We start from the raw sequence: 49,504 nt of genomic DNA, 5'->3' as shown, positions 1-49,504 counted from the left end.
CGGAAACCATCTTGGCCAGTGGCCCTGTGCGGCCACACCGAAAGGCCGAACATATGGAAGCAAGCGATCCGATCAAAAAATCTGCAAAAAACACTTGCAAGGGGAAGCCGTCCACATAAGGGATGAGGCGATCAAACAAGCGGCGGCGGTGGCCCGAATCTCAACAGGCCTTAGCTCGCCGAAGATAGGCATTCCTTCAGCGAGACGCCGATGTTTTCCATCATCTGGAAGTAGAGATCCGGTCCGGCCTCGAGTGTGCCGGCTTCCGGATCGAGCGTGCCGGATTTCGCCGGCGTGCCTTCGATGACGACACTGACGAGCTTAGGCTCGAACTGCGGCTCGGTGAAGACGCAGGTCGCGCCCAATTCCTTGATCTTCGCGCGGATCTCGGAGAGCCGTTCCGCGCCGGGCAGCACTTCCGGGCTGACGGTGATCGAACCGGCGACGCGCACCTGGTAACGGTTCTCGAAATACTGATAGGCATCGTGGAAGACGACGAAAGGCTTGTCCTTGATTGCAGCCACCGTCTCGGCGAGACCCTTGTCGAGAGCGTCGATCCGCTCGTTGAACCTCTCCAGATTGGCCTTGTAGGTGGCGGCGTTGGACGGATCGGCGGCGGCCAAAGTCTTCTCGATCTCCGTCGCCATGGCCTTGGCGTTCATCGGATCGAGCCACATATGCATGTCGAATTCGCCTTCGGCATGATGATGATCGTCATGCTTATCGGCATGCTCGGCACCGTCCGCTTCGCCGGCATGGGCATCGCCGTGATCTTCGTGGCCGGCTTCCCCGCCGTGCCCCTCTTCCCCGTGATCATGCCCCTCGAAGGCGCCGCCCTCGCGGAACTTCAGCTTCTCCAGCCCGGGAGCCTCGCCGAGTTCGACCACCTGGGCACCCGTGCCGAGCGTATCAAGCGGCTTGTCGAGGAAAGCCTCCAGGCCCGGTCCGACCCAGAACACGACCTTTGCCGCCTGCAGTGCCGCGGCGTTCGACGGCTTCATGGTGTAGGTATGAGGGGAGGCGCCGCCCTCGACGATGAGCGAGGGTTCGCCGACGCCCTGCATGATCGAGGCGACCAGCGAATGGACCGGCTTGATCGAGACGACCACATTGGGCGCCTCCGCAAATGCGGGGGAGGCAAGGAGAAGCGTCGAGGCGAACAGGAGGGCAGTCGTCGAATTCATCGTTTTCTCCGAATTGTCCGGTTGCTGCAGCCGGCGTTTACGGCCGGACATTGCTTGAAACGGCGTTGTTATGTTATTACATCAATTGCGTTATGCTATAACGTGTGCGATAGCCAGTGGCAACCACCAGCCGGAACTTTTTGATGTTGAACTTCCGATCACCAGAAACGACGCCCTTGGTCAGCCTCGCCAATGCCGGAGTGCGGCGAAACGGCAGATGGCTGGTGCGCGGCGTCGATTTTTCGATCAGCCGCGGCGAGATCGTCACCCTCATAGGGCCGAACGGGTCGGGAAAATCGACGACGGCGAAGACGGCGATCGGGGTTCTCAAGCCGGATGAGGGACACGTCGACCGGCTCGCAGGGCTGAAAGTCGGCTATGTGCCCCAGAAGCTTGCCGTCGACTGGACGCTGCCGCTGACGGTGGAGCGGCTGATGACGCTGACTGGCCCACTCAAGGGGCGAGAGATCGAAGAGTCGCTCGCAGCGACGGGCATGCTACACATGGCGAAGGCCGAGGTGCAGCACCTTTCGGGTGGCGAGTTCCAGCGGGCGCTGCTTGCCCGCGCAATCGCCCGCAAACCCGACCTGCTGGTCCTGGACGAGCCGGTGCAGGGGGTCGATTTTTCCGGGGAGATAGCCCTCTACGAATTGATCAAGCAGATCCGCAACCGCACCGGCTGCGGTATCCTGCTCATTTCCCACGATCTCCATATCGTCATGGCGGAAACCGATACGGTCGTCTGCCTCAACGGCCACGTCTGCTGTCGCGGAACGCCGCAGGTGGTGAGCCAGAGTCCGGAATATCTCAAACTCTTCGGCCGCCGGGCCGCCGGCGCGCTTGCGGTTTACAGTCATCACCACGACCATACGCACCTCCCGGACGGGCGGGTGCTGCATGCCGACGGCAGCATCACCGAAAGCTGCTTCCCGGACGACGGCCACCATCATGACGAAGAGGCCGACAACATTCACGATCACGATCCGGACTGCGGCTGCGGCCATCACGCGCGGCTCCAGGGTTACGGGACGGAGAAGCGCGATGCTTGACGATTTCTTCATTCGCGCGCTCGTCGCCGGAATTGGCATCGCCATGGTCGCCGGGCCGCTCGGTTGCTTCGTCATCTGGCGTCGCATGGCCTATTTCGGCGATACGATGGCACATTCGGCGCTGCTCGGGGTGGCGCTCTCGCTGCTCATGGACCTCAACCTCATGGTAAGCGTGTTTATCGTCGCTTCCGTCGTCTCGGTGCTGCTTCTCTTCCTGCAGAAGCGCGGCGCGCTCTCCACCGACGCGCTGCTCGGCATTCTCTCGCACTCGGCGCTGTCGATCGGCCTCGTCATCGTCGCCTTCATGACCTGGGTCCGGATCGACCTCGTCGGCTTCCTCTTCGGCGACATCCTCGCGGTATCCCGCGCCGATATCGACATCGTCTGGGGCGGTGGCATTCTGGTGATCTTCGCACTGGTCTATCTCTGGCGGCCGTTGCTCGCATCGACCGTCAATCCGGAGCTGGCCGAAGCGGAAGGCCTCGAGCCCGAGAGGGCGCGGTTCTTCTTCATGCTGCTGATGGCTCTGGTGATTGCGATCGCCATGAAGATCGTCGGCATCCTGCTGATCACCTCGCTGCTGATCATACCGGCGGCAACCGCCCGTCGCTTCGCCTCGTCTCCGGAAGTCATGGCTGTCTACGCCTCGCTGATCGGCGCGGTCGCCGTTGCCGGCGGGCTTTTCGGCTCGCTTCACTGGGATACGCCGTCGGGACCGTCGATCGTGGTTGCCGCGCTGGTCCTTTTCGTGCTGAGTCTGCTGCCGGTCGGCCGCCGGATCGAGAGCGCCCCGCATACTTCGGATGGAGGACATCACTGATGGTTACGCCCCAACTGACCAAGAACCAGTCGCTGGTGATGGGGGCGCTTGCCCATTCGGACGGTCCGATGAGCGCTTACACCATTCTCGACAAGCTGCGCGACAATGGCTTTCGCGCACCGCTGCAGGTCTATCGCGCGCTCGACAAGCTGCTCGAATACGGGCTGGTTCATCGGCTGGAGAGCCTCAACGCCTTCGTGGCCTGCAGCTGCCCGCATGAACACGAGCACGACCACGGTGTCACGGCCTTCACCATCTGCGAAGGCTGCGGCCAGGTGACGGAGTTTCATGACGAGGTGATCGAGGATCGGCTTTCCACGCTCGTGCGCGCGCAGGAGTTCAAGACCGAGAAGACGACGATCGAGATCCGTGGACACTGCAAGAGCTGCGCGTGAGGCCGCGTATCAATCCAGCAGCGTAAGTTGGGCGGCGTAACGCTGCCAATTCTTCACATAATGTTCGGCCGAACGCTTCAATCCTTCGACGGCGGCGTCATCGAGGGTCCGCACCATCTTGGCCGGGGCGCCGACGATGAGAGAATTGTCGGGGAATTCCTTCCCCTCGGTGACCAGCGCGTTGGCGCCGACGAGGCAATTGCGGCCGATCTTCGCGCCGTTCAATATCGTCGCTCCCATGCCGATCAGCGAATTGTCGCCGATGGTGCAGCCGTGAACGATAGCCCGGTGACCGATGGTGCAGCCTTCGCCTATGGAAACCGGGTGACCGGGATCGACATGGATGATGACGGCCTCCTGGATGTTCGTGCGCGCGCCGATGCGGATCGGCTCGTTGTCGCCGCGCAGCGTCGCGCCGAACCAGATGCCGACGTCCTCGCCGAGCTCAACCTGCCCGATGATGGTTGCGTCCGGCGCCACCCAGAAGCTGCCTTCGGTCGGCGTCTGCGGTCTGAGCGGTCCTAGAGCGTAAAGCGGCATGGCGGCTGCGTCCTTTGGTCGAAGGCGGTGAATTTCGCCCTTCCGTTTCTCAAACGATGTTGACGGAGATCGCGCCGATCCCGTCGATGCCGCAGGCTACGACATCGCCTTGCGTGACGGCACCCACACCCGACGGCGTTCCGGTCATGATGATGTCGCCCGGCGCGAGAGTGAAGAGGCGGGAAAGCTCGGCGATGATCTCGGGCACCTTCCAGATCATCTGGTCGAGGTCGCCCTGTTGGCGCAGTTCGCCATTGACCTTGAGCCATATATTGCCGCTTGCGGGATGACCGATCGCGGTGACGGGGACGATCGCGGAAACCGGCGCGGAATGCTCGAACGCCTTGGCGGCCGTCCACGGCTTGCCCGCCTTCTTGGCTTCCGCCTGCAGATCCCGGCGGGTGAAGTCGATGCCGACGGCATAACCGAAGATGTGATCGGCGGCCTGCTCGACGGGAATGTCCGCGCCCCCGGTGCGCATGGCGACGACCAGCTCAACCTCGTGATGAACCTCGGAAGAGCGCGTCGGATAGGGAAAATCCTCGCCCGGCGGCAGAAGATTGTCGGCGTTTTTCTGAAAGAAGAAGGGCGCCTCACGGTCCGGGTCGTGACCCATCTCGCGGGCGTGGGCCGCATAGTTGCGGCCGACACAATAGACCCGGCGCACCGGAAACCCGACGGGGCTGCCGGAGATCGGCAGCAGGACGAGGGGCGGGGGTGTCAGGGCTGTCTGCATGATCGTCCGGCTCCATCATTCGGTCTCGGTTTGGTCCGAGCGGTTCGTTCGCAGAAATCGACGCACCAGCACCGCCCCCTAGGTCAGGGCGACGCCGAAGCGAATCTGGAGAGAAGGACGTTAGCAGCCGGACGGGCTGCTGCAATAGGCAGGGCGTGAGAATGATGCCGGAGCCGTGCTCTCGGGGTCAGGCGCAGCGCGCATAGGCCTCGAGTTGGTCACGCGTGAGGAAGCGGCCGTCGGACCGCGAGTTGAGTTCCGGATGACTGTATTCGAGGCTTGGTACCTGGGGAAGCTCAAGGGCCTGGCGCACGGTCATGATGCCGATTTCCTTACGGCCGCTTTCGCGCCTCATGCTGACTTCGACGATACGATAGAGATTACGCTCTCTCATCATAGCTCTCCCGTATTATTTCTTATGTCCCTCTTTTGATGGGACCTTAAACATTCGATATTGGTTTTTGTAAGACGGAATAGAATATAACGCCGCCAGATGAAGCCTTCACGACAGAAATCGGGCGAATTCGCGAAGTTTTCACACTCATTTCGAGGCTGGACCGCGCGATTGCAAAGATCGCATTCTCATATTCGCGGATTAACACACGGGAACGGTTATATTAGAGGTTTCTTTGTTTTTCAAGCCGACCGGCCGGGTGTGACCGAATATTGCGCCGCACAAGAATTGTATTACCAATACACGGGGTCCGACTGGAGGCGCCCAGCATCGATCCACCCAGGCGGAAAATCGTCGCCAATCAGCTATCGTCATCGACAACCTCTATAACCGCAAGCGCAAAGGATCGATCAGTGTTGCGGTCGTTTGCCCGCATATCGTGAGCTAAGGCCTGTTGAGATTCGGGCCGTCCGCCGCCGCCTGTTTGGCTTCCTCATTCCTGTGCTCGTCACAGGAATCCAGCCAGACCGAGTCCTTGGGCTGAAAGAACGCTCCCGCGCCGCAGACGCGGCGCTGCTGGATCCCTGTGACGAGCACGGGATGAGGCGACGAGGGATTGCAGTCCTCCGATACCTTCCTAAGGCCTGTTGAGAAGCGCGCCACCCGCCGCCGCCTGTTTGATCTCCTCATTCCTGTGCTTGTCACAGGAATCCAGCCAGACCAAGTCCTTGGGCTGAAAGAACCCTTCGCGCGCCGCAGACGCGGCGCTGCTGGATCCCTGTGACAAGCACGAGGACGGAGGAGAGATTCCAGTCCTCCGATACCTTCCTAAGGCCCTGTTGAGATTCGGGCCACCCGCGGCGGCTTGTTTGATTTCCTCGTTCCTGTGCTTGTCACAGGAATCCAGCCAGACCAAGTCCTTGGGCTGAAAGAACGCGTCCCGCGCCGCAGACGCGGCGCTGCTCTCCTCTCTGTGACAAGCACAGAGATGGGGAGGGAGGAAAGTTTGTAGTCCTCTGACAGTTTCCTACAGCGCCGCGCGTCTTATGAGACGCGCAAAGGTCGCTGGAGCACTTTGAGCTGCATCGCCATGTGTGCCGACGAAACCGAATAGAGCTTCAACGCCATTATCCATCTCTCAGCAGCCGTCATAAACTCAAAATGAATCTCAACAGGCCCTAGTGCGCTTTAAGACGCGCCTCCTCAGCGGCGGAAAGAAAGAGTCTGCGTGCTTCCTCGCAGGTACGACGCCCGTCGATCGCGGCGCGGCACGCGCTGCGCGCGGCGACATAGTAGGGGCCGCGATACGGCCAATGGTCTGCGAGGCAACGGAGCGCGTCGGACGGTCCCTTGACCATGCGCACGTCACCCCCGGTCATTCCAAGCTCGATGGGATTGCTCCACAAGACCTGCATGCTTCTCCTCCTGGATCGCAGCGACGCGGCAATCAGGCCGCGTCAGGGTATGTTCGGTTCCAATCGGGCGACAAAGCGACGGACACCGGCTTCGATCGCCGCTTTCCCGTTCCCGGGATCATGTACAAGAACGCTGTCGGGCCTGCCGGGTTCCCTCCCGAGAAGCCCGGAGAACGAGCCGAGCGCTTCAATGTAGCTCAGGGAATCCGGTTTGTCCGCAATTTTGCTGGAACACGATTTTCCTCCTGCCCGCCGCCGCGGCCGATCAGATATCTTCGCCGCAGCGACGCTTTGCTCATGGTCGAAGGAGCCCTTATCTGGAGTTGTCCTTTCCCTCGCCACCCGTATTGCGCTGCATCCCCTCAAAAGGCGGGGTTTCAAGCACTTGGCCCCCATTCTATACCTTTTCTGCTGTTGGAGGGCTCGAATGGTGAGGGTTGCAGAGATCCGTTTGACTTGGTTGCCGCTGCAGAATGGGACTTTCTGCGCGATGCTTGGCAGACATGAAGTCGCCTTCGTCATGAAACGTCAGGCCATGAGCGATTGGGCCTGGCGCATCTCCCATTGCAACGGTACCGGTGAAACGGGCTTCCGCTACGCGCCGACGCTCGAGGGCGCCAAGGCGGAGGTTCTTGCCGGCATCCAGGAGTGGTTCCGCCAGGCGGGATTTCAATGAGCTTCGACCGCGTCTGATTGCGGTAGTAGAGCGGGATGAGGAGAAAAGTGTGCCGTTTTCCGCCCGCATCCCGCTCTAACTTCGTAGAGTCGATCACGTTCATGATGTTAGGTCGACCCGACCTGAATCATCGTGATCCAACGACTATTGGTACCGTGTCAGTCGCTCGACGTGGAAGCGGGAGTTTCGCCGCCGCCGGAGCCGCTATCCTGGCCACCGCCTGAGCCGCTGTCCTGACCGCCGCCGGAGCCTTCGCCGCCACCGGAGCCTTCGCCGCCACCGGAGCCGCTGTCCTGACCGCCACCGGAGCCGCTGTCCTGACCGCCGCCTGAGCCGCTATCCTGGCCACCGCCGGAGCCGCTATCCTGACCGCCGCCGGAACCGTTATCCTGACCGCCGCCGGAGCCGGTATCCTGACCGCCGCCGGAACCGCTGTCCTGGCCACCGCCGGAACCGCTGTCCTGGCCACCGCCGGAGCCGGTATCCTGACCGCCGCCGGAGCCGGTATCCTGACCGCCGCCGGAGCCGGTATCCTGACCGCCGCCGGAACCGGTATCCTGACCGCCGCCGGAACCGCTGTCCTGGCCACCGCCGGAGCCGGTATCCTGACCGCCGCCGGAGCCGCTGTCCTGACCGCCACCGGAGCCCGTCTCCTGACCTCCGGCTGGCGCGCTCCCGGCGTCGGCAACGACAAGGACGTCACCATGAGGACCGGCAAGCGCTGTACTCTGACGCAGGCCGTCATCGAACGACGCGAGTGAGGCAAATGGCGTGGCAACGACATAGGCGAGACCAAGCAATGAGCCGATGATAGTTTTTCCTGTTCTACGCATTGTCCTGCTTCCTTCCCTAAAGTTTAGGACATGTTTCGAACCTCAGCCTCCAGCGCGGCGCAGGATGGCACAGAAAGTGATGCCTTACGCAAGAATATTATAACCGTCTGATCTTCAACAGAATATCCAGTTACAGCCCTCAGGATCCGCCCGAATTTTGCCACAAGATACAATCGACAGTATTAGTTGCGAAGGAACAATACATCCGAACATCTGTTTCGGATCTGTTTCTTCTATCGGTTATATTAACGATCCCTCTTTCACTCGGCGATTGTGCGCGTGATTTGCTACAAGCCTCGGACCGCTGCCGTATGTAGCAATGCGCTGACGAGACAGGATGGAATCGGTGCCACAGACGGGAAGACGGTATTTCAAGGCACCGGTCTTTGCGGTGGCCGCCGTCGCATGGAGGCCTATCCGGCAGGAAGATGCGGCTGCTTCGAGTCCCCCGCGAATATCCTCGGTTCTCGCCAAGTCCTCACGGGAGAACGCGGATGACCGTCTTTCCGGCGCGTCGCTCCGTGGAATTGAAGGTGGCGATCGCATCGTCCAGACTCGAAATCTTGCCGATGTTCGTCCGCAGTCTTCCGTCCCGGACGCGCTGAACGATCTCCGAGAGCTGGCCACGATCAGCCTCTACGACGAAGTCAACCACCAGGCCATCCACAGGTCGGATATCCGTCGGTCCGACGGCTGTCACAAGCGTTCCTCCGGCCCGGATCAGCGCTACGGACCGCCTCTGAACATCGCCGCCGATAACGTCGAATACCAGATCGACGCGCCCGACGTCTTCCAGGGTGTCGTTTCCAAGATCGACGAATTCATTTGCACCGAAGTCCAGAGCTCTCTGGCGGTCAGCGGCGCGTCCGGTGCCGATGACATAGGCGCCGGCTTCCCGCGCAAGCTGCGTCACGATCGAGCCGACGGCGCCAGCTGCGCCGTGTGCGAGGACGCTCTGCCCCGCCTGCAGGCGGCCATGCTGAAACAGTCCCTGCCATGCGGTCAGGCCGGATATTGGCAGGCTTGCGCCCACCGTGAAGTCGACGTTGCCGGGCAATGGCGCGAGGTTGCGGGCCTCCATGGCGACGTACTCAGCGAGTGTGCCGTCGCGATACCAGTCAGACAGGCCGAACACCCGCTGGCCGATCGACAGCCCCGTGGTGCCATAGCCCAGCGCGGTGATCACACCGGCCAGCTCATGGCCGAGAATCGATGGCGTCCGGTCACGAAAGGCCCGATCCGTCCAGGTTGAAGGCCAATCCAGTTCGGTGTTGACGAAACCCGCCGCATGGACCTCAACGACGACGTCGTTTATCGCGGCTTGCGGCTCGGGTCGCTCCACCAGCTTCATTCCGGCTGTTCCCGCAGCCTGGTCGGTCACTACGATCGCTTTCATGGGAATTGTCTCCTCAGATATTTGTTGGTTTGGATAAATTCAGGCGTGGAAGATGTTTTCGACCTCCCGCGCAACTCGTTACCGGCTTGACGCCTTTTCGAAGACCTTGTTGTCGAGTTGCTGTGTGATGTCGCGCGGCGAGCCCGGCTTATTTCGGGTTCAACCGCGCGGAGATTGCGGCAGGACCGGGCTTAGATAGAGCCGGCCGAGGTAACGGCGGGAAAGTCCCGCTCGGGGTCGAACACGTTGTTGAAGAAGTTCGTCAGGGAGTACATGGCGACCAGCGCAACGATCTCGATGATGTTCGCATCGGTGTAGCCGACATCGCGGACGGCTTTCAGATCGGCATCACCAACGTGCCCTCGGGCCTTGATGACTTTGCGCGCGAACTGGACTGCGGCGTCTCGTTTCGGGTCGTTTGCATGACCTTTCCGGGCGAGAATGATGTCATCCGCCGATAACTTTGCCATATGTTCCGCGGTGTAGCTGTGGACCGTCAGGCAATAATTGCAGCCATTCACCTCCGAGACGGCAAGGCCGATACTATCGCGCGTCCTCACATCGAGCGCCTTGCTGAGGGAGCCAAGCAGCGTGGCCCATGCGTTGAACGCGATCGGGCTCTGCGCGAAGGCCGCCATCATATTTGGGGTGAACCCGATGCTCTTCGTGAATGCATCGAGAGTTGGTTTCGATTCTGCCGGTACATGTTCGGGTTCCAGGGCAATAGTTCTAGACATCATACTCTCCATAAGTAACTGTTTGGACTGTGGATTATGCAAAGGACAGGACGTCGGCCACCGGCAGGCGCGGCTTCTGCGGCCAGTTGCCGGTCCGCTCCGGCCCGACGGTCAGAAGCATGACCGGCACTTCGTCCTCGGTCAGGCCGAACTCGCGGTGCACGGCTTCCGCGTCGAACCCGATCATCGGCGTCGAACCCAGGCCGAGGGAGCGAGCTGCATAGATGATGGCCGCGGTGCCGAAGGTAGCGGAACGTACCGCCTCGTCGCGCTGCCGTTGGGGTTGACCGTCATACAGCCCGCGAGCGGGGATTTCCCATTCCGGCACCAGGTGCGCTGGCATGATGCCGGCTTCCACTACCGGCGCCAGGCGCTCCGGGACGGTGCTGGCATCGGCCAACCTGCCGACGATGATGAAGGTAACGGCGGCGTCGGTGATTGCGGGCTGGTTCCAGGCGATCGGACGTAGCCGTGCCTTGGCGTCAGGCGTACGGACTGCGATAAACCGCCAGTTCTGCAGGTGGAACGATGTCGGCGCGGAGGTGCCGATCCGCACCAGGTCGCGGATCTCACCATCGCTCAGGGTGGCGGCTGGGTCGTAGTACTTGGCAGCACTACGGCTCAGAATGGTTTCGATGACGGCATTCGTCGGCGTTGGCTGCGCGTGCGAATGGGACGGTTGGGGCGCGAGAGCGATTCCGGGGATCTCGGTCCGTGCGTGGATTTCGGCGTCTGTGCCCGTTGCGGTTTCGTTGGCGGCGATACTGATGCAGTTCATTGGATGGCTCCTTCATCAAGTGATGACGGAACCCAATTTACGAATGACGATGCAAACATCGAGACTGGATTGGCTCAATATGATGCGCGAAAGGATCAAACTAGCGCATATGAGCTAAGATCGTCCTGGGGCCTACGCGCCATTGTGCGCCAGTCGGCGCCATTCCCCCGGCGTCATCCCCATCCTTTCCGCAAACACCCGTCGAAATGCGGAAACGGATTGATATCCCACCGTCTCGGCCACGGCTTCAGTGCTTATCGCCGGCTTCTTGAGTTCGTTGGCTGCCAGACTCATGCGGAGATCGGTCAACAAATCGAGCGCGGAGCAACCTAGCCTGTCTTGAAAGTGCCGCATGAACGTGGCGCGTGACATGCCGCACAAATCCGCCAGATCAGGCAGTTTCCATGGATGGGCCGGATCGCCAAGCATGGCCGCAATGGCTGGAGCAAGTCGCGGATGGCCGGCCAGGGCCAACAAGCCTTCAGGGGCTTTCTCGGATTCGCTCGCCGCTCGCAGTACCAGTGTGAACAGGGCCGAAGAAAGGGCGTTGAGAACGGCGCGTCCTCCCGCTCGGTCGCCGGCAGACTCCATACGCATCAGCCTCACCAGACTGGCCAGTTGGTTGGAAGCGGAACCGATACCATCTTCTCCACGGCTGTCCGTGGCCCGCGCCACGAGATTTGTGGGGAGGTAGTTACGGATCAGTCGGTCATGAGGCGGCGCGATGAAAAATCGACCGCACAACAGATCGAGTTGCTCGCCCTGGCTATCGTTCTCGCTCAGCATCCATCCGGCAGACCTCCGGTGTTGCCGGGTATGGATAGGAGTTTGCCCGCTACCGTCGTGCAGTACATGCGCCGCACCATGAGGTAGCAGCACGATATCTCCGCTCACCAACTCCCTCGTCGTTTTCGTCTCCGGATCCTCGAAAATGGCCCGTCCCTGGACGATGGCGTGGTAGGGGATTTCGTTCGCCGCAGCCCGGCCCCAGTCCACACGCCATGGCGCACCGTAGGTACAGCGGACCTCGAGCTGACCGGTTACGGTGACGATTTGCAGGAGATGGCTCAACCAATCGACTTCAGACATTGAACCTCGATACTTTCAGGAAATCGCCATGTGATTGAAATAGTCGCGGCAGACATCTTCCACCGGGACGATAGCCTTTCTGCCCATTCCGGCACTTCGCTAGACGATGGTGCCCATGTTTTTGCTATAAGCCTCCGGCCATTTGCTACATTGTAGCAATAGCACAGCAGGAACGGGGTAAAAACGCGTCAAATGAGAGCCAACCGGACATGAAAGAAACAGCGCAAACCGCTGGTAAGCAAGATAAAAACAGGTACTTCAAGGCACCCGTCTTTGCTGTTGCGCCGATGATCGATTGGACCGATCGTCATTATCGGTTTTTCGCGCGCCTGCTCTCGAGGCATGCTTTGCTCTATACGGAAATGATCGTCGCGGATGCGATTCTGCGCGGCGACCGGGAAAAGCTGCTCGGCCACGATGCCTCTGAACATCCGGTCGCCCTGCAACTCGGCGGCAGCGATCCGACGAAGATGGCGGAGGCGGCGCGGATCGCAGAAGGCTTCGGCTACGACGAGATCAACATGAATGTCGGCTGCCCGTCAGACCGGGTGCAATCCGGCACCTTCGGGGCTTGTCTGATGCAGGAGCCGGCGTTGGTCGCCGACTGCATCGCGGCGATGAGGGCGGCGGTCAAGATTCCGGTCACGGTCAAATGTCGTATCGGCGTCGACGATCAGGATCCGGAAGTAGCGCTTCGCGACCTCGTCGGGCGCGTCAAGGATGCCGGAGCGGATGCCGTGTGGGTGCATGCGCGAAAGGCATGGCTCAAAGGGCTGAGCCCGAGAGAGAACCGCGAGGTTCCGCCGCTCGACTATGGCCTCGTACACCGCCTCAAGGCGGAAAATACGAATCTTTTCATTGGTCTCAATGGGGGTCTTCAAAAGCTGGATCAGGCGCTGTCCCACCTCGATCCGCGGTCGCTACCGACGGGAGGAGCCACCGGGACTGCGGCAGAGGCCGCATGCGGCGCTCCTCTCGACGGTGTGATGCTGGGCCGTGCGGCCTATCACGACAGCGGCCTGCTGACTGCCGCCGACGGCTATTTCGTCCACCCGCTGACGGGGGCCGCGCCCATGCCGATCGACCCCGACGGCTTTTCCGATCGTAGCCATAATCTGTCGCTGGAATTCTGGTCCGGTATCCGCGATGCCATGGCGAACCATGCCGCTGCGCATATCGAGAATGGCGGCCGGCTGATCCACGTTACGCGGCACATGGTCGGGCTCTTCCAAGGCTGGCCCGGCGCGCGGCGCTATCGTCAGATACTCTCTGCCGACGCCACCCGCAAGGACGCCGGTCCGCAAATCATCCACACCGCTTTCGACGCGGTGTTCGAGGCGGTAACGGCAAGGCAGGCGGCAGAGTGACGCGACTGCGCCGCCAGTCTCCTTCGCCGGCGAGGGGAAGGCGGGCGGCAGGTGGGATGGGGTGCTCTCCAACGAAGAGCGGCGCCTCTTGCGAAGCGCCGCTCTTCACGCTTTGTCGAACGCCAGGCTTAGAGAGCCTGGAGGTTGACGGCCTTCGGGCCCTTGCCCATGCGATCCGGCTCCGTGTCGAAGCTGACCTCCTGGCCATCGTTCAATGTCGTGAGGCCTGCGGCCTGGACAGCGGTGATGTGGACGAAAACGTCCTTCGAACCGCCTTCCGGCGTGATGAAACCAAAACCCTTGTCCTGGTTGAAGAATTTGACGATGCCTTTGGTGGCCATGGAAGAAGTCCTTTTCCTTCAGTCTGTCTTTGCCGCAACCCTGCGCTTCAATATCACGCATCGGTTGCTTTAGGTAGTGTGTCCGCGCCCCCGGAAGGAAGCGAACGTGTCGTCTTCAGCGAAATGCGCTGAAAGGCGTCGAGTGGTCACGATATCGGGGAAAAGACGTCTACGATGCCGCTTGCGGCTGTCCCGGCGTCAAGCCAGGCTCAAAGCGAAAGTCCAGTCTCCGGGATTGAAAACGCCCGAACGGCAATAGGATTGGCAGTATTCCGTGAAAAAGGCAAGGGGAGTTCTTGCGGTCCCGCACCTGCGGGCAATGCCTTATGCCGAAGCGCCCGCGTGACCTCGCGGTGCCGTGTGTCGCGAGGCAAATGTCGTGGATTGCCTCGTTTCGACCACATTTTCGTCGCGGCACTAGGTTGAGCCTGCACTCTCCCCGTGAGCCTCGCGGGCTTGCTGCTGCCGCGGCGAACCGGTAGGTCTGTACCGGAAACGAATATGCGAGTTGACGATGAGCAGGTGGCCGGCGTGATCGATCCCTATGCCCTCCTTGGAATTGAGCGCGACGCCGACGAGCGGGCGGTCCGGACGGCCTATCGCCGGGCGGTGAAGACCGCGCATCCCGACCGCGGCGGTGATGCCGAGCAGTTCGGCAAGCTGCAGGCGGCCTACGATCTCCTGAAGGATCCGGTGCGCCGCAAAGTCTACGATGACACCGGTTACGATCCCCAGCTCGCCGACCCGAAAGACCTCAAGGGCCTCATGATGCTGGAGACCCTCGTCAACGACTTCATACTCGATGAACGCGAGCCCGGTAGTTTCGATCCGGTGGCGGCGATGCGACGCAAGCTTTCCGATGATATCGTCAAAAACCGCTTCCACATTCTGGAACTGGAACGCCACCGCTCCCGCGTGCGCAAGCATCTCGACCGCATCGGCAGGCGGCCCGAGACAGACGTGCTCGGCTCCATGCTGCGCGCCCGCAGCCAGTCGATCGCCGAGGCGATCAGGAACGCCGAAGCCCAGATCGAGGCGATCGAGCAGGCCTACTCCATGCTCGAGGGATATTCGTACGAGTTGGAAGCGGTGGAGGCGAAGGCGCGCGCCGCGGAGTAGAGCAGGTGCGGTCGTCGGTCCATGGCAGGGTGACTGCTCGTTGGAGCTGTGAAACGCGAAGCGCATAGCTCAACAAGCCCGACTTTCTCCGGAACGCGCCGGGAGCCGGACTGGCCGTGCCGGCTATGAGAGCCGGCCACGGCGCTCTCGTCATTTGTCATCGGCGCTGTCGAGCGCTCCTGCGAGCAATCCTTCAGGCGCCCGACCCGCCGTCATCGCTGTTATCGTCGTCCTGGTTAGTCCTGGTTACCTTTAAGGCCGCGATCTTGGCTGCCTTTGCCGTTGTCCTGGTTGCCCTTGCCGTCGTCCTGGTTGCCCTTGCCGTCGTCCTGGTTACCCTTGCCGTGGTCCTGGTTACCCTTGCCGTTGTCCTGGTTACCCTTGCCATGGTCCTGGTTACCCTTGCCATGGTCTTGGTTACCCTTGCCGGTGTCTTGACCACCGCCACCGCCGGGATCGCCACCGCCGCCGCCGCCACCGCCGCCGCCGCCACCGCCGCCGCCACCGCCGCCGCCGCCGCCACCGCCGCCGCCACCGCCGCCGCCGCCACCGTCATCGCCATTCAGGTTGCGAGGACCGCTGTCGGTGGAGGTCGTGGAAAATGAATTGCCGATGGCCGCCGTGGAGAGGGGCGGGCATTGCTCTATTTGCCCGGCCGTGAGGATTTCCGCTCTGTTCTGAGCCATGCAGCAAGCTTCGTAGTTGGCGTCGGTCAGAGGGCTGCACTGCTCGGCCATGAGCATGGGGCCCGTAAGGTTCTGGGCGTGCGCGGGAATCGTTGCCGAAGTTGAAAAACCGACTGACATAAGAGCCAGACCGGTGCTCGTAAGAAATACATCCAGGGTTTTCATATTTTCCTCCCTAAATTAGTGACAACTTAAATTCGTGTCGGGAAGGAAATGTTCCGTAAAAATTTAAGGGTTTCGCGGGTATGTCGGGCTAATCATTTCGGGCTACCCATAAAAAATTGGGGTAACGGTGGCGTCGTTGCACTCGTTCTGAGGTCGCTCTCGCAGCGACCGCTTTGGTTGATTCGATGTCTGGAAAGGCCTGGCAACGGCCCAGTGTCAGTCCTATCGGGATCCTTGGATTCCGATAGGGCTGGCTCAGCGTCCCGGACGCCCCGTCTTGCCCTTCGTCCGGCTCTTGCGCCGCTTTTCCTCCGCCGGCTCCTCGTAGGACCCTACGCCCGGCTTGGCGCGGGTGAGGGTCGGCTTCTCCGGTGCCGGTCCCGGTACCGGCTTCTCCGTGCGGCCGACGGTCATTTCGTCCAGGGTGTTTTTCCTGAAAAGCGACTGCCCCTCATCTGCCTTTCGGGCACCTTCTCCCCGGCCGCGGGAAGAGGGGATCGCCACGTCGCGGCCCATTTCATCGAGGTCGGGTTTGCGGAAGAGGGGACGTTCGGTGTCGGTCCCCGGGCCCATATTGTCGAGCGAGGGCTTCTGGAAGTAGGATTCTGTCTTTCCCTCCCCCTTGTGGGAAGGGTGGCCCGAAGCTCCGGGAGGGGTGTCGCCTTGCCCCTCCGCAACCCTCCCCACAAGGGGGAGGGTGTCCGTTGTGCCGGGCATGCCCTTGCTGGCCCGCTTGCTGCTCTCCTGCGATTTCGCTTCCTCTCGCGCCATCGGGTCGTCCAGCACGGCCAGTTCGGCCGCCTTGAGGCGCTTGATCTCGTCGCGCAGGCGTGCGGCCTTTTCGAAGTCGAGATCCGCGGCGGCGTCGCGCATCTGTTTTTCCAGTGCGTTGAGGTGCGCCTGGAGATTGTTGCCGACGAGGTGGCCGCCATCGGCAAAGCCCTTGCCGGCGACGCCGGAAATATCGGCGCGGACATGGTCGCGTTCGTAGACCGAATCGAGGATGTCGGAGATCTTCGCCTTGACCGATTCGGGCGTGATGCCGTGCTCGGCATTGTAGGCCATCTGTTTCTCGCGGCGGCGGCTGGTCTCCTCCATCGCCCGCTGCATCGAGCCGGTGATCGTGTCGGCATAGAGGATGACCTTGCCGTCGACGTTACGGGCGGCGCGGCCGATCGTCTGGATGAGCGACGTTTCCGAGCGCAGGAAGCCTTCCTTGTCGGCATCGAGAATGGCGACGAAGCCGCATTCGGGAATATCGAGACCCTCGCGCAGGAGGTTGATGCCGACCAGCACGTCGAAGGCGCCGAGGCGCAGATCGCGGATGATCTCGATGCGTTCGAGCGTGTCGATGTCGGAATGCATGTAGCGCACCCGCACGCCCTGTTCGTGCAGATACTCGGTCAGGTCCTCGGCCATGCGCTTGGTGAGCACGGTGACGAGGGTGCGGTAGCCCGCTGCGGCGGTCTCGCGGATCTCGCCGAGCACGTCGTCCACCTGCGTCTTGGCGGAGCGCACCTCCACCGGCGGATCGATGAGGCCGGTCGGACGGATCACCTGTTCGGCGAAGACGCCGCCGGCCTGTTCCATCTCCCAGGCGCCGGGCGTTGCCGACACGGCGATGGTGTCGGGGCGCATTGCGTCCCATTCCTCGAAGCGCAGTGGCCGGTTGTCCATGCAGGAGGGCAGGCGGAACCCGTACTCGGCGAGCGTCGCCTTGCGGCGGAAGTCGCCGCGATACATGCCACCGATCTGCGGAATGGTGACGTGACTCTCGTCGATGAAGATCAGCGCATCGTCCGGAATATATTCGAACAGCGTCGGCGGCGGCTCGCCGGGCCTGCGGCCGGTGAGATAGCGCGAATAGTTCTCGATGCCCTGGCAGGAGCCGGTGGCCTCGAGCATCTCGATGTCGTAACGGGTGCGCTGCTCCAGCCGCTGCGCTTCCAGAAGGCGCCCGGCGCGTTCCAGTTCGGCGAGACGCTGGCTCATTTCCTCCTTGATCGCCTTGATCGCGGCGTTCAGCGTCGGCCGCGGCGTCACATAGTGCGAATTGGCGTAGATCTTCACCGACTTGAGGTCACCGGTCTTCTGGCCGGTGAGCGGATCGAACTCGGTGATCGAGTCGATCTCGTCTCCGAACATCGAGATGCGCCAGGCGGCATCCTCCAGGTGGGCGGGAAAGATTTCGATCGTGTCGCCGCGCACGCGGAAGGAGCCCCGCTGAAAGTCCATGTCGCGGCGCTTGTATTGCTGCGCGACCAGGTCGGCCAGCAACTGGCGCTGGTCGAGCCGGTCGCCGACGCTCATCTGGAAGGTCATTGCCGTATAGGTCTCGACCGAACCGATACCGTAAATGCAGGAGACCGAGGCGACGATGATGACGTCGTCGCGTTCGAGCAGCGAACGCGTCGCCGAGTGGCGCATGCGGTCGATCTGCTCGTTGATCGACGATTCCTTCTCGATGTAGGTGTCCGAGCGCGGCACGTAGGCTTCCGGCTGGTAGTAGTCGTAATAGGAGACGAAATATTCGACCGCATTGTCCGGGAAGAAGTTCTTGAACTCGGAATAGAGCTGCGCGGCAAGCGTCTTATTCGGAGCCAGAATGACGGCCGGGCGCTGCGTCGCCTCGATTACCTTGGCCATGGTGAAGGTTTTTCCCGAGCCGGTGACGCCGAGGAGCACCTGATTGCGCTCGCCCGAGGTGAGGCCGTCGACCAGGTCCGCGATCGCCGTCGGCTGGTCTCCGGCCGGCTCGTAGTCCGATTGCATGCGGATCGGGATGCCGCCTTCGGACTTTTCAGGCCGGGCCGGGCGGTGAGGCGTCCAGAGCTTGCCGTCCTTGAACAGCGGATTGCCGCTCTCGATGAGCTTGGCAAGCGCCTCGACGGTGGCGGTGACGCCCGAGCCGGAGGTGAGCTTGTCGGCATCCTCCAAGGCGACATCGAGGCCGGCCACGGGATTGAGCCCCGCGGCCGCACGCGCCTTCGGATCGGTCGTTCCGCCCATCGATGTGCCGCGGGCCGATTTCGACGCGGAGATCTCCACCTTCTTGCGATGCCTGCCGGCCTTGGACGCAACTTCGCGCCGGCTCTCGAAGGTGCTCGCTTCCGCTTCCGATTCGAGCTGCTTCACCCAGTCGGAGACATTGCCGGAAAGGGGCGTACCGGAAAGCGGCGCCTGCGGGGCTTCTTCGAACCCGCCGGGTGCCGACGATTTCTTGGGGGAATTCTTCGGTGATCTGGCCATGCCGGGAATATGGACAGAGTCCGGTCGAAAGTGAAGGGGGAACGAGTACAAAAGGGAAACGGAAGACCGCGATCCTCCACTCGTTTCCCGGACCTCCGAGGCGACGGCTTGAACCGACGGTCGCATCGCTGCACCGGGAGCCGAAGGCACTTGCAACGCCGGTACTCGGCGGAGCATTCTCGGCCTGCGATTCGCGCTCTTCCCGAGGTTTCCATGCCATTTGCCATCAATCCTGCCTATGTCTGGCCGGTCATCCTGCTGCTCCTCTCCAACGTCTTCATGACCTTCGCCTGGTACGGCCACCTGAAGTTCACTTCGTCGCCGCTCTACATCGTCATCGCCGCGAGCTGGGGGATCGCCTTTTTCGAATATTGGCTGGCCGTGCCGGCGAACCGCATCGGACACTCTGTCTATTCGGCGGCGCAACTGAAGACGATGCAGGAGGTGATCACGCTCACCATTTTCGTCCTCTTCTCGATTTTCTGGCTGAAGGAACCGATCGGCTGGCATCAGTTCATCGGCTTCGCGCTGATCGCGCTCGGGGCGTCGTTCATCTTCAAGGGGTGAGACATCGCCACGAGCGGCATCTGCCCCCGTCAATCGAGAAGGTCGAAGGCGCGATACATCCATGTGAGCTGGTAAAGAACCGCGCCCACCAGAAAAGACGCATGGAAGCGCCGGTCGGGCGTGACCGCCGCGATGATGCAGAACGCGATATAGGCCGCGTTGCGAAGCGGATATTCGATCCCGAAGGACTGGAAATAGGCCTTGCCCTTCAAGGCTGTGTCGATGAGGTCGACTGCGAATGCGATGGCGAGGAAGCCGAAGAACCAGGCGCGCCTGGACATGAAATAATGTTCGTAGCCGCTGTACTCGTCGAGAGTCGTCGGAAAGAGGAAGACGCAGAGGAGAAAGAAGACGCAGCTATAGAGGATGACGAACAGGTAGACGCTGACGTCGATCACCGCCAGCGAGTGCAGATGATACTCCCTCCACCAGAAATGGACGAGGAAGAAGAACATGAACAGCACCCAGCCGAGGTGTATCCAGTAGACCTTCGTCTTGCCGGGGTGCTGCACGAAAAGCGCAACGCCGCTGAGGAGCCGCGCAAGCGAGAGGCTGATCACCATGCCCATGACGACGCGTATGTGCGAAAAGATCGCCGGATCGGGCTGCACCTGCTCCATGAACTAAGCCCTTATTGCTCGGGCGGAACCGGCGTCGGCTTGCCGGTCGAGTCGAGCGCGACCATCACGAAGATGGCGTCGGTGACCTTTTCCATGACATGCGAGAGGTAACGCTGTGCCCATGCCTCGACCTTGAGCGTCATCGACGTCCGCCCGACCTTTACGATGTCGGTATAGATGCAGAGTGTGTCGCCGATCTTCACCGGCATGGCGAAGGCCATTTCCTTTACCGCCGCAGTCACGACGCGGCCCCTGGCGCGCTCGGCGGCCCGGATGCCGCAGGAAAGGTCCATCTGCGCCATGACCCAGCCGCCGAAGATGTCGCCGGCGGCATTGGCGTCGCCGGGCATTGCGAGGGTGCGCAAGGTCAGTTCGCCATTCGGCTTGCTTGCTGCGTTCATGCGGCCTGTCTCCCTGTTGACGAACAAGGTTTAACGCACTGCCGTCAGGCGAGCAAAGAGGCGCCGGAACAATTCCACGCTGAAGAAGCAAAAGGCGGCACACGTGACGGTGTTATCGTTAATTTGATCACCCTCAAATCTAGTGAGCGTTTGTTAGGAGCTTTGCAAATAGCCGCTCATATTCTGCATGCCTCGAAATGGAGGCAGGGGATGAGAAGAATTCGAATTTCGGCGCGTCTTTACGCGCTGGTCGCGTTTGCGCTTTTGACGATGGCGGCGGCGCTGACCTTTGGACTGATCCAGGCGCAGGACAAGCTGGTTGCCGAGCGCAAGGCCATGCTCGCGGCGATGAATGAGAACGCGATCAAGGTTTTCGACGCCTATCACGGCCAGGAAAAGGCCGGCACGCTGACGCGCGAGGAGGCGCAGGGCCGCGCACTGGAGGCGATCCGGGCGATGCGCTATCAGGACAGCGGCTATTTCTGGGTGAACGATATGCATCCGAAGATGGTGATGCATCCGATCAAGCCCGAACTCGACGGCGCCGACCTGACGCAGAACAAGGATCCCAACGGCAAGTTCCTGTTCGTGGAATTCGTCAAGACGGTTCAGGCGCACGGCAAGGGCTTCGTCGATTATTACTGGCCGAAGCCCGGCGCCGACCAGCCCGTGCTGAAATATTCGCACGTGGCCGGTTTCGAGCCCTGGGGATGGGTGGTCGGTACCGGTGTTTATGCCGACGACCTGGCCGCCATGTTCCGCGAGCGCGCCTGGCAGATGGCCGGCATTCTGGTCGCGGCAGCGCTCGCGATCCTCATGGCGGCACTGGCGATCGTGCGCAGCGTCGTTCGGCCCATCGAAAAGCTGAAGGTCTCGATGCGGGCGATCGCAGACGAGGACCTTTCCTCGGATGTTTCGGAAACCGATCGCGGCGACGAGATCGGGCAGATGGCACAGGTGCTCGTCGTCCTGCGCGACTCCGTCAAGGAGCGCCTCGAACTGCGATCGCGCGAGGCGGAGCAGCAGGACCGCCTGGACGCAGAACGGCGCGGCAACGAGGAGCGCCAGCGTACGACTGCCGCTACCCAGGCCGAGGCGATGGAGACGCTCGGCGGCGCGCTCGAGCGGCTGGCAGACGGCGACCTCACCGCCGCGGTGGCCCGGATCGCGCCGGAATACGCCAAGCTCAAGGACGACTTCAACACGGCGGTCGCCGCGCTTCGCGACGTCATCGGCGCCATTTCCCAATCCACCGAAATCGTCCATGGCAGTGCCGCCGACATTTCAGAGGCGGCCAACAATCTTTCGCGCCGGACCGAACAGCAGGCGGCGGCACTTGAAGAGACGGCCGCAGCTCTCGACGAGATCACCTCCACCGTACGCCAGGCGTCGGATCGTGCCCTGGAAGCGCGCGACATGGTCGACGAGACGAAGGCGAGTGCGGCGAAATCCGGTGGTATCGTGCGCAATGCGATCGATGCGATGGGGCGGATCGAAGCCTCGTCCAGCCGGATCAGCCAGATCATAGGCGTGATCGATGAGATCGCCTTCCAGACGAACCTGCTGGCGCTGAATGCAGGCGTCGAGGCGGCGCGGGCAGGGGAGGCCGGCCGCGGCTTCGCCGTGGTTGCCCAGGAGGTCCGTGAACTTGCGCAACGCTCGGCCGGCGCAGCAAAGGAGATCAAGGAGCTGATAGGCACCTCGGTGAAGGAGGTCGGCGCCGGCGTCGAACTCGTCCGCTCGACGGGCGATGCGCTGATGGAGATCGAGTCTCTGGTCAACCGCGTCAACGAGCAGGTGGCCGCAATTGCGACCGCTGCTCGGGAACAGGCGACCGGACTGCAGGAGGTCAACACGGCCGTCAACAGCATGGACCAGATGACGCAGCAGAACGCCGCAATGGTCGAGGAGACGACCGCGGCAAGCCAGACGCTGGCGCAGGAAAGTCGCGAGCTGAAGGCGCTGCTCGAACAGTTCAGGCTCGGGGAACGGGGCGCACAGCCGGCGTTTGGCAGGGCAGCCTGAGACCTGTTGAGATCGTAACCGATCAGTGGACAAAATATGCAGCACCACAGCGCCGCGCGTCTTATAAGATGCGCGGCGCTGTGGGAAATTTTTCGGAGGGCTGCATCTCTGTGCTTGTCACAGAGATGAGGGCAGCGCTGCGTCTGCGGCGCGGGAAGCGTTCTTTCAGCCCAAGGACTTGGTCTGGCTGGATTCCTGTGACAAGCACAGGAATGAGGAAATCAAACAAGCGGCCGCGGGCCTCTTCGTTCAACCGATGTCGTTCGGGCGGGTGAGCCTGCTCCTGTCGGTGGTGCGTGGATGGCGCATCTCGCGGGAGTTGACGCCTGGCCGTAAGACAGGCGAGATGGTGCGACGGGAGGACGGTCGCTATCGCGCGCCGATCCGGCCGCATCCGAGATGCCAGCCAAGGGGGAGACCTGTGTTGCCTTTCAAGCGTTTCATTATGAAGTCTGCCGCCATTTTCCTGTCCGCCGCCGGCTTTCTTTCTGCCTGTACCGTGGTCGTCGACGAGCCGCGCCCCGGTCCGGGACCGATCCGCCCGCCGGGTCCGCAAATGTGCACGATGGAATTCGCGCCCGTCTGCGGCGAACGCGGCAATCGCATTCGGACCTTCCCCAATGCCTGCCAGGCACGCGCCGACGGCTTCCGTGTCGTTCATCGCGGCGAGTGCCGTCCGGCATCCCGTCCGCCGGAAGAGCGGGCCTGCACGCGCGAGTTTTCGCCGGTTTGCGGCCAGCGCGGCCCGCGAAGGCAGACCTTCCCAAATTCGTGCATGGCGCGCGCCGAAGGCTTCCGCGTCGTCGCACGCGGAGAATGCCGCCGTGAGGATGATCGCCCGCAGCAGCCGCAGTTCTGCACGCGCGAATTCGCGCCGGTCTGCGGCGAGCGCAATGGACGATCAAGAACGTTCCCGAATGCCTGCGAGGCACGAGCGGACGGGTTCCGCGTCGCCCATCCCGGGGAATGCCGTTAGCAGGACAAAAACCCACAACGAAAATGGCCCGCACCCGTAAGGATGCGGGCCTTTTCTTTGTGCCCGCTCGCCCGATTTAGCGTGCGGCCGGCAAGGCTTCGTTTACCACGTTTGCTTAAATTGCTTTGCAAAGCCGACTTTCTCGACCGAGCGCCCGTTTGGCGACATTCCGCAGGTTCATTCTCGGCTGTGGGCAGGCGGCGCACGGACAAGGCCGAAGCTTTGTCATGGATGAAGGCGGCAATCAGTATGGCGTGTGTTTCTCTTCTTCATCGTCCACTGGCGGCGCTGCTGTTGTCCATTCCGCTCGTTGCCTGCACGACCGACGTGCTTGCGCCACCGGCCCGAATCGACGGGAGCTCCCGTGTCGGCGCGATCAGGCCGGCGCCTGCAGCCATGCCGGAGCAGGAAGTCGCTGCCTATCCGTCGTCAGAGCCGGTCGCCATGGCCAGCCAGACCTCCGTTGCCCCGGCTTCCAGTAATGCGGCCCTTGCGCCGCAGGGCCAGGTCGCCGGGGCCGGATCGATGACGGTTCCGCGCGAGGGGGTGAACATGGACGCCATGCTCGGCGTCGAACCGGTGGTCGGCCTGGCGCAGGAGCAGGCCGGTGAGATCGCCGAGGGGAATACGACGCAGCCGGTCGTGGCCGGTATCGGCGACAGCGATGTGCGCCAGCTTGCCGGAGCGCCGCAGCCTATGCCGATGCCTGAGGCGAATCCCGGCTATGATCCCGACCTGCCGCCCCTTGCGCCCGCGCAGAGCGCGGCCGAGGAAGTGAATAGAAGGCGTGTTCTCGAGCCGCAGCGGGCGACGCGCACTGAGCAGCCGCAGCAGATCGCTTTCATACCGCGCGCCCGCAGCCCCCTGTCCACGCCGGAATACACCGGCGAAATGCCGGGCTCGGAGGTCGCGTGCCGGCAGCGGTTGAAGAAGCTCGGCGTCGTCTTCCGCGACGTTCCGCGAGTCCGTAACGGACCGTCCTGTGGCATCGACTACCCGATCGAGCTCAGCGGCCTGTCCGGCGACATCGCCGTCAAACCTGCGGTGAAGCTGAATTGCCAGGTAACGGAAGCCTTCGCCAAATGGGTGAAATACGAGCTGGCGCCGTCGTCGCGCTACCGTTACTGGTCGGGCGTCAAGACGATCAAGCCCCTCGGCGGCTATTCCTGCCGGACGATGAACTCCCGCCGCGGCAATCCCATGTCGGAACATGCGCGCGGCAACGCGATAGACGTCGGCAAGTTCGTGCTGAAAAACGGCAAGGAAATCGATGTGCGCAAGAAGGGCTTCTTCGCTTTCCGTGAGCGGGGGCTCCTGAAAGCGGTGCGCACGGACAGCTGCAAGTATTTCCACACGGTGCTCGGACCAGGCAGCGATCCTTTCCACAAGGATCATTTCCACTTCGATCTGCGCACGCGCAAGTCCGGTTACCGGCACTGCGATTAGCACGCTGCACAAGCGGACCATCGGTTGGACGGCCCGGCTGACGCCGCGATGGCCTCATGTCGGGGGAGGAGTCGACGATGTCGGTGCAGGTGTTCAGGGGTATCTGGCTTCTCCCGGTCGGACGCCCGCAAGCGAACGCGGCGGACGACGCCGAACGCGCGGCCGTTCCATTTTATCGCTGCAAATAACGCTGCACGCCAATTGTTGACATAAAAAATCAAGTTATCTAACACCGGTTTTGTACCGGCGTGCTCGGCTCGTTGCAAAGCGAGTCGGCCGTCTCGGTCGATGTTCTTAGAGGGGTATCTATGGAACTGCGTGTTGGACTGCTGGCTGTCCTGCTGGCAACGGTGAGCCGTGCCGCTTTGGCACAAGATGCGACGGTACTGGATCGCATCGAGGTGAGGGGCACCTCGACTGCGACGATAGGCACGGAACCGGAAGACTATGCCGGAGGGCAGGTAGCGCGCGGTGGTCGCGTCGGCTTGCTCGGCAACCGCGACTTCATGGACACGCCGTTCAACATAACGAGCTATACCGCGGCGACGATCGAGAATCAGAATGCGAAGACTGTAGCCGACGTTCTGGCCAACGATCCGTCGGTCAGGAGCACTCACGCCTCCGGCGGAATGCTGGATTCCTTCTACATCAGGGGGTTTCCGCTCAACGAGGGGAATTTTGGCGAAGTCTCCTTCGACGGGGTCTTCGGCGTCGCTCCCACCTTTCGCCTGTTCACCGACTATGCCGAACGTGTGGAGGTTATCAAGGGACCGACGGCACTCCTTTACGGCATCTCTCCGAACAGCAGCGTCGGCGGCAGTATCAATATCGTGCCGAAACGCGCGCCCGAGATTGATCTGACTCGCGTGACGACCGACTATGCCTCCGATCTTTACGGCGGCGGACATCTGGATGTCAGTCGCCGCTTCGGCGACCAGCGCCAGTTCGGCGTCCGCTTCAATGGCAGTTATCGCGGCGGCGACACCGCCATCGACAACCAGTCACTCGACGTCGGTGTCGGCGCAATCGCGCTCGACTACGAGGGCGAAGGCATCCGGGCGACCCTGGACGTCATCGGGCAACGGCAGGACGTCGACGCCCCGCTGCGCCCATTCTTCCCCTTTGGGAATTTCGAAATTCCCGAGGCGCCGGGTGGCCGATCCAATATCCAGGAACCCTGGGAATGGGCGACGACCGAGGACCTGTCCTGGTTGGGGCGGGTTGAATATGACCTGAGTGACGCGCTCACCGTCTTCGCGGCCGTCGGCGGCGGGAATTCGCGGGTCGAGCGCCTCTTTGGCACTCCGCTGCTTCTTAACTCTGCCGGCGACGCCAGTGTCACCCCGCAGAATTTCGTCTTCGATGTCGACCGTCTGACGGCGGAGGCGGGCGTTCGCGCCGAGTTCGAGACGGCGGCCATCGATCACTCGGTCACATTCCAGGTCAGCGGGCTTCAGCAACGTCTCGCGCGCGGCTCTAACTCCGGAATCGCGCAGCCAACCAATATCTTCGATCCGCTTCCTCGTCCCGAGCAGGAGGTGCCGCAGCCGACCCATGTGCCAAGAGCTTCGGAGAATATCTTCCATGGTTTCGCGCTTTCCGACACCATGTCGATGTTCGATGAGCGCGTGCAACTGACCTTGGGTGGGCGCTGGCAGCATATCGATACCGAAAACTACAGCCCTGCCACGGGCGCCATCACCGCATCTTCCGACGAGCGCGCTCTGACGCCGCTCGGTGGCATCGTCTTCAAGCCGTGGGAAAACGTCGCGCTTTATGCCAATTACGTTGAGGGCCTCAGCGTCGGCGACACGGCCCCGGCGACGGCCGTCAATTCGGGCGAGACGCTTGCGCCCTACCGATCAAGGCAATACGAGATCGGCACCAAAGTCGATCTCGGACGCGTGGCGGTGACCGCCAGCGTGTTTCAGATCGAAAAGCCGTTCGGCGTGCTGGAGACGCAGGGCGGCGGCCTGGTCTTCGCGGAAGGCGGCGAACAGCGCAACCGCGGCGTCGAGTTGAACGTCTTCGGCGAGGTGACACCCGAAATCCGGGTTCTCGGTGGTGTCGCCTTCATCCACGGCGAAATCACGAAAACGAGCGATGACGCGGCGCGTGGCAATACCCCGATCGGGGTGCCCTCTCTGCAGGTCAATCTGGGGGCGGAGTGGGATACGCCCTTCTTGCCTGGTCTGACGCTCACCGGCAATGTCATCCACACGGACGAGCAGTTTGTGAATACGGCAAACACCCAGGAAATTCCCTCCTGGACCCGGCTTGATCTCGGCGCCCGCTACTTGACCGCGATCAACGAGAGGCCGGTCACGTTCCGCGCCAATGTCGAGAATGTCTTCGACCTTGACTACTGGTCCGGCGTTGCAAGTTACGGCACCCTGTCGCAGGGTGCGCCGCTGACGGTGAAGGTCTCCATGACAACCGACTTCTGATTCCACCGAGTATGCCCATGGAGGCGCCGTCGGGCGCCTCCGGCCGTCGGGCGTGCGGTCGAACCGGATCCGCAACCTGTGGATGCAGGCGTGACCGCGTACCTCACGACCGCAGAAAAGCGAAGGCGAGACACTCCGTGGAGAGCCTCACGCGCTTGAATCACCAGGCTGTGGCCGATCAGTCAGTGCTGTCGACGAGGCTGACGGCATAGCCGGGACGATAGGGAATGGGCAGAAAACGCCGGTGATATTCGGCAAATGTCGCGTCCGGATCGAGGCTGGCAAAGAGCTCCGGGTGGAGCCATTTCGCCAGTTGCTGGACGGCGAAGAATTCATAGGGGCTGTTGTAGAACTGGTGCCAGATGCCGTGGAAGTTCCGGCTCTTCTGGGCTGCGATGTCCGTGTAGGCGCTGCGGGTGGTGAACCATTCGAGCTTCTGCCGGGTCACCGTCTCATCCGCGCCAGGCCCCAGGGGGATCCAGTGCCCGCCCGGCACATAGGCCTCCCAGTCGGCGCTGGTGACGACGACGTGCTCGGGATTGGCGGCGATCACCTGCTCGGGATTGAGCTGTCCGAACGTGGATGGAAGAATGTCGCTGCCGATGTTGAGACCGCCGGCGAGTTCGACATACTTGCCGAAGTTTTCCGCCCCGAAGGTAAGGCAGCAATCGTCGGCATAGCCGCCGATCCTCTCGATGAACACCCTCGGGCGCTCGGGCTTTGACGTGCCGATGACGTCGGTCACTCGTGCCATCGCTTCACGGCGGAATGCGATGATCTCTTCCGCGCGCGCCTCGCGCTCCATGATCTTCCCGAGCAGACGGATTGTAGGCTCGGTGTTCTTCAGCGGATGATGGCGGAAATCGATATAGAGGACCGGAATCTGGAGCTCCGCGAGCTTCTCGATATATTTGGCATCCTCGTTCGCACGCATGGCCTCGAGATTGAGCAGCACCACGTCGGGTTTCAGGACGATTGTCGATTCTATGTCGATCAGACCGTTTTCCTTTCCAGGAAATGCCGGAAGCTCCGCCAATCTGGGAAAGGCTTCGAGGTACTGCCTGTATGTCGCCGGATCGGCCTCGATCAGATCGTTGCGCCATGCGACGACGCGAGCCAAGGGATCTTCCGGCTCGAGCGACGCGACGAGGTAGAGTTGCCGTCCCTCACCAAGCAGTACGCGCCTGACCGGCGTATTTACCGTCACCTCGCGGCCGGCGATATCGGTGACCGTGATCGGTGCAGGCTTCTCCGCCTCTGTACGCTCCCCGGCGAACGTAACCGCCGGAACCATCAGGACCAGAAAGGCGATCGCGGCGCAAAGCACCGAATGTTTTCTCCTCACGACAATTCTCCTCCCTCGAATGATTGACGCGGCCCGTTCCGCAGACAGAGCGCCGACCCGTTCGGTTTATCTCGTGGCCGAAATCGATCACGCTGGCGAGAGAGACCATTGTTCGGGCGGCGGGCCCTCATGCACGCTTTTGCATCGCATATATATCTTGATGACCGCAATCCAGTTAGGCAGCGCTCGAGATTGTTCGGCATCGTTACGACGCGGCGCGACGCGAGAAAGATTTCTATCGGCTCGCCGAGGAAAGGCGGCACGGCTGGTGTCCGCAGTCCAAGAGATCTACTGGCGCACGGGCGGCAGTCGCTAAGCGGAGCGGCGGCCCTTGACGGAGCGTCAACGTAAATTTGGCTTGGACGGGCTGCAAATCCATGTGAATCGGCCCATATAGAGCAGCACCCTGCCGTCTTTGCACCTCTTCCCGGATATGTTTCATGGCGCCAATCGTTTCCATCTCCAATCTGTCGAAGACCTATGCCTCGGGGTTTCAGGCCCTGAAGGGCGTCAGCCTCGATATCGAAGAGGGCGAAATTCTTGCCCTGCTCGGTCCGAACGGCGCCGGCAAGACGACGCTCATCTCGATCGTCTGCGGTATTGTCAATGCGACGGGCGGCCAGGTTACCGTCGGCGGCAACGACGTCGTGCGCGACTTCCGCCAGACACGGGCGATGATAGGCCTTGTGCCGCAGGAACTGACGACCGATGCTTTCGAGACGGTGTGGAACACCGTTTCCTTCTCGCGCGGGCTTCACGGCAGGAAGCCGGATCCGGCGCATATCGAAAAGGTACTGAAGGACCTCTCGCTCTGGAACAAGAAGGACAGCACGCTGCGCGAGCTTTCCGGGGGCATGAAGCGGCGCGTGCTGATCGCCAAGGCGCTCTCGCACGAGCCGCGCGTCCTTTTCCTCGACGAGCCGACGGCCGGTGTCGACGTCAGCCTGCGAAAGAGCATGTGGGAGGTCGTCCAGCGGCTGCGCGCTTCGGGCGTGACGATCATCCTCACGACCCACTACATCGAGGAAGCGGAGGAGATCGCCGACCGGATCGCGGTGATCAACAGCGGCGAGATACTGCTCGTCGAAGACAAGAATGCGCTGATGACGAAACTCGGACGCAAGCAGCTGCGCGTCGATCTGGCCCAACCTCTGGAGCGGGTTCCCGATTCTCTTGCCTCCTACAATTTGTTGCTGGAGGGCGAAGGCGAACGCCTGATCTATGAATACGACACGAGCGCTGATCGGACGGGCATCACGTCGCTGCTCGCGGCGCTGGCCGAGGCGGGCATCAGGCTCCGGGACATTTCCACGAGGCAGAGTTCGCTCGAGGATATTTTCGTTGAGATCGTGGAGGCGGGGCGATGAATATAGAAGCAGTCAAATCCATTTATTTCTTCGAAATGGCACGCACACGCCGCACGCTTCTGCAAAGCGTCGTGTCGCCCGTCATCTCCACTTCGCTCTATTTCATCGTTTTCGGCGCCGCCATCGGTGGACGCATCCAGGAAATCGACGGAATTTCCTACGGTGCCTTCATCACGCCCGGATTGATGATGCTGACGCTTCTGACGCAGTGCATCGGCAACGGCTCATTCGGTATCTATTTCCCGAAATTCACCGGCACGATCTATGAGGTGCTGTCGTCACCGATATCCATGCTGGAGATTGTGCTCGGTTATGTGGGAGCAGCGGCGACAAAGGGGATGATGATCGGCACGATCATCCTCATCACGGCCTCGCTGTTCGTCGATCTCAGCATCGCCCATCCCTTCGTGATGCTTTTCTTTTTCGTTCTGACGGCGGTGACCTTCAGCCTGTTCGGTTTCCTGATCGGCATCTGGGCGAAGGATTTCGAGCAGCTCAACCTCATTCCGATGCTGGTGGTCCCGCCGCTCGTCTTCCTCGGCGGCAGCTTCTATTCGATCGACATGCTGCCGCCATTCTGGCGGGCAGTAAGCCACTTCAACCCGGTCCTTTATCTGATCAGCGGATTCCGCTGGAGCTTCTTCGAGATCTCCGACGTAAATCCGCTCGCCAGCGCGGCAATCATTCTCGTCTTTCTCGCCCTCTGCATGTCCGCACTGACATGGATATTCCGGACCGGGTACAAGCTGCGCAACTGAGGTTGGATCGGCGGGGGCTCAGTCCCTGAGCCGGAGCTCGCCGCTGCGCATCTGCAGGAAGTCGAGGGTCGAGAGGAAGCTCATGCCGAGCAGGCTGCTGTCCAGCCGCCCCTCGGCCGCGACCATGGCGCGGATATTCGTCCGCCGGATCGGTCCGATCGCGATCTCCGGCAGGATGACCGGTGCCGCAAGCGCCGGCCCGTTCGCGGTCATGACAGTGATCGTGTAGCCGAGATCGGCGACGTCGAGACCGACCATCGCCGCGTCCTCATGTGTGAGCACGATACTGCTCGCGCCGGTGTCCACAAGCATGCTGACCTCACGCCCGTTGATTGTCGCATCGGCGGCAAAGTGGCCGTCGATCCGCTTGTGAAGCACCACCTCCTGCTGACCCTCGCTGTCGGTGATGACCATGGCCCTGCCGGGCATAAGTCCTGCCAGCACCCGGTCGCCGACGGACCGAAGGTCGAAGCGGTAGACATAGAGTGCAACGAGGACGAACGCAATCAGCAGCCAGATCGCAATCTGTGTCAGGCCTTCGCCCAGAGTTCGGCGGCTTCTGACGATACCGGCGGCGAAAAGCGTTGCCAGCGCGCCGAGGGCTACGAGCTGTCCGAAATCGTCGTTGTTCATGCCGAACGTTCGGCCCGAATCGTGATTGATGATCAGCAGTACGAGGCCGATGCCGAGTATTGCGAGGAGGACGATCAGTCTGCTCATGAGCCGTTTTGTTCTCGCGCCATGCGCGACCGGCGCGTCTCCCGCCGCGGTTTGCGCTCGACCGTTTCCAGTCGCGCCGGCAAGGCCTGCATGATCGTGTGCCGTTCGGTATCGGTGTAGAGCGTCCAGGCGCCGATCTCCTGACGTGTGCGCCCGCAGCCGAAACAGTAACCGGTCTTATCGTCGATCGTGCAGACGAGAATGCAGGGAGATTCCATGATCGGGACGATGCTCTGCTGTTTCGTTCGAAAAATATATCGGCCTTTCAGATGGCCAGTGCAAGAGCGCCCAGAACGGCGATCTCCGTCAGTTGCTGGGTGGCGCCGATGGTGTCGCCGGTATGGCCGCCGACCTTGCGTAAGGCAATCCGCGTGAAGGCTGGCACCGCAAGCCCGAAGGCAGCGAGCGAAAGCAGGACGGCGACGGTCGGGATGTCGGCCAGGAAAAACAGCACGAGCGCGAGGAGCACGCCCGAGCCGAGCGCAACCGATGTCGCCTGCGGCTCGGGTAAACCGGCCGAGGCGGCGACCCCGCCGCGGCGGGCAGGCGGGAGGCGGGACCAGTGCCAGACCATCGCGGCGCGGCTCAGCGCAGCGGTGGCAAGCAGCGCAATTCCGCCGCCTGTCGGCGTCAGCAGCGGCAGGAATGCAGCCAGGGCCGAGACGCGAAGGCCGAAGGAAAGAATGAGGGCAACCGCGCCATAGGTGCCGATCCGACTGTCCTTCATGATCTCCAGGGCGTTTTCCCGATCGCGCCCGCCGCCGAAACCATCGGCCGTATCCCCAAGGCCGTCCTCATGCAGGGCGCCGGTGACCATCGCCTGCACCGCGACGACGAGGGAGGCGTTGAAGAGCGAGCTCGCGTGAAGCGCGCCCAGAAGGACCGCTATCACGGCGGCAGGAAGGGCGATCAGGATACCCGCAAGAGGGAAGGCGCGCACGGCGCGGCCGAGCCCGCCGTCATAGCCGCGGAAATATCGATCCGGCACGGGAATGCGGCTCAAAAAGGCAACCGACCGTGCGACGTCGTCCCAGAGCTCGCGAATATCTGCCATCTCGTCTCCCGCATCCCGAATCGCCCGGCGTTCCGCGGGATCATGCGAGACGACGGCAAATGGCGCAAATGCCGTTGCCGCGGGCGGCATCACACTCTATGACGAGCCCCGAACGAGTTTCACGTTGCAAGGATGATCCATGAGCGCCAGCGGCCTGCCGTTTGATGATTTCCGCGAACTACTGCGCAACCTGCCGGGGCCGGATACGGCGGCACTCGTTGCGGCGCGCGAGCGGGACGGGCAATTGACGAAGCCGCCCGGCGCTCTCGGGCGCCTCGAGGAAATCGCCTTCTGGCTTGCCGCCTGGACGGGACGTCCGCCGGCGGTCAACCGACCGCTCGTCGCGATCTTCGCCGGCAATCACGGCGTGACCCGTCAGGGAGTGACGCCCTTTCCCGCTTCGGTGACGGCGCAGATGGTCGAGAACTTCGCCGCCGGCGGTGCTGCCATCAACCAGATCTGCGTGGCACACGATCTCGGCCTCAAAGTCTTCGATCTGGCGCTCGACTATCCGACCGGTGATATCACCGAGGAACCGGCTCTCTCCGAGCGCGACTGCGCCGCCACCATGGCTTTCGGCATGGAAGCGATTGCCGGCGGCACGGATCTGCTGTGCATCGGCGAAATGGGCATCGGCAACACGACGATCGCGGCCGCCATCAACCTCGGCCTCTATGGCGGCACGGCAGAGGAATGGGTCGGTCCCGGCACCGGTTCGGAAGGCGAGGTGCTCGCGCGCAAGATCGCCGCCGTCGAAAAGGCCGTGGCGCTGCACCGCGATCACTTGTCCGATCCGCTCGAAGTCATGCGGCGGCTCGGCGGCCGCGAGATCGCGGCGATGGCGGGCGCAATTCTCGCGGCGCGGATGCAGAAGGTGCCCGTCATCATCGACGGCTACGTCGCGACCGCGGCCGCGGCGATCCTCAAGGCCGCCAACCCGGCGGCGCTCGACCATTGCCTGATTGGCCATGTTTCAAGCGAGCCCGGTCACATGCGGGCGATCGAGAAACTCGGCAAGACACCGCTCCTGGCTCTCGGCATGCGGCTTGGCGAAGGCACGGGCGCGGCTCTTGCAGCAGGCATCGTCAAGGCGGCGGCTGCCTGCCACAGCGGCATGGCGACCTTTGCGCAGGCTGGCGTAAGCAACAAGGAGTAAGGCAGGCCCGGCCCGCCCACGCGCGTCAGCACGCTCGGAGCTTGCTGTCGATCGGCCGTCATGCGTGCTATGCTCGTGCCGTGCAGCCATTGATGCGGGGCGGCTTCTCGCATATCGGGGATAAGTCGGGTCATTCGGTTCGGGTGGCCTCGCAATGCGGCATTGCCACCGCCTTTGATTCGCCTCAATAGGAACGTCGAAGCTGTGCCCTCTCCCAACCCGCGAGAAGAAATGGACGTCAAGAACACTACCTCCCGCAACGGCGCCACCGCGCCCGTTCAGAAGCATCGTGGCTTCCGGCACCTTTTCGCGGCGGCCAGCTATTCCTTCGGCGGTGCGAAGCGCCTGATCGGCGAGGCGGCCTTTCGGCACGAACTCATCGCCTTCGCCGTCGCGATGGTCGCGTTCACGATCGTCGGCGCGAACCTGTTCCAGTATGTCGCGATGGCAATCCTGTTTCTGCTGATGATGGCCTTTGAGGCGATCAACACCGCGATCGAGGAGATTGTTGACCGCGTCTCGCCGGAGATCTCGGAGATGGGCAGGAACGCCAAGGATCTCGGCTCCTTCGCGTGCCTTTGCCTCATTCTCGCCAATGCGGCTTATGCGCTGTACGTGATATTTCTCGCTCGCTTCCTGGGCTGATCCGCGACGCCGGCACCACCCTCATTTCCGTGACAGGCACGGGAATGAAGAAGTGGAGCACGCCCGGCAAGCGTTTACGCGAAGCTCCTTCGCCGGCGGGTGAGGGACGGGACGTCCTCGACCGGGGGCAAGCTCTGCAGAACGCGACGCGGCGGCAGGATAGCGATCGCCTCGGTACCTTCCCGGAGTTTCGAGCGCAGGATGAACTGGCCGCCATGCTTGGCGAGGATCGCCTGGACGATCGGCAGACCGAGGCCGGTGCCCTGTTCGGCGCTCTTGATGGCGATCGAACCCTGGCCGAAAGCGGAAAGGACGATCGGGATCTCCTCTTCCGGAATGCCGGGGCCGTTGTCTCTGATCGAAAGATATTGCCCGCCGCCGGCGGTCCAGCCGACCTTTACGCTGACCTCACCGCCCGACGGGGTGAACTTGACGGCATTCGAAAGAAGGTTGAGGGTCACCTGGCGCATGGCTTTCTCGTCCGCCCAGACGGACGGCATCGCCTGTTCGAACTGATGGGCCATGGTTATGTTCTTGCCGCGCGCACGGAGCTGAACCATGCCGATGCAATCCTCGACGATCTCCGCCAGGTTTACCGCGTCCTCGCTGAGCTCGTACTTGCCGGCTTCGATACGCGAAAGATCGAGAATTTCATTGATGAGATTCAAGAGGTGTTCGCCGGAGCGATGGATGTCGAGCGTGTATTCCTTGTAGGTCGGGTTGGCGAGCGGTCCGAGCACCTCTGTCGACATGACCTCCGAGAAGCCGAGGATGGCATTGAGCGGCGTGCGCAGCTCGTGCGACATCGAGGCCAGGAAACGGGATTTGGCGAGATTCGCCTCTTCGGCGCGGCGGCGAGCCTCGTCCGACATGGACTTCGCCACCTCGAGTTCGGCGATGAGATCGTCCTTCTCGGACTGTACCGAAAGGATATGAACATTGGCGCGGTTCATCCTGTCGGTCATGAACGCCAGAAAGACAAGCGAGAGCGCCAGGATGCCCGTGAGGCCGACATCGACCGCGTCGCCGGTCGTGAGTGAGGAGAAGCCGAGCGCGGCCAGGACAGGCAGAAACGTGTAATAGAGGGCGTTCCGCAACAGAAAAGTGCCCATGGCGGTGACCGCAAGGGCAATGAAGAGCACCGTTCCCTCGAAGAGACCGGAAGCGATCTCGCCGCACGGCGCACAATCCGGGAGTGTGAAGATCGCCCAGCACAGGCCGGTCAGCATCTGGCCGGCGAGAAAGCGGCGGCGCCAGACGGACACTTTTTCGGCGACCACATCCTCGCGTTTGGCCTTTCGCGCGAGAAAGATGGTGACCGCATGCGCGGAAAGCGCCAACAAGGCCCAGGCGAGAAAATGCGGGTCGCCCGAGAGGTAGATGCCGCTGGCGGCGATCAGGATCACGAGGAGGGGCAGGGCCATCGCGCCGTGGAGCACGGACTCGATGTGTAGCAGGAGCATTTCCTGTTCGAAGCCGGACGGTGCCGAGGAACCGGTCTGCAGCCGCTGACGCGTCGCGCGAACGGTCTTCGAAACAGCCTTGTTTCGATGGCTCCGCGACTTGTCCACGATGATCTTGTCGGTCGATGTGCTGGCGGCGATGCTCATGCTTCTGGTCAGGATTGGGTTCAGCTTGCACTCTAGGATGCAATCCTTAAGAAGTTGCTGCCCCCATGAAGGATTCGGCAACCATTGTGGCGCGATTGCGGTTTTCGAGGCCGGGATGGGCAGGAAGAACAACACGAGGAGGCGCGGGGCGTGAAGTCGCAAGACCGCAGATTCCGGATCGTCGGCGGCAGCGGCGCCGGCCCGGGCTCTTCCGGAAGGCGCTTTGGATTTGGTCGCTCCGGGTTTCCCGAGCGGCGAAAGAGGCCGTCCGGCAGCGGCGGCATGGCCGGCGGTTGGATTTTCCTGATCCTTCTCGGTATCGGCGCCTACATAGCCGCGCAGCTGCCGCCCTCGGAACGGCCCGTGACCGGCGAGTTGCGCGGCTCGGCGTCGGCGAGCGATGGCGATAGTCTGCGGCTCGACGGACGCCGCATACGCATCGAAGGCATCGATGCCCCGGAGATCGGCCAGATGTGTCGACGCGGGGAAACCGCGTGGGACTGCGGCGCCCAGGCGCGGCAACGGTTGATTGCTCTCATCGCGGGAACGGCGACCGTCTGCCGGCTCCATGGCCATGATCGCTATGGTCGGGAACTCGGTGTCTGCGCGGCTGGCGGGACGGACCTCGGAAGAGAAATGGTCCTCTCCGGTCATGCGGTCAGCTATGGGCTCTACCGTGCGGAAGAGGAAACGGCGCGAACGGGCCGGCGAGGGCTCTGGGGCGGCGATTTCGTCAGGCCGCAGGAGTGGCGGCGTTCGAACGGCGGTGCGGAGGAGACCCCGCACCGGGCGGGTGACTGGTTGGAGACCATTATTCAATGGCTTCAGGAGTATTCGAGCGCGATCATGGCGAGGATCGGCGGTGACTGAGGAGCGGCTGCAGGCGTTGAGGGCGGCGATCTCAATCTGTCGCCGGTGCCGTGACGAGCCGGCGCGCGGCGAAGACCACCGGCTGCCGCACGAGCCGAGGCCGGTGGCGGTGCTTTCCGCGTCGGCGCGGATTCTGATCGCCGGGCAGGCACCCGGATTGCGGGTCCATGAAAGCGGCCTTCCCTTCAACGATGCCTCTGGCGATCGGCTGCGGCAATGGCTGTCGGTGGACCGGGCGGCATTCTACGATCCGCAAAATTTCGCCATCGTGCCGATGGGTTTCTGTTTCCCCGGCTACGACAGCCACGGCAGCGACCTGCCGCCGAGAAGCGAATGCGCGCCGCTGTGGCGGCAGAAGGCGATGGACGCGATGCCGCAGATCGAGCTGGTGCTTGCGGTCGGTCATTATGCGCAGCGCTGGCATCTTGGAAGGGACTGTCCCAAATCCATGACGGAAACCGTGCGCAACTGGCAACGCTACGCGAAACGCAATTCCGGCGTCTGCGTACTGCCGCTGCCGCATCCGAGCTGGCGCAATACCGGCTGGCTCCGGCGTCATCCCTGGTTCGAGGCCGAGTTGCTGCCCTTCCTGCGTGAACGGGTGAGGGCGCTAACGGCGTGAAACAATTTTCTTTATTTTCACAATTACCGCGCTATAGAGGGAAAAATATTCGAGAGGATTTTCCATGGATCGCCTAGACCGCAAGATCCTGCGGCTGTTGCAGGAAGACTCGACCTTGGCCGTAGCCGACCTCGCCAAGAAGGTCGGGCTTTCCACGACGCCGTGCTGGCGGCGCATCCAGAAGATGGAAGAGGAAGGTGTGATCCGCCGCCGTGTCGCGCTTCTCGATCCGGTGAAGGTCAACACCAAGGTCACCGTATTCGTTTCCGTGCGCACCAATTCGCATTCGATGGAGTGGCTGCGGCGGTTCTCCGAAGTCGTAGCGGATTTTCCGGAAGTGGTGGAATTCTATCGCATGAGCGGCGACGTGGATTATCTCCTGCGCGTGGTCGTGCCGGATATCGCCGCCTATGATGCCTTCTACAAGCGTCTGATCGCCAAGATCGAGATCCGCGACGTTTCCTCGGCCTTCGCCATGGAACAGATCAAGTATACGACGCAACTGCCGCTCGATTACATGGTCATCGACCAGGCGAAGTCGAGCGAGGACTAGACGATCAGGTCGTTATCGCCGGGTCAAGCCGTGTCTGACGCGGAGGGATGCTGCGTGCGTCCTCAAGGCATGCGGCTGCCCCAGCCGCGTGCGATGCCGATCTCGATGGCTCGGTACGGCTCCCGCTTCCCGTTCTCCGGCGCGAACCTCCCCATCCGTCATCCTCGGGCAGGTTTGACCGACTGCGAGCCGCCATAGTGGCCGAGATGGTAATTGTCGCTCGAAGCCGATGAGTTGCGGCCATTGGCCTTGAAGCCAGAATGGCTGTATCCGGCCAGCAGGCGGATGCGCCAGTCGCCGAGCATGCCGTCGGTGCCGATGAGCAGGCCGCCGGCGTAGCCTCGATGCGCAGCGCGCCGTGGTTGTCGTAGTGTCCGGCGACATGCTGCACACCGACGGAGTTTCCCGGCGCCTGTACTGCCCCGGCGGCGATCGTCACCGTAGTGGTCGTTGAACTGACCAACTGTCACAAAAATTTGCCGCCCGCGAGATACGGATGTCGAAATCTGTGTCTTCGGCGGCGTCTTTGGGCTGTCGCAACGCAAATGAGGGACAACTCATGCTCTTCCAGACGACTGCCTATTATGCACTGCCGCTTGCTGTCCTGTTTCTAGTGCTCTGGTTTCGGGTGACCGTGGCCCGTTCGAGCCTCAAGGTGTCGATAGGAGATGCAGGCAATGTCGCCCTGCACGAAAAAATCCGCCAGCACGGTAATTTCATCGAGTGGGTGCCGCTCGTCCTGCTGCTGATGGTCATTGCCGAAGGCAATGGCGCCGAGGCCATCTGGCTGCACGTTTCGGGAGCGCTGCTCCTGGCTGGGCGGCTGATCCACCCCTTCGGGCTGGTCGCCGCCAATGCGGCGCACCCCCTGAGAATCGTCGGCAATACGGCAAGCCTGCTGGCCGTGCTCAACGTGATCGCTTGTCTCGTCTTCACCACATTCGGATTCTGAGGAATAGACCATGCAGTATATGCTTCTGATCTACACCGCCCCCGACGCGGAGCCTGTCTACGGTACGCCTGAATTCCAGGCCATGATGAAGGGCTTCTCGGACTTCAACGACAGAGCCAATGCCGATGGCGTGCTGCGCGGCGGCGAGGCCTTGGAAGGGATCGATACAGCCACGTCGCTCCGCCTGCGTGCCGGCAAAGTCGAAACGATGGACGGACCCTTTGCCGAGACACGCGAGCATTTAGGCGGATACTACATTCTCGACGTGCCCGATCTCGACGCCGCCTTGCGCTACGCGGCCATGCTGCCCGTGGCAGCCTGGGGTACGATCGAGGTAAGGCCGTTGATGAACTACAACCCGGCCGATAACTGATGCCGGGAGCCGCCCCACAGGCGATTGCCGTCACCCGCGCACTGAGCGACGTTATGCGGCAGGACCGGGGGCGGCTCATGGCTGCGCTTGTAGCCCGCCTCGGCAACTTCCAGCTTGCCGAGGACGCCCTACAGGAGGCAAGCCTGTCCGCGCTGGTGCATTGGGGGCGTTCTGGGCTTCCAAAATCCCCAATGGGCTGGCTGCTCACGGTTGCAGGACGAAAGGCGCTCGACCGGCTGCGGAGCGACAGACGCAGCACCCTACGCGAAGCGGCGCTAGTCCAATTTTCCGATCTCGAAAGCGCGGAAGTTACCCATGAGATTCCTGACGAGCGTTTGCGCCTGATCTTCACGTGCTGCCATCCGGCGCTTGAGGAAAAATCGCGGGTGGCATTGACTCTGCGCACTGTCTGCGGCCTCACAACCGAGGAGATTTCGCGAGCGTTTCTCGACACACCAACCACGATGGGACAGAGGCTCAGCCGAGCCAAAGCTAAGATTGCCAAAGCTGGAATTGGTTTTTCGGTGCCGGAGCCGGAAGATTGGGATAATCGCCTTCAGACGGTTCTAAACACCCTCTATCTGATTTTTACCACCGGATATACCGCCCGCCCCGCCGAACCGCGCGATCTCTGCGCTGAGGCGATATTCCTGTGCCGCCTCCTACTGTTCCTACGTCCCGCCAATGCTGAAATCGAGGGGGCGCTGGCGCTCATGCTGCTGACCGATGCCCGTCGCGGCGCCCGCATAGGCCGCGATGGCGCCACGGTTCCTCCAGGCGACCAGGACCGTTCGCTCTGGAATCGGCAATGGCTCGATGAGGGCCGGCATTGGCTGCGGACGGCACTTGACCGCCGCCGGGCTGGGCCGTTTCAGGTCAAAGCCGCAATCAGCGATTGCCACATGGCAGAGCCACACCCTGACTGGCTGCAAATCCTGCAACTTTACACAGTGCTGCTGACCATGGAGCCAACCGCTGTGGTCAGGCTCAACCATGCCGTTGCACTGGCCGAAAACGACATGTTGCACGCGGCGTCAGCGGAAATAGTCGCCATCCAGACCGATCTCCACGGATATCAGCCCTATCATGCGGCAGCTGCTGCCATTCATGCGCGTAACGGCAACCGGCCTGCCGCGTTGCACCATCAGCAAATTGCGATTGCAACGGCCGACAGCACTGCTGATCGGCTTTTGCTGGCTCGGCTTCTCGAGGCGGAGAGAACGACCGGCGCGGTTCCTGTTTCTGAATCTGAATAGGGTCCGACCAGGGCCGTCGAGCGGTATGTCAGCTTATCTTCCGAAGTCCACAAAAGCAGCCAGTCCTCGATCCACCCCGTTTTTGTCGTTTGTGGTTCGGGAAAGCCTTTTTTGCTTCCCTAGGGGTAAAGCGTGAGGAAGCAGGAGAGGGTTCGCTGGGAGCAATGGCGCTCCCTTGTTGAAGGAGACCGCTTCATCACGACCGCCGCCGGAACCATCATCTGCATCGATGAGTAGCGGCCGGGATTTCGACCCTTTCCGTTGAAACATCGGGTCGGAAATGCTATCTAGATTGCATATCTAGATAGGTGGTTGCCATGGCCCTGAGCATCAAGACAGAGGAAGCGGACCGGCTGGCGCGGGAGTTGTCTCGCCTGACCGGCGAAACCATGACCGACGCCATCACGCAGGCCATGCGCGAGCGGCTGGAACGGCTGCGTGCCGAGCGGGAGGCGCAGGCCGACTATGTTGCGCGCATGAAGGCCTTCGTCCGCGAGCGCGCCGGCCGCTACGATCGCCGTCCGGTCACGAAACAGGAATGGGATGAAGCGGTTGGCGATACGGCTGAAGAACTCGGTGTTCCCCGTTGATGGTCGTGGACGCGTCCGCCATCATCGCGATCATGTTCGAGGAGGCGGAAGCGCCTGACTGCATGGCCGCTCTTCAAACAGAGGCCCTGCGCCTCATATCGGCTGTGAACTATGTCGAAGCCGGTACTGTCATGGCCGGCAGGATCAAGGATGGAGACTGGCATGAGGCGATTGCCGATCTCGACGCGTTTCTGTCCGACTTCGGCATAGCGATTGCGCCCATAGACGATAACCTTGCCCGTGCCGCCATGAGGGCGCGTCTGGATTACGGCAAGGGATTCGGCACGCGGGGCGGCCTGAACTTCGGCGATTGCTTCGCCTATGCCCTGGCCAAACGGCATTCCGCCCCTCTTCTCTACGTTGGCCACGATTTCGCGCTCACCGACGTTCAATCTGGACTGGCGCGCTAGACGCAGAGAGTCCGGGTGGAGATGAAGAATGGCGAGGCCTCGAAGAACGAGGTTTGTCAGGCTCGGTTAAAACTCGGGCTTGACTTGAGAAACCATTCACGACCCGCTGGAAAGCCGCTGGCGGACCCTGCTGTTCGTCAGTTCGCGCAACGCGTCCTTGCCCGTCCATCGTGCCGTACGGTCCGTGCTCGCCGCGAGCTTTTGCGCGAGCGCCAGGGCCGGTCCGTGGCAGGCGGGGCTGCGCTTGCCGATCTGCCTGAGTGCCCAATTGACCGACTTCTTCACGAAGTTGCGCTCGTCGGCGGCATGAGTCTCGATCAGCGGCAGCCAGGCAAGCAGCGTCGAATCCGGCTCCTTCTTGAGATGCACGGCGGCTGTTGCGATCATCGCGAAGGCCAGGCGGCGGACGAATTCCCGCTCATCGGCGGCGAATTCAGGAATGAGCACTTGCTCGAGGCGCGCTCCGACGAAGAGGTCGGCAACGGTATCGACCACTTCCCAGGAGTCGCAGGCATTCGCCCATTGCCGCGCTTCAGCAAGCGTCAGCGCCTTCGGGTCCGCGGTGAACGCTGCCAGCAGGCGTGCTTCGCGGATGCCGGAGGTCCAGAGGTCGAGCGCACGGGCATGGTCGGTCTTTACCCTGCGCGCGACGCGACGAAGCTCAACGTTCGAAACGCCCAGGGCGGTTTCGGTCGCAATGCCGAAGCGCGCCATGCCGGCGATGTTTTCGTCCGAGCCGAGGGCGCGGAGATATTCGATGATCTCTTCCGCCGTCGACGCCGGGGCCGGCGTCATTTTTCGAGCCGGGCGAGCAGGGAAGACGTATCCCAGCGATTGCCGCCGACCGCCTGGATGTCGCCGTAGAACTGGTCGACGAGGGCGGTCACCGGAAGCTTGGCGCCGTTGCGCCTGGCCTCGGCAAGGACGATGTCCAGATCCTTGCGCATCCAGTCGACCGCGAAGCCGAAGTCATATTTGCCTTCGTTCATGGTCTTGTGGCGATTTTCCATCTGCCAGGAACCGGCCGCTCCCTTGGAGATGACCTCGATCACCTTCTCGATGTCGAGCCCTGCTTTCTTGCCGAAGTGGATTCCCTCTGCGAGCCCCTGGACGAGGCCAGCGATACAGATCTGATTGATCATTTTGGTCAGTTGGCCGGCGCCGGCGGGGCCCATCAAGCCGACCATCCGGGCATAGGCGTCGATGACGGGCCTGGCCTTGTCGAAGGCTCCCGCATCGCCCCCGCACATGACGGTGAGCACGCCGTTTTCCGCTCCGGCCTGCCCGCCGGAGACCGGCGCGTCGATGAAATGCGCACCCTTCGCCGCCGCCGCGGCGTAGAGCTCGCGGGCAACCGCGGCCGATGCCGTCGTGTTGTCGATGAAGATCGACCCGGCTGCCATCGTTTCGAAGGCGCCGTTCTCTCCCGTGGTGACGGAGCGGAGGTCGTCGTCATTGCCGACGCAGGCGAAGACGAAATCCTGGCCCTTGGCCGCTTCGGCCGGCGTTGCGGCGGTCCGGCCGCCGAATGCGGCTGCCCATTGCTCCGCCTTGGCTGCAGTCCGGTTATAGACCGTCACATCGTGCCCGCCGCGGGCCTTGAGATGACCGGCCATCGGATACCCCATGACGCCGAGACCAATGAATGCGACTTTGGCCATTTCCTTGAGACTCCCTTATCGATGGCGTGTTTGCGGCCGACGATAGCCGCGGCCGCAGCAGCCTGCAATCAGGGTTTGAAGCGGGCGGTCACCAATTGGCCGGCAATCGGCTCGCCTTCCTCCATGCGCACCGTGATGTCGGTGATATCGACGATCTCGAACCCGGTCGCCGCCAGGCGCTCGCGCAGGTAGGTTTCCGAGTGGGCGAAGCGCTGGTGCGGTCCGACGGCGAAGCCTTGTCCCGCCGGGGTCTCGCCCGGCAGGCTCTCGCTCGAGAAGATCAGGAGCCCGCCCGGCACCAGATTGTCGACTGCGCCGAAGAACAGCGGCTCCAAGGCGCCGATATAGGGCAGGACGTCGGTTGCGGCGATCAGGTCGAAGGGTTCGTCGTCATTGTCATCGAGGAAATCGACCGCCTCTGCGACATAGAGCGTCTCGTAGAGGTCCTTCTCATGGGCGATCTCAACCATGTTTTCCGAAAGGTCTACGCCGGTTATGTCTTCCGCCATGTCGCGTAGCGCGCCTCCGGTCAGCCCGGTGCCGCAGCCGAGATCGAGGATCCGCTTGAACGGTCCGAGCCCGAGCGCCTGAAGCCGCTGGCGCACGAGCAGTGGCACGCAATAGTGGAGCTGGTCGACGAGAACATTGTCGAAGACGTCGGCGTGCTGATCGAAGAGTGTTGCCACATAGGCGTCCGAAGCCTTGAGCGGCGTCTCGCCGCGCCCCATCGATGCAAGCCGAACGGCCGCGCCGCCGTGGTCCTCCGGGTCGATTTCCAGGACTTCCCGATAGGCGGCGGCCGCCGCGTCGAAATGCCCGGACTTCTCCAAGGCAAGCGCTCGGTTATAGGCCTCTGCGAGGGCCTCCTCGTCGATCTTCTTGATTTTCTGCGTCATGGGCGCTTCATACGACCCCCGGCGGCCTTTGACAATCGCCGGTCGCGGCCGTCCCTGTCACTGGCCGGTTCAGCTCGATAATAACCTGTTCTTTGGCGGAACGGCGACGGTTTCCGTCGACGCGGGATTATACCACCTCGCGGCCCGAGGAGAGGTCCCGCCGAGGCGGCGACGGGAACATTCGCCTGCGGTAAAGATTTTGAGCAGGTCGGGGACGCGCGCCATTTAACCTTGATCGAAAAGGAGTCATCATTCCTAAAAGAATGAAAAATCGGGAGGAATGCCGATGTCTGCCGAATTGAGCCCGTTGACATTGGAAACGGAGATGCCGGAGCGGCAGACGCCGCCTCTGCCGCAGACACCGCAGGAGACGATCAACGCGATCATCCACTATTATCGCGGCGAAATCGGGCGGATGGCCGGTTGGCGGGACCGCATAGACCGAACATCGAACTGGGCGATCACCGTGGTCGCAGCGATGCTTTCGGTCTCGCTCTCGACGCCGTCGTCCCATCACGGTGTTCTTCTCTTTGCCATGCTGCTCATCAGCCTGTTGCTGCTGATCGAAGCGCGGCGTTACCGTTTCTTCGACGTCTATCGCGCCCGCGTGCGCCAGATGGAACGCGGCTACTTCGCGCAAATCTTGTGCCCTGAAGGCACGCCGAGCTTCAAATGGTCGGTGTCGATCGCCAAGAGCCTGCGCCAGCCGGCTTTCCTGATGGGCTACAGGGAGGCCCTCTGCCGGCGGTTACAGCGCAATTATTGCTGGATGTACCTGATCCTGCTCCTGGCATGGGCGCTGAAGATTTCCTCGCCGAAGATTTCGAGCACGGGAGAGCCTTTCGGCCATGTCCGTTCCTGGGCTGATGTTGCCGAGAACGCCGCTCTTGGTCCCGTGCCTGGCCTTGCCGTGGCGATCGGCGTCGCGCTCTTCTATGCGGTCGTGCTCTACGGTTCGCTCCACAGGGCGACAGGCGCCGGCGAATTGGCGCATGGCGAGGTCCATGTCTGAGACCTGCGTGCACCGCTGCGCCGCATTGCTGATCCCGCCTTCAGAAATTCTCAGTTGATGCGGGCGCGCAGGCCTGCTTCAACTGCGCTTCTCTCGGTCATGCCAAAAGGAGCACAAGATGAGCGAACAGAAGGTGGCGATCGTCACGGCCGGCGGTTCCGGCATGGGGGCCGAGGCGGCAAGGAGGATGGCGGCAGAGGGTTACAGGGTTGCCGTCCTGTCTTCGTCCGGCAAGGGCGAGGCGCTCGCCAAGGAACTCGGCGGAATCGGCGTTACCGGATCGAACCAGTCGAACGACGATCTGAAGCGGCTCGTCGACGCAGCCTATGATGCCTGGGGGCGCGTGGATGCGCTGATCAATTCGGCAGGGCATGGCCCGCGGGCCCCGGTGCTCGAACTCACCGACGAGGAATGGCACCGGGGTATGGATGTCTATTTCCTCAACGTCGTGCGGCCAACCCGGCTGGTGACGCCGATCATGGTGGAGCAGAAATCCGGCAGCATCGTCAATATTTCCACCTACGCCGCCTTCGAACCCGACCCCTTGTTTCCGACGTCGGGGGTCTTCCGTTCCGGGCTTGCGGCTTTCACCAAACTGTTCGCCGATCGGTATGCCGCCGACAATGTCCGCATGAACAATGTTCTGCCCGGCTTTATCGACAGTCTGCCCGAAACGGAGGAACGGCGTCAGCGGATTCCGATGGGACGTTACGGCGCATCGGAGGAGGTGGCCGAGTTGATCGCGCTGCTCGCAAGCGATCGCGGAGGCTATATCACCGGCCAGAACATCCGGATCGACGGCGGCATCACCCGATCCGTCTGACACATCCGACAACGACGTGCGCCGGAACCTAATGGACGATAAACTCTCCCTGGAGAGCCCGCCATTCGGAAGCCGAAATCAGCTTTCGGTGCACATAGCGTACCGAATGCAGCGGGCCGTCCAGCTTCTCCTGCCAGAATTTGAGGAAGCTGTGCATTTCCGGAAAGTCCGGCGCGATGTCGTAGTGTTGCCAGATGTATGTCTGCAGGAAAGCCGGGTGGTCGGGCATCCGATAAAGTATCTGAGCCGTCGTCAGCCCGTAACCCTTGAGCTGCAGTTCCATGTCGTTCTTCATGCGGACCTCACTTTTCACAAAGGTTGGTCTCTATGATGGAGCGCTTAATTGCTTAATCAAGCGTTAATGTAGGTGAGTGAAGCGAGAAATCACCTACAAAAACAAGCGCTTGGCAGCAGGCGACGGCGAGTGCTGCCAAGCCGGCCACCGGAGTCCGGCTTGCGGCCCGAGGCGCGTTCAGCGCTTCAGATGGCGGGTCAGGCGGGCTTCGAGCCAGCCCCAGATGTTGCGCAGCAACTCCACCATCAGCAGATAGAGGATCGCGGCCCATATATACATCTGGTAGTCGAAGGTCCGGGAAAAGGCGCGCCGAGTCTCACCCATGAGGTCGAAGACCGTGACGATCGCCACGATTGCCGAGCCCTTGATCATCAGGATGATTTCGTTGCCGTAGGGGCGCAGCGCAACGATCATCGCCTGGGGCAGAATGACCTTGAAGAAGGCTACGCGCTCCGGCAGGCCGAGCGCGGCCGCCCCCTCGCGCTGGCCGCGCGGCACGCTTTCGATGGCGCCGCGCAGGATTTCCGCCTGATAGGCGGCGGTGTTCAGCGTGAAGGTGAACAGCGCACAGTTCCAGGCATCGCGAAAGAACCACCACAGTCCCGCGGATTCGAGCTGCGGACGGAAGCTGCCGAGCCCGTAATAGATGAGGAAGAGCTGGGTGATGAGCGGCGTTCCGCGGAAGAAGTAGACATAGGCGTAGGCAAGCCAGCCCCATAATCTGTTCTTCGACATGCGCCCGAGCGCCACGGGCAGCGAAACGACGGCGCCCATGAGGATGGAGGAGGTGACGAGTGTCAGTGTCACCCCAAGACCGGAAAGGAAGCTCGGTCCGTAGCGAGAGAATTTCTCGGGGTCCCAGCCATTGACGACCGTCAGGAAAATCCCGACACCGAGCGCCAGCCAGATGCCGAGCGCCACGCTGCCGAAAAAGCGCGAGAAGGTGTAGGGCTTCGGCGGCGCCGGCGGGGGCGCCTGCGGCGGGATCATGGTTTCGGCAATGCTCATCGGCGTGCCTCCGCGCGCTTGGTGGAGCGCTCGAGCGCCGAGAATACGACCGAGGAGATCATTGCCAGGACGAGGAACAGAACGCAGGCGATGCCGAAGAATTCGAAAGCGTGCTTGGTCACCCGGGCCGCGACGCCGGTTTGGCGCAGGATATCCGGCAGCCCGATGACCGAGACGAGGGCGGTGTCCTTGAGCAGCGCCATCCAGAGATTGCCGAGACCGGGCAGCGCGATGCGGATGAGCTGGGGCAGAATGATGAGGCGCATCGTCTTGCCCCGGTGCAGGCCGAGCGCGTCACCGGCCTCGTACTGACCGTGGGGGATCGCCTTGAAGGCCGAAAGCAGCACTTCGGAACAATAGGCCGAAAAGACCACGCCCAGAGCGATCATCCCCGCAACGAAGGCGCTGATCTCGACGGCGCCCGTATAACCGATCGTCGCCAGGAACTGCTGGGCGAGGATCTGCAGGCCGTAATACACGATGAAGAGCGTAAGGAGCTCCGGCAGGCCTCGGAAAATCGTCGTATAGATGTTGCCGGCCAGCCGCAGGGATCTTTCCTCGGATTGCTTGGCGAGCGCAATGAAGAAGCCGATGATCAATCCCACTGGAAGGGTCGCGATCGCCAGGCTGGCGGTGACGAGGAATCCATAGGCGATTTCATCGCCCCAGCCTGCGTCTCCGCACGCGAGAAGGGTATCCGATCCGAACCACCGAAATACCCCGAGAGGACCGCATAGCGGATCGATGATCGCGCCGATCCAGGAGAGACCGGAGGAAAGGGCGGCAAACAGTCCGCTCATGCCAATAGTTCCCGTTGCGTATTCCGGCGTCTACCGCGTTTTTGTTCTTCAGCCGCGCCGCGCGCTAGACGCTTATTTTCGTGATTCCTTGTCAAACAAAAACGGCGGAAGGGCAAGCCCGTCCGCCGTTGCATTTTCTTCATCAACCGAGATTATCCCGGCATAAAGCCTCAAGATGTGCAGGAATCGCCGAGATTAGCTGCCGTAGACGTCGAAGGGGAAGTACTTTTCGTTGATTTCCTCGTACTTGCCGTTCGCGCGGATGGCGTCGATCGCCTTGTTGAACTTCTCCCGCAGAGCGTTGTCGCCCTTGCGGAGCGCGATACCCGCGCCTTCGCCATTGATGACCGGATCGATCGGCAGGGTGCCAAGCAGCTTGCAGCAGGCGCCATCGTCCGTCTTGAGCCATTCCGACAGCACGACGACGTCGTCGATTGCCGCGTCGATGCGGCCGTTGGCGAGGTCGAGCTTGTATTCATCCGCGGTCGGGTAAAGCTTCAGTTCCGACTCTTTCATATGCGCTTCCGCATAGTTGGAGTGCGTGGTCGAACTTTGTGCGCCAAGCATTTTGCCGGAGAGGGCTGCTGCCGTCGCCTCGGTGATCGGCGAATCTTTCGGCACCGCGATGGCCGGAGGCGTGTTGTAGTACTTGTTGGTGAAGTCGACCTTTTCCTTGCGTTCCTCGGTGATCGACATGGACGCGATGAACGCGTCGAATTTCTTGGCGATCAGCGCCGGAATGGCGCCGTCCCATTCCTGGGTCACGAAGGTGCAATCGGCTTTCATCTCTTCGCAAAGCGCCTTGGCGATGTCGATGTCGAAGCCGGTCAGCGTGCCGTCGGACTCGAGATTGTTGAAGGGCGGGTAGGCGCCTTCGGTACCGATGACGATCTTTTCGCCGTCAGCCATGGCAGCGCCGGCCATAAGCACGAAAACGGCAGCCGATACCGTGGCTGCCAGACGTCTGGAAATACGCATGATGTCCTCTCTGTTGGCTCGGCATCCGGTTCTTCTTGTTTCGCGGATGCCAATTGGCGCCGGAGCTTCAAGCCGCCGGTTGCGGCGATATTCGTACGGATTTCCTGCAAAAATCAACTGGAAAGCTTTGCTTCCCACTACTTGACGCGAATCATGTCCTTCGATTGTCGCATAAGTTGCGCTAGAAGATGAACGGGCCGTTCAGGACCGGTTAATGTCGCCTTCGATAGGCCTTGCAGCGGAACCGATCCGCAGTTGCGGCGTTGCGGCTACGGCATTTCGGCCGAGGCAAAAAAGGC

Annotated in this window: 53 protein-coding genes; 25 read left to right on the top strand and 28 right to left on the bottom strand. The window is 62.0% G+C overall.

Annotated elements, in window-relative coordinates; genetic code table 11:
* Positions 1 to 170: 170 nt before the first annotated feature.
* Positions 171 to 1,184, bottom strand: a complete 1,014-nt coding sequence (gene znuA, locus ACFHWW_RS31080; RefSeq protein WP_379943084.1) for a zinc ABC transporter substrate-binding protein ZnuA — start codon at positions 1,182 to 1,184, stop codon at positions 171 to 173.
* Positions 1,185 to 1,327: 143 nt separating this feature from the next.
* Between znuA and ACFHWW_RS31075 the strand changes: the two genes are divergently transcribed.
* Genes ACFHWW_RS31075 through ACFHWW_RS31065 form a run of 3 tightly spaced genes read left to right on the top strand, consistent with a single transcriptional unit; the run spans position 1,328 to position 3,448 of the window.
* Positions 1,328 to 2,233: a metal ABC transporter ATP-binding protein gene (locus ACFHWW_RS31075; protein ID WP_018095205.1), complete on the top strand. Its 906-nt coding sequence runs from the start codon at positions 1,328 to 1,330 to the stop codon at positions 2,231 to 2,233.
* Positions 2,226 to 3,053 carry a zinc ABC transporter permease subunit ZnuB gene (gene znuB, locus ACFHWW_RS31070; RefSeq protein ID WP_275597790.1) on the top strand — a complete coding sequence of 276 codons (828 nt, stop codon included), beginning with the start codon at positions 2,226 to 2,228 and terminating at the stop codon, positions 3,051 to 3,053. The genes ACFHWW_RS31075 and znuB overlap by 8 nt, the downstream gene beginning before the upstream one ends.
* Entirely contained in the window at positions 3,053 to 3,448 is a 396-nt protein-coding gene (locus tag ACFHWW_RS31065; RefSeq protein ID WP_003536852.1) for a Fur family transcriptional regulator, read from the top strand. Before znuB ends, ACFHWW_RS31065 begins: the two co-directional genes overlap by 1 nt.
* Positions 3,449 to 3,457: 9 nt before the next feature.
* On the opposite strand, the gene ACFHWW_RS31060 is transcribed toward ACFHWW_RS31065, so the two are convergent.
* The 4 genes from ACFHWW_RS31060 to ACFHWW_RS31045 form a co-directional block, all read right to left on the bottom strand.
* A complete protein-coding gene (locus tag ACFHWW_RS31060) occupies positions 3,458 to 3,988 on the bottom strand; it encodes a gamma carbonic anhydrase family protein (protein ID WP_379943081.1) in 531 nt (176 codons plus the stop codon).
* Between the two features lie 49 nt (positions 3,989 to 4,037).
* On the bottom strand, positions 4,038 to 4,724 hold the full coding sequence (locus ACFHWW_RS31055) for a fumarylacetoacetate hydrolase family protein (protein ID WP_379943079.1): 687 nt from the start codon (positions 4,722 to 4,724) through the stop codon (positions 4,038 to 4,040).
* A gap of 187 nt (positions 4,725 to 4,911) precedes the next feature.
* On the bottom strand, positions 4,912 to 5,121 hold the full coding sequence (locus ACFHWW_RS31050; protein WP_100673707.1) for a hypothetical protein: 210 nt from the start codon (positions 5,119 to 5,121) through the stop codon (positions 4,912 to 4,914).
* A gap of 1,175 nt (positions 5,122 to 6,296) precedes the next feature.
* The gene (locus tag ACFHWW_RS31045) at positions 6,297 to 6,533 is read right to left on the bottom strand and encodes a DUF982 domain-containing protein (RefSeq protein ID WP_003536844.1); all 237 of its coding nucleotides are present in this window, start codon (positions 6,531 to 6,533) and stop codon (positions 6,297 to 6,299) included.
* 427 nt (positions 6,534 to 6,960) lie between these two features.
* On the opposite strand from ACFHWW_RS31045, the gene ACFHWW_RS31040 reads away from it, so the two are divergent.
* Entirely contained in the window at positions 6,961 to 7,209 is a 249-nt protein-coding gene (locus tag ACFHWW_RS31040; RefSeq protein ID WP_100673706.1) for a hypothetical protein, read from the top strand.
* A 158-nt stretch (positions 7,210 to 7,367) separates the two neighbouring features.
* Here ACFHWW_RS31040 and ACFHWW_RS31035 read toward each other — a convergent pair whose 3' ends face one another.
* The 5 genes from ACFHWW_RS31035 to ACFHWW_RS31015 form a co-directional block, all read right to left on the bottom strand.
* Positions 7,368 to 8,042, bottom strand: coding sequence for a hypothetical protein (locus ACFHWW_RS31035; RefSeq protein ID WP_379943076.1), 675 nt, complete (start codon positions 8,040 to 8,042; stop codon positions 7,368 to 7,370).
* A 478-nt stretch (positions 8,043 to 8,520) separates the two neighbouring features.
* Positions 8,521 to 9,438, bottom strand: coding sequence for an NADP-dependent oxidoreductase (locus tag ACFHWW_RS31030; protein WP_338283571.1), 918 nt, complete (start codon positions 9,436 to 9,438; stop codon positions 8,521 to 8,523).
* Between the two features lie 191 nt (positions 9,439 to 9,629).
* Positions 9,630 to 10,175 (bottom strand): carboxymuconolactone decarboxylase family protein, encoded by a 546-nt coding sequence (locus tag ACFHWW_RS31025; RefSeq protein WP_338283573.1) that lies wholly within the window; start codon positions 10,173 to 10,175, stop codon positions 9,630 to 9,632.
* A 34-nt stretch (positions 10,176 to 10,209) separates the two neighbouring features.
* Complete coding sequence (locus tag ACFHWW_RS31020; RefSeq protein WP_234819277.1) at positions 10,210 to 10,953, bottom strand: nitroreductase family protein; 744 nt, start codon at positions 10,951 to 10,953, stop codon at positions 10,210 to 10,212.
* Between the two features lie 132 nt (positions 10,954 to 11,085).
* Positions 11,086 to 12,042 carry a cupin domain-containing protein gene (locus ACFHWW_RS31015; RefSeq protein WP_275597794.1) on the bottom strand — a complete coding sequence of 319 codons (957 nt, stop codon included), beginning with the start codon at positions 12,040 to 12,042 and terminating at the stop codon, positions 11,086 to 11,088.
* A 209-nt stretch (positions 12,043 to 12,251) separates the two neighbouring features.
* Here ACFHWW_RS31015 and dusA point away from each other — a divergent pair, with 209 nt between their 5' ends.
* Entirely contained in the window at positions 12,252 to 13,409 is a 1,158-nt protein-coding gene (gene dusA, locus ACFHWW_RS31010; RefSeq protein WP_379943073.1) for a tRNA dihydrouridine(20/20a) synthase DusA, read from the top strand.
* A 128-nt stretch (positions 13,410 to 13,537) separates the two neighbouring features.
* Here dusA and ACFHWW_RS31005 read toward each other — a convergent pair whose 3' ends face one another.
* The gene (locus ACFHWW_RS31005; RefSeq protein ID WP_003535347.1) at positions 13,538 to 13,750 is read right to left on the bottom strand and encodes a cold-shock protein; all 213 of its coding nucleotides are present in this window, start codon (positions 13,748 to 13,750) and stop codon (positions 13,538 to 13,540) included.
* A 501-nt stretch (positions 13,751 to 14,251) separates the two neighbouring features.
* Between ACFHWW_RS31005 and ACFHWW_RS31000 the strand changes: the two genes are divergently transcribed.
* Positions 14,252 to 14,869: a J domain-containing protein gene (locus ACFHWW_RS31000; RefSeq protein ID WP_018095192.1), complete on the top strand. Its 618-nt coding sequence runs from the start codon at positions 14,252 to 14,254 to the stop codon at positions 14,867 to 14,869.
* Positions 14,870 to 15,105: 236 nt separating this feature from the next.
* On the opposite strand, the gene ACFHWW_RS30995 is transcribed toward ACFHWW_RS31000, so the two are convergent.
* Positions 15,106 to 15,720, bottom strand: a complete 615-nt coding sequence (locus tag ACFHWW_RS30995; protein WP_379943070.1) for a hypothetical protein — start codon at positions 15,718 to 15,720, stop codon at positions 15,106 to 15,108.
* Positions 15,721 to 15,975: 255 nt separating this feature from the next.
* Positions 15,976 to 18,969 (bottom strand): excinuclease ABC subunit UvrB, encoded by a 2,994-nt coding sequence (gene uvrB, locus ACFHWW_RS30990; protein WP_379943068.1) that lies wholly within the window; start codon positions 18,967 to 18,969, stop codon positions 15,976 to 15,978.
* Positions 18,970 to 19,182: 213 nt separating this feature from the next.
* Between uvrB and ACFHWW_RS30985 the strand changes: the two genes are divergently transcribed.
* Positions 19,183 to 19,536, top strand: coding sequence for a DMT family protein (locus tag ACFHWW_RS30985; RefSeq protein WP_100673067.1), 354 nt, complete (start codon positions 19,183 to 19,185; stop codon positions 19,534 to 19,536).
* Positions 19,537 to 19,565: 29 nt separating this feature from the next.
* On the opposite strand, the gene ACFHWW_RS30980 is transcribed toward ACFHWW_RS30985, so the two are convergent.
* Both ACFHWW_RS30980 and ACFHWW_RS30975 read right to left on the bottom strand, forming a co-directional pair.
* On the bottom strand, positions 19,566 to 20,156 hold the full coding sequence (locus ACFHWW_RS30980) for a hypothetical protein (protein WP_379943066.1): 591 nt from the start codon (positions 20,154 to 20,156) through the stop codon (positions 19,566 to 19,568).
* A gap of 11 nt (positions 20,157 to 20,167) precedes the next feature.
* Positions 20,168 to 20,557, bottom strand: a complete 390-nt coding sequence (locus ACFHWW_RS30975; RefSeq protein WP_379943064.1) for an acyl-CoA thioesterase — start codon at positions 20,555 to 20,557, stop codon at positions 20,168 to 20,170.
* A gap of 210 nt (positions 20,558 to 20,767) precedes the next feature.
* Here ACFHWW_RS30975 and ACFHWW_RS30970 point away from each other — a divergent pair, with 210 nt between their 5' ends.
* From ACFHWW_RS30970 to ACFHWW_RS30955, 4 genes are all read left to right on the top strand, one after another.
* Positions 20,768 to 22,582 carry a methyl-accepting chemotaxis protein gene (locus ACFHWW_RS30970; RefSeq protein ID WP_379943062.1) on the top strand — a complete coding sequence of 605 codons (1,815 nt, stop codon included), beginning with the start codon at positions 20,768 to 20,770 and terminating at the stop codon, positions 22,580 to 22,582.
* 421 nt (positions 22,583 to 23,003) lie between these two features.
* On the top strand, positions 23,004 to 23,558 hold the full coding sequence (locus ACFHWW_RS30965) for a Kazal-type serine protease inhibitor domain-containing protein (protein ID WP_338283581.1): 555 nt from the start codon (positions 23,004 to 23,006) through the stop codon (positions 23,556 to 23,558).
* A 249-nt stretch (positions 23,559 to 23,807) separates the two neighbouring features.
* Positions 23,808 to 25,004 (top strand): extensin family protein, encoded by a 1,197-nt coding sequence (locus tag ACFHWW_RS30960; RefSeq protein ID WP_338283583.1) that lies wholly within the window; start codon positions 23,808 to 23,810, stop codon positions 25,002 to 25,004.
* Positions 25,005 to 25,312: 308 nt separating this feature from the next.
* Entirely contained in the window at positions 25,313 to 27,451 is a 2,139-nt protein-coding gene (locus ACFHWW_RS30955) for a TonB-dependent receptor (RefSeq protein WP_379943059.1), read from the top strand.
* A gap of 178 nt (positions 27,452 to 27,629) precedes the next feature.
* Here ACFHWW_RS30955 and ACFHWW_RS30950 read toward each other — a convergent pair whose 3' ends face one another.
* Positions 27,630 to 28,745, bottom strand: a complete 1,116-nt coding sequence (locus ACFHWW_RS30950; RefSeq protein ID WP_379943088.1) for an ABC transporter substrate-binding protein — start codon at positions 28,743 to 28,745, stop codon at positions 27,630 to 27,632.
* Positions 28,746 to 29,236: 491 nt separating this feature from the next.
* Between ACFHWW_RS30950 and ACFHWW_RS30945 the strand changes: the two genes are divergently transcribed.
* Together ACFHWW_RS30945 and ACFHWW_RS30940 are read left to right on the top strand one after the other, a co-directional pair.
* Complete coding sequence (locus tag ACFHWW_RS30945; RefSeq protein WP_275597802.1) at positions 29,237 to 30,163, top strand: ABC transporter ATP-binding protein; 927 nt, start codon at positions 29,237 to 29,239, stop codon at positions 30,161 to 30,163.
* Positions 30,160 to 30,921, top strand: coding sequence for an ABC transporter permease (locus tag ACFHWW_RS30940; RefSeq protein WP_100673070.1), 762 nt, complete (start codon positions 30,160 to 30,162; stop codon positions 30,919 to 30,921). The genes ACFHWW_RS30945 and ACFHWW_RS30940 overlap by 4 nt, the downstream gene beginning before the upstream one ends.
* Before the next feature lie 18 nt (positions 30,922 to 30,939).
* Here ACFHWW_RS30940 and ACFHWW_RS30935 read toward each other — a convergent pair whose 3' ends face one another.
* The 3 genes from ACFHWW_RS30935 to ACFHWW_RS30925 are packed head-to-tail and all read right to left on the bottom strand — an operon-like array spanning position 30,940 to position 32,695.
* Positions 30,940 to 31,641: a TIGR02281 family clan AA aspartic protease gene (locus ACFHWW_RS30935; RefSeq protein ID WP_100673071.1), complete on the bottom strand. Its 702-nt coding sequence runs from the start codon at positions 31,639 to 31,641 to the stop codon at positions 30,940 to 30,942.
* Positions 31,638 to 31,859 (bottom strand): DUF1289 domain-containing protein, encoded by a 222-nt coding sequence (locus ACFHWW_RS30930; RefSeq protein WP_379943057.1) that lies wholly within the window; start codon positions 31,857 to 31,859, stop codon positions 31,638 to 31,640. The genes ACFHWW_RS30935 and ACFHWW_RS30930 overlap by 4 nt, the downstream gene beginning before the upstream one ends.
* A 47-nt stretch (positions 31,860 to 31,906) precedes the next feature.
* The gene (locus ACFHWW_RS30925; protein ID WP_338283589.1) at positions 31,907 to 32,695 is read right to left on the bottom strand and encodes an adenosylcobinamide-GDP ribazoletransferase; all 789 of its coding nucleotides are present in this window, start codon (positions 32,693 to 32,695) and stop codon (positions 31,907 to 31,909) included.
* A 139-nt stretch (positions 32,696 to 32,834) separates the two neighbouring features.
* Here ACFHWW_RS30925 and cobT point away from each other — a divergent pair, with 139 nt between their 5' ends.
* Positions 32,835 to 33,851: a nicotinate-nucleotide--dimethylbenzimidazole phosphoribosyltransferase gene (cobT, locus tag ACFHWW_RS30920; RefSeq protein WP_018095176.1), complete on the top strand. Its 1,017-nt coding sequence runs from the start codon at positions 32,835 to 32,837 to the stop codon at positions 33,849 to 33,851.
* A gap of 231 nt (positions 33,852 to 34,082) precedes the next feature.
* Positions 34,083 to 34,496 (top strand): diacylglycerol kinase, encoded by a 414-nt coding sequence (locus ACFHWW_RS30915; protein ID WP_100673072.1) that lies wholly within the window; start codon positions 34,083 to 34,085, stop codon positions 34,494 to 34,496.
* A gap of 74 nt (positions 34,497 to 34,570) precedes the next feature.
* Here ACFHWW_RS30915 and ACFHWW_RS30910 read toward each other — a convergent pair whose 3' ends face one another.
* Positions 34,571 to 36,106 (bottom strand): sensor histidine kinase, encoded by a 1,536-nt coding sequence (locus ACFHWW_RS30910; protein WP_379943056.1) that lies wholly within the window; start codon positions 36,104 to 36,106, stop codon positions 34,571 to 34,573.
* Between the two features lie 150 nt (positions 36,107 to 36,256).
* Between ACFHWW_RS30910 and ACFHWW_RS30905 the strand changes: the two genes are divergently transcribed.
* From ACFHWW_RS30905 to ACFHWW_RS30895, 3 genes are all read left to right on the top strand, one after another.
* A complete protein-coding gene (locus ACFHWW_RS30905) occupies positions 36,257 to 36,976 on the top strand; it encodes a thermonuclease family protein (RefSeq protein ID WP_379943055.1) in 720 nt (239 codons plus the stop codon).
* The gene (locus ACFHWW_RS30900; protein ID WP_379943054.1) at positions 36,969 to 37,598 is read left to right on the top strand and encodes a uracil-DNA glycosylase family protein; all 630 of its coding nucleotides are present in this window, start codon (positions 36,969 to 36,971) and stop codon (positions 37,596 to 37,598) included. The genes ACFHWW_RS30905 and ACFHWW_RS30900 overlap by 8 nt, the downstream gene beginning before the upstream one ends.
* A gap of 64 nt (positions 37,599 to 37,662) precedes the next feature.
* On the top strand, positions 37,663 to 38,151 hold the full coding sequence (locus ACFHWW_RS30895; protein WP_003535303.1) for an Lrp/AsnC family transcriptional regulator: 489 nt from the start codon (positions 37,663 to 37,665) through the stop codon (positions 38,149 to 38,151).
* Between the two features lie 158 nt (positions 38,152 to 38,309).
* Here ACFHWW_RS30895 and ACFHWW_RS30890 read toward each other — a convergent pair whose 3' ends face one another.
* On the bottom strand, positions 38,310 to 38,621 hold the full coding sequence (locus ACFHWW_RS30890; RefSeq protein ID WP_379943052.1) for an autotransporter domain-containing protein: 312 nt from the start codon (positions 38,619 to 38,621) through the stop codon (positions 38,310 to 38,312).
* A gap of 89 nt (positions 38,622 to 38,710) precedes the next feature.
* Here ACFHWW_RS30890 and ACFHWW_RS30885 point away from each other — a divergent pair, with 89 nt between their 5' ends.
* The 5 genes from ACFHWW_RS30885 to ACFHWW_RS30865 all read left to right on the top strand — a co-directional run bounded on the left by ACFHWW_RS30885 (position 38,711) and on the right by ACFHWW_RS30865 (position 41,732).
* Entirely contained in the window at positions 38,711 to 39,103 is a 393-nt protein-coding gene (locus ACFHWW_RS30885) for an MAPEG family protein (RefSeq protein WP_379943050.1), read from the top strand.
* 10 nt (positions 39,104 to 39,113) lie between these two features.
* Entirely contained in the window at positions 39,114 to 39,476 is a 363-nt protein-coding gene (locus tag ACFHWW_RS30880; protein ID WP_379943048.1) for a YciI family protein, read from the top strand.
* Entirely contained in the window at positions 39,476 to 40,732 is a 1,257-nt protein-coding gene (locus ACFHWW_RS30875; protein WP_379943046.1) for an RNA polymerase sigma factor, read from the top strand. The genes ACFHWW_RS30880 and ACFHWW_RS30875 overlap by 1 nt, the downstream gene beginning before the upstream one ends.
* A gap of 317 nt (positions 40,733 to 41,049) precedes the next feature.
* Positions 41,050 to 41,322: a type II toxin-antitoxin system VapB family antitoxin gene (locus ACFHWW_RS30870; RefSeq protein WP_275597807.1), complete on the top strand. Its 273-nt coding sequence runs from the start codon at positions 41,050 to 41,052 to the stop codon at positions 41,320 to 41,322.
* Positions 41,322 to 41,732 carry a type II toxin-antitoxin system VapC family toxin gene (locus ACFHWW_RS30865; RefSeq protein ID WP_275597808.1) on the top strand — a complete coding sequence of 137 codons (411 nt, stop codon included), beginning with the start codon at positions 41,322 to 41,324 and terminating at the stop codon, positions 41,730 to 41,732. Before ACFHWW_RS30870 ends, ACFHWW_RS30865 begins: the two co-directional genes overlap by 1 nt.
* Positions 41,733 to 41,828: 96 nt before the next feature.
* Here the strand turns inward: ACFHWW_RS30865 and ACFHWW_RS30860 are convergent, their stop codons facing one another.
* From ACFHWW_RS30860 to ACFHWW_RS30850, 3 genes are all read right to left on the bottom strand, one after another.
* On the bottom strand, positions 41,829 to 42,527 hold the full coding sequence (locus tag ACFHWW_RS30860) for a DNA alkylation repair protein (RefSeq protein ID WP_379943044.1): 699 nt from the start codon (positions 42,525 to 42,527) through the stop codon (positions 41,829 to 41,831).
* On the bottom strand, positions 42,524 to 43,393 hold the full coding sequence (locus ACFHWW_RS30855; protein ID WP_018095168.1) for an NAD(P)-dependent oxidoreductase: 870 nt from the start codon (positions 43,391 to 43,393) through the stop codon (positions 42,524 to 42,526). Before ACFHWW_RS30855 ends, ACFHWW_RS30860 begins: the two co-directional genes overlap by 4 nt.
* A 68-nt stretch (positions 43,394 to 43,461) precedes the next feature.
* On the bottom strand, positions 43,462 to 44,289 hold the full coding sequence (locus ACFHWW_RS30850; RefSeq protein ID WP_275597811.1) for a class I SAM-dependent methyltransferase: 828 nt from the start codon (positions 44,287 to 44,289) through the stop codon (positions 43,462 to 43,464).
* Between the two features lie 286 nt (positions 44,290 to 44,575).
* Between ACFHWW_RS30850 and ACFHWW_RS30845 the strand changes: the two genes are divergently transcribed.
* Complete coding sequence (locus ACFHWW_RS30845; RefSeq protein ID WP_018095166.1) at positions 44,576 to 45,301, top strand: DUF2270 domain-containing protein; 726 nt, start codon at positions 44,576 to 44,578, stop codon at positions 45,299 to 45,301.
* Between the two features lie 118 nt (positions 45,302 to 45,419).
* Complete coding sequence (locus ACFHWW_RS30840; protein WP_018095165.1) at positions 45,420 to 46,124, top strand: SDR family oxidoreductase; 705 nt, start codon at positions 45,420 to 45,422, stop codon at positions 46,122 to 46,124.
* Between the two features lie 28 nt (positions 46,125 to 46,152).
* On the opposite strand, the gene ACFHWW_RS30835 is transcribed toward ACFHWW_RS30840, so the two are convergent.
* The 4 genes from ACFHWW_RS30835 to ACFHWW_RS30820 all read right to left on the bottom strand — a co-directional run bounded on the left by ACFHWW_RS30835 (position 46,153) and on the right by ACFHWW_RS30820 (position 49,205).
* The gene (locus ACFHWW_RS30835) at positions 46,153 to 46,419 is read right to left on the bottom strand and encodes an usg protein (protein WP_379943041.1); all 267 of its coding nucleotides are present in this window, start codon (positions 46,417 to 46,419) and stop codon (positions 46,153 to 46,155) included.
* A 177-nt stretch (positions 46,420 to 46,596) separates the two neighbouring features.
* A complete protein-coding gene (locus ACFHWW_RS30830; protein WP_018095163.1) occupies positions 46,597 to 47,427 on the bottom strand; it encodes an ABC transporter permease in 831 nt (276 codons plus the stop codon).
* Positions 47,424 to 48,227 (bottom strand): ABC transporter permease, encoded by an 804-nt coding sequence (locus ACFHWW_RS30825; protein ID WP_100673080.1) that lies wholly within the window; start codon positions 48,225 to 48,227, stop codon positions 47,424 to 47,426. The genes ACFHWW_RS30830 and ACFHWW_RS30825 overlap by 4 nt, the downstream gene beginning before the upstream one ends.
* A gap of 195 nt (positions 48,228 to 48,422) precedes the next feature.
* Positions 48,423 to 49,205: an ABC transporter substrate-binding protein gene (locus ACFHWW_RS30820; protein WP_379943038.1), complete on the bottom strand. Its 783-nt coding sequence runs from the start codon at positions 49,203 to 49,205 to the stop codon at positions 48,423 to 48,425.
* Positions 49,206 to 49,504: the final 299 nt, after the last annotated feature.

Source organism: Sinorhizobium sp. P24N7 (assembly GCF_042436655.1).
Taxonomy (GTDB): Bacteria; Pseudomonadota; Alphaproteobacteria; order Rhizobiales; family Rhizobiaceae; genus Sinorhizobium; species Sinorhizobium meliloti_A.
Note: the sequence above shows the minus strand (reverse complement) of the source record. Positions and strands in the feature narration are given on the sequence as shown.

Coding starts and splice junctions, on each gene's coding strand:
- ACFHWW_RS31050 (WP_100673707.1), bottom strand. CDS start 5,121: ATGATGAGAGAGCGTAATCTCTATCGTATCGTCGAAGTCAGCATGAGG.
- ACFHWW_RS30975 (WP_379943064.1), bottom strand. CDS start 20,557: ATGAACGCAGCAAGCAAGCCGAATGGCGAACTGACCTTGCGCACCCTC.
- ACFHWW_RS31005 (WP_003535347.1), bottom strand. CDS start 13,750: ATGGCCACCAAAGGCATCGTCAAATTCTTCAACCAGGACAAGGGTTTT.
- ACFHWW_RS30830 (WP_018095163.1), bottom strand. CDS start 47,427: ATGAGCATTGCCGAAACCATGATCCCGCCGCAGGCGCCCCCGCCGGCG.
- ACFHWW_RS31055 (WP_379943079.1), bottom strand. CDS start 4,724: ATGCAGACAGCCCTGACACCCCCGCCCCTCGTCCTGCTGCCGATCTCC.
- ACFHWW_RS30945 (WP_275597802.1), top strand. CDS start 29,237: ATGGCGCCAATCGTTTCCATCTCCAATCTGTCGAAGACCTATGCCTCG.
- ACFHWW_RS30870 (WP_275597807.1), top strand. CDS start 41,050: ATGGCCCTGAGCATCAAGACAGAGGAAGCGGACCGGCTGGCGCGGGAG.
- ACFHWW_RS30940 (WP_100673070.1), top strand. CDS start 30,160: ATGAATATAGAAGCAGTCAAATCCATTTATTTCTTCGAAATGGCACGC.
- ACFHWW_RS31065 (WP_003536852.1), top strand. CDS start 3,053: ATGGTTACGCCCCAACTGACCAAGAACCAGTCGCTGGTGATGGGGGCG.
- ACFHWW_RS30860 (WP_379943044.1), bottom strand. CDS start 42,527: ATGACGCCGGCCCCGGCGTCGACGGCGGAAGAGATCATCGAATATCTC.
- ACFHWW_RS30825 (WP_100673080.1), bottom strand. CDS start 48,227: ATGAGCGGACTGTTTGCCGCCCTTTCCTCCGGTCTCTCCTGGATCGGC.
- ACFHWW_RS31060 (WP_379943081.1), bottom strand. CDS start 3,988: ATGCCGCTTTACGCTCTAGGACCGCTCAGACCGCAGACGCCGACCGAA.
- ACFHWW_RS30960 (WP_338283583.1), top strand. CDS start 23,808: ATGGCGTGTGTTTCTCTTCTTCATCGTCCACTGGCGGCGCTGCTGTTG.
- ACFHWW_RS31000 (WP_018095192.1), top strand. CDS start 14,252: ATGCGAGTTGACGATGAGCAGGTGGCCGGCGTGATCGATCCCTATGCC.
- ACFHWW_RS30820 (WP_379943038.1), bottom strand. CDS start 49,205: ATGCGTATTTCCAGACGTCTGGCAGCCACGGTATCGGCTGCCGTTTTC.
- ACFHWW_RS30840 (WP_018095165.1), top strand. CDS start 45,420: ATGAGCGAACAGAAGGTGGCGATCGTCACGGCCGGCGGTTCCGGCATG.
- ACFHWW_RS30855 (WP_018095168.1), bottom strand. CDS start 43,393: ATGGCCAAAGTCGCATTCATTGGTCTCGGCGTCATGGGGTATCCGATG.
- znuA (WP_379943084.1), bottom strand. CDS start 1,184: ATGAATTCGACGACTGCCCTCCTGTTCGCCTCGACGCTTCTCCTTGCC.
- ACFHWW_RS30980 (WP_379943066.1), bottom strand. CDS start 20,156: ATGGAGCAGGTGCAGCCCGATCCGGCGATCTTTTCGCACATACGCGTC.
- ACFHWW_RS30925 (WP_338283589.1), bottom strand. CDS start 32,695: ATGGCAGATATTCGCGAGCTCTGGGACGACGTCGCACGGTCGGTTGCC.
- ACFHWW_RS30850 (WP_275597811.1), bottom strand. CDS start 44,289: ATGACGCAGAAAATCAAGAAGATCGACGAGGAGGCCCTCGCAGAGGCC.
- ACFHWW_RS30880 (WP_379943048.1), top strand. CDS start 39,114: ATGCAGTATATGCTTCTGATCTACACCGCCCCCGACGCGGAGCCTGTC.
- ACFHWW_RS30875 (WP_379943046.1), top strand. CDS start 39,476: ATGCCGGGAGCCGCCCCACAGGCGATTGCCGTCACCCGCGCACTGAGC.
- cobT (WP_018095176.1), top strand. CDS start 32,835: ATGAGCGCCAGCGGCCTGCCGTTTGATGATTTCCGCGAACTACTGCGC.
- ACFHWW_RS30995 (WP_379943070.1), bottom strand. CDS start 15,720: ATGAAAACCCTGGATGTATTTCTTACGAGCACCGGTCTGGCTCTTATG.
- ACFHWW_RS30985 (WP_100673067.1), top strand. CDS start 19,183: ATGCCATTTGCCATCAATCCTGCCTATGTCTGGCCGGTCATCCTGCTG.
- ACFHWW_RS31075 (WP_018095205.1), top strand. CDS start 1,328: ATGTTGAACTTCCGATCACCAGAAACGACGCCCTTGGTCAGCCTCGCC.
- ACFHWW_RS30935 (WP_100673071.1), bottom strand. CDS start 31,641: ATGAGCAGACTGATCGTCCTCCTCGCAATACTCGGCATCGGCCTCGTA.
- ACFHWW_RS31035 (WP_379943076.1), bottom strand. CDS start 8,042: ATGCGTAGAACAGGAAAAACTATCATCGGCTCATTGCTTGGTCTCGCC.
- ACFHWW_RS30885 (WP_379943050.1), top strand. CDS start 38,711: ATGCTCTTCCAGACGACTGCCTATTATGCACTGCCGCTTGCTGTCCTG.
- znuB (WP_275597790.1), top strand. CDS start 2,226: ATGCTTGACGATTTCTTCATTCGCGCGCTCGTCGCCGGAATTGGCATC.
- ACFHWW_RS30845 (WP_018095166.1), top strand. CDS start 44,576: ATGTCTGCCGAATTGAGCCCGTTGACATTGGAAACGGAGATGCCGGAG.
- ACFHWW_RS31020 (WP_234819277.1), bottom strand. CDS start 10,953: ATGAACTGCATCAGTATCGCCGCCAACGAAACCGCAACGGGCACAGAC.
- uvrB (WP_379943068.1), bottom strand. CDS start 18,969: ATGGCCAGATCACCGAAGAATTCCCCCAAGAAATCGTCGGCACCCGGC.
- ACFHWW_RS30950 (WP_379943088.1), bottom strand. CDS start 28,745: ATGGTTCCGGCGGTTACGTTCGCCGGGGAGCGTACAGAGGCGGAGAAG.
- ACFHWW_RS30915 (WP_100673072.1), top strand. CDS start 34,083: ATGGACGTCAAGAACACTACCTCCCGCAACGGCGCCACCGCGCCCGTT.
- dusA (WP_379943073.1), top strand. CDS start 12,252: ATGAAAGAAACAGCGCAAACCGCTGGTAAGCAAGATAAAAACAGGTAC.
- ACFHWW_RS31025 (WP_338283573.1), bottom strand. CDS start 10,175: ATGTCTAGAACTATTGCCCTGGAACCCGAACATGTACCGGCAGAATCG.
- ACFHWW_RS30910 (WP_379943056.1), bottom strand. CDS start 36,106: ATGAGCATCGCCGCCAGCACATCGACCGACAAGATCATCGTGGACAAG.
- ACFHWW_RS31030 (WP_338283571.1), bottom strand. CDS start 9,438: ATGAAAGCGATCGTAGTGACCGACCAGGCTGCGGGAACAGCCGGAATG.
- ACFHWW_RS30865 (WP_275597808.1), top strand. CDS start 41,322: ATGGTCGTGGACGCGTCCGCCATCATCGCGATCATGTTCGAGGAGGCG.
- ACFHWW_RS31015 (WP_275597794.1), bottom strand. CDS start 12,042: ATGTCTGAAGTCGATTGGTTGAGCCATCTCCTGCAAATCGTCACCGTA.
- ACFHWW_RS31045 (WP_003536844.1), bottom strand. CDS start 6,533: ATGCAGGTCTTGTGGAGCAATCCCATCGAGCTTGGAATGACCGGGGGT.
- ACFHWW_RS30835 (WP_379943041.1), bottom strand. CDS start 46,419: ATGAAGAACGACATGGAACTGCAGCTCAAGGGTTACGGGCTGACGACG.
- ACFHWW_RS30970 (WP_379943062.1), top strand. CDS start 20,768: ATGAGAAGAATTCGAATTTCGGCGCGTCTTTACGCGCTGGTCGCGTTT.
- ACFHWW_RS30895 (WP_003535303.1), top strand. CDS start 37,663: ATGGATCGCCTAGACCGCAAGATCCTGCGGCTGTTGCAGGAAGACTCG.
- ACFHWW_RS30930 (WP_379943057.1), bottom strand. CDS start 31,859: ATGGAATCTCCCTGCATTCTCGTCTGCACGATCGACGATAAGACCGGT.
- ACFHWW_RS30955 (WP_379943059.1), top strand. CDS start 25,313: ATGGAACTGCGTGTTGGACTGCTGGCTGTCCTGCTGGCAACGGTGAGC.
- ACFHWW_RS31040 (WP_100673706.1), top strand. CDS start 6,961: ATGGTGAGGGTTGCAGAGATCCGTTTGACTTGGTTGCCGCTGCAGAAT.